The sequence below is a fragment of the Erwinia sp. B116 genome (genome assembly GCF_002865965.1).
Classification (GTDB): Bacteria; Pseudomonadota; Gammaproteobacteria; order Enterobacterales; family Enterobacteriaceae; genus Erwinia.
The window spans coordinates 173739-231409 of record NZ_JRZZ01000004.1 but is presented as its reverse complement, the minus strand read 5'-3'; the positions used below and the strand labels follow the sequence as shown (position 1 = coordinate 231409).

Genomic DNA, 57671 nt, shown 5'->3' with positions numbered 1-57671 from the left:
CTTCAACTTACCGCCCTGCACGCGGGAGACAAAGGTATTGGTGCCCAGCGTGCCCTTTACCGGATTCTGCCTGTTATCAAACAGCACCTTCGACAGCGCCGGGGCGTTTTTCAGATAGCGCTGCTTAAAGTCGCCGACGTACTGATACAGCGCCTTATCGGTCTGCACGCCGTGGCCGTGCGGATAGCGTTTCTCCATCCACAGTCCCATTTTGCCCTGGTCGAACAGCGTCTGTGCCTGGGCGACGATCGCCGGGGGATAACCGTTGAGATAGCGTAGCGGGGTCATAGTTCTCTGAATCTTTTGCCGGAAACGTGCGCGGCGGGCGCGCTGTACGCCGCTATTGTGCGGGCGTACCGGCACATTGGCAACGGCTAACTGGCGGGCGGGAATGCGTACCGGCGCACAGAAAACCGCCGTTCAACCCTAAAGTGTTTCTCTCCCGGCCCATTTAAATGCATCATGCGCCCGCAGAATTTAATGAGGAAGGTCGTGATGTCAGTTTCACTGGAAGTGCCGGCAGCCCCGCAGGCGGTGCCGGACAAAGCCGGTATTCGCCGGGTGGTGGTCTCAAGCTGGATTGGGAATACCATCGAATTCTATGATTTCCTGCTGTATGGCCTGGCGAGCGCGCTGGTGTTCAGCAAGGTGTTTTTCCCCAACGTCAGCCCGCTGGCGGCGATGCTGGCGTCGTTCGCCACCTTCGGCGTCGGCTTCGTGGCGCGGCCGCTGGGCGGCATCTTCTTCGGCCATATGGGCGACACGCTGGGGCGCAAGCGCACCCTGCTGATCACCCTTGGCGGCATGGGCGCGGCCACGTTCCTGATAGGCCTTCTGCCTTCGTATGACAGCATCGGCATCTGGGCACCGATCCTGCTGGTGCTGCTGCGCTTTGTGCAGGGCTTCCTGGTTGGCGGCGAGTGGGGCGGCGCGATGCTGATGGTGGTGGAGAGCGCCCCGGCCAACCGGCGCGGCGTGCTCGGTGCCATTCCGCAGACCGGCGGCTTCTCCGGCCAGCTGCTGGCCACCGGTGCGTTTGCGCTGGTCTCGCAGCTGCCGGAAGATCAGCTGTTAAGCTGGGGCTGGCGGCTGCCGTTTATGCTCAGCGTGGCGCTGGTCGGCGTCGGCCTGTATATGCGCCGCCGCGTTGACGAAACCCCGGTATTCCGCGCGGTGCAGGCGCAAAAGCAGCAGCAGTCGCGGTCGCAGCCGGAGAAACGCGAAAGCCCGGTGGTGACCGTAGTACGCGAACGCTGGCGCACCATCCTGCTGATTATGACCCTGCGCTTTGCCGAAAGCGTGCCGTTTTTCGTCGCCACGGTGTTTGCCGTCTCCTACGCCACCAGCCAGCTGGGGGTGGAGAAGCAGACCATGCTTAACGTGATTATGGCCACCTGCCTGCTGGCGTTTCCGATGCACGCGCTGTTTGGCGCGTTGTCCGATAAGGTCGGCCGCCGCCCGGTGTATCTGTTTGGCGCGCTGATGGCCGCCGCGATGGCGTTCCCGTTCTTCTGGCTGCTGGAGAGCGGCTCCTTTGCGCTGATGGTGCTCGGCTACATCCTGCTGATTAACATCGCTCACAACGCGATTAACGCGGTGCAGCCGGCCTTCTTCACCGAGCTGTTCGGGCCGAAGGTGCGCTACAGCGGGGCGTCGATCGGCGCGCAGCTGGGGGCGATCGTCGCCGGCGGCTTTACGCCGTTTGTGGCGAAGGGGCTGACCGCGCTGGATCATAACGACTGGACGCTGGTGGCCGGCTATATGGTGGCCGGTGCGCTGGTAGCGGCGTATGCGGTGTGGCGCGCGCCGGAAACCTCAAAGCGTGATATGACGCTGGATCGCTGATTGCCTGCTACGACGGAGCGACCTTAATGGCGCTCCGTCATTCACTTCTCCGGCTCCCGCCCGGCATCCCGGCCCTCTGAAATCGTCAGCACGCGCGCGTTCAATGATGGCGCCCACACTGCACAACTTAACGGTTCCGCTAAGAAAAACGTTTACTGCGCCGCCGTTTTAGGGGATAACTCGCGGGAATTTTTATCCAGCAGGAGATCCCATGAGCCAACTCGAACTGAGCAACCGCACGCTAACGCTGCATCGTTTTCCCCAAATGCGCGAAGAGAGCCCGTTGCAGGCCTGGGATGCCGCCGACGAATATCTGCTGAAGCAGCTGGAAGAGACGCCGCACGCCGGCACCACGCTGATCTTTAACGACACCTTCGGCGCGCTGGGCTGCGCGCTGGCGGGTGAGGGCGTTTACAGCATCAGCGACTCCTGGCTGAACCAGCAGGCGACGCGGCAGAACCTGGCGCTGAACGGCATCGACGAGTGCGACGTGCAGCTGCTGGACAGCCTGGCACCGTTGCCGGCCGCGCCGTCGCGGGTGGTGCTGAAAGTGCCAAAAACCCTCGCCCTGCTGGAGCAGCAACTGCGCGCGCTGCGTGAAGTGGTGACGCCGGAAACCCGCATTATCGCCGGCGGTAAGGCGAAAGATATCCACACCTCCACCCTGCAGCTGTTCGAAAAGGTGCTGGGCACCACCACTACTTCGCTGGCGTGGAAAAAGGCGCGGCTGATCTACACCACCTTTACCGCGCCCGGGCTGGCCGCCGGAAAAGAGACCCACGTCTGGCCGCTGGACGGCACCGACTACCAGATCCACAACCACGCCAACGTGTTTGCCCGCAGCGGTCTCGATATCGGCGCGCGCTTCTTTATGCAGCACCTGCCGCACGATATTGAGGGCGAGATCGTCGATCTCGGCTGCGGCAACGGCGTGATTGGCCTGACGGCGCTGCAGCAGAACCCGCTGGCAACGGTGCATTTTATCGATGAGTCCTATATGGCCGTCGCCTCCAGCCGACTCAACGTGGAGCTGAACCGCCCGGACGATCTGGCGCGCAGCGAGTTTCGCGTTAACAACGTGCTGGCCGGCTACCCGTCCGATCGCCTGCACGCGGTGCTGTGCAACCCGCCGTTCCACCAGCAGAACGCGGTGACCGACCATATCGCCTGGCAGATGTTCCGCGACGCGCGCCGCTGCCTGCAGGACGGCGGCGAGCTGCGCATCGTCGGCAACCGCCACCTCGACTACTACCACAAAATGAAGAAGCTGTTCGGCAACTGCACCACCGTCGAAACCAACCAGAAGTTCGTGATTCTGCGCTCGGTGAAGATGCCGTAACCGGCAGGTGGAGGGGGTTGGATCCTCTGCCTGGTTACGACGCCACTGGCAGCGTGAGTACAGGTTGTGGTTTTCTGCGGGCCAGCCGTGCCATAACGGGGCGTTTTACCCTCTGTGTTGTATCCATGAGAAACGCAGCTGGTAGCCGCCCTGAGTATGACTGTTGCGGCGGTAACTGGCCTCTTCTTCAGCCATGCAGTAAGTGCAGATGCCCGTCAGCTCTATCTGCTGCTCCGGCACCCCGGCGCGCAGCGCGATGCGTTTCGCCAGCAGCGGCAAATCAAACCACACGCCACCCGTGGTGCCCTGCGCCTGTGGCCGCACCGCAGCCGGGTTAACCGGTTGCTGCGTACCGTAGCTCATCAGCGCGGCCAGCTGCTGCGGGTCGTCCTGCTCTGCGCGCGCAATCAGATCGCCACCCAGCTCATAGCAGCACGGGCCAATCGCCGGACCCACGGCGATAAACAGGCTCTGCGGCGTGGCGCCCCGCGCACAGAGCGCGTCAATGGCGTTGCTCAGTACGCCGCCCAGTATCCCCTTCAGCCCGCCGTGTACCGCCGCCACCTGGCGCTGCCGGGTATCCGCCAGCAGAATCGGCAGGCAGTCGGCGGTATACACCGCCACCGGACGATCGCAGCCTGCGATCACGCCGTCCGCCTCCACGCTTTTGACCGGCAGCGCCTCACGGCTCTCCACTACCCGCGCGCTGTGGCGCTGCTGGTTGTAGATCGTCCCCTCCGGCGGGCGTTCCCCGGCGGGAAGGAAAGCATGATCGAGCCAGTCCAGGCGCGAGAGCAGGGCAGAGTGACGGCGGGATGACATGGCGACTCCTCGTTAAATGGGCAAAACGTTATCCTGCCAGCAAGGATAATCGTTTAACGTGTTAACCGCGTGGCTTTTTGGTTACTCGCCATCTATGCACAAAACTAAGGTCATGATTTCACTACACTGCGCCAGCGATACTAACCGTCAAAGGAAAGACACCATGAGTAACACGCTGTTCAGCCGCTCTAAAAGAAGTGACCGCCATTTCACGCCCGCCTTAATCGCCGGTTTTTTCGGCGGCAACATCGCCAGCTTTGTCAAGTGGGGCACGGAAAATCCGCTGCCTCCGCGTACCCCCGGCCGGGCAATTCCACCGGCGGAAATGCTGGACGATCTGGGTTTTAACAGCGGCGGAATGATTTATCGCTGGTCTGAACATATGGTGAACTGGGGTGTAGCCGGGGTGCACCATCTGTTCTCAATCTTCTTCGCCATGCTCTACTGCTGGCTGGTGGAGATCTTTCCGGCGGTGAAGCTTTGGCAGGGGGTGGCTTTTGCGCTGCTGGTGACCGTGGGTTTTCACGGCGTAATGCTGCCGCTGTTCGGCTGGGCGCCGCCGCTGTGGCAGCTGCCCGCCGATGAGCTCATCTCGGAAACCCTCGGGCATATTCTGTGGATGTGGACGATTGAGGTGTTCCGCCGCGATCTGCGCCGGCGGATGGTTGGATAAGCTGATTTTCATGATTCAGCACGGACTAACAGAGTGAGTTTGTGCGTTCCGAAAAGGAGAGCGGCTCTACCCTGAGCGCTCTCTTTTTTGTTGCCCGTGAAGCAGGGGATCTCCCCGCTGTTATCTTCTTTCAGGTCTGTAAAGCCGTTGCCTGTCCGGCTTGCTAAATGCCCAGCGCCAGCGCGGTCCCCTGCCCAATCGCCCGCCGGGCATCCAGCTCCTGCGCCACGTCGGCTCCGCCGATAATATGAAACAGTGAACCCTGCGCCTGCAGCGCCGCCGCCAGCGCGCGGTTTGGCTCCTGCCCGGCGCAGACAATCACGTTATCCACCGCCAGCACCTCCGCAACGCCGTCGCGCAGGATATGCAGCCCGTCGTCGTCAATACGCTGGTATTCCACGCCGCCCCACATCTGCACGCCGTGCTTCTGCAGGCTGGCGCGGTGGATCCAGCCGGTGGTTTTACCCAGCCCCGCGCCCGGTTTGCCCGCCTTACGCTGCAGCAGCCACAGCTGACGCGCCGGGTGCGGATGTACCGGGCGCGCCAGCCCACCCGGCTGCTGCAGGCTACGATCGATACCCCATTCGGCGCAGAAGGCCTCCACGCTCTGCGGTGCGTCCGCAGCGGGCTGTACCAGATACTCTGCGACGTCAAAGCCGATGCCGCCCGCGCCGATAATTGCCACGCGCTGGCCGACCGCGGCCTTATCGCGGATCACCTGCAGATAGCTCAGAACGGAAGGGTGCCCGATGCCCGGGATATCGGGGGTACGCGGCACGATGCCGGTTGCCAGCACCACCTCATCAAACCCGGCCAGATCGGCCGCCGTTGCCTGCGTACTCAGCCGCAGCGCCACGTTATGCAGTTCCAGCTGGCGGCGGTAGTAGCGCAGCGTTTCGCTGAACTCCTCTTTGCCCGGGATCTGCCTGGCAATATTGAACTGCCCGCCGATCTCCGGCCGGGCGTCAAACAGCGTTACCCGGTGGCCGCGCGCGGCGGCGTTTACGGCAAACGCCAGCCCGGCCGGCCCGGCCCCCACCACCGCCAGCGTTTTTGGGCGTGCCGCCGGCGCAACCGGCATGTCGGTTTCATGGCAGGCGCGCGGGTTGACCAGGCAGGAGGTGATCTTACCGACAAAAATCTGATCGAGGCAGGCCTGGTTACAGCCAATGCAGGTGTTGATCTCATCGCTGCGCCCCTGCTGTGCCTTCAGCACAAACTCCGCATCGGCCAGGAACGGCCGCGCCATCGACACCATATCCGCGCAGCCGTCATCCAGTACCGCCTGCGCCACCGCCGGGTGGTTAATGCGGTTGGTGGTAATCAGCGGGATGCTGACGTGCTGTTTCAGGGTTTTGGTGACCCAGGTAAACGCCGCGCGCGGCACCGAGGTGGCGATGGTGGGGATCCGCGCCTCGTGCCAGCCGATACCGGTATTGATCAGCGTGGCACCCGCCTGTTCCACCGCTTTTGCCAGCGTCACGATCTGCTCAAGGCTGCTGCCCTGTTCCACCAGATCGAGCATCGACAGGCGGAAGATAATAATAAACTCTTCCCCGACCGCGGCGCGGATAGCGGTGAGGATTTCCAGCGCGAAGCGGCGGCGGCGTGCGTCGTCACCGCCCCACGCATCGTTGCGTTGGTTGGTGTGCACCACCAGGAACTGATTAATCAGATAGCCTTCCGAGGCCATAATTTCCACGCCGTCGTAACCGGCCTGCTGTGCCAGCCTGGCGCAGCGCGCGTAGCTGGCGATCAGCGCAACAATCTCGTCGTGGCTCAGCTCCCGCGGGGTAAACGGGTTGATCGGTGCCTGAACGGCAGAAGGGGCCACCAGCTCAGGCTGGAAGCTGTAGCGCCCGGCGTGCAGGATCTGCAGGGCGATTTTTCCGCCAGCCTGATGCACCGCTTCAGTGACCGGGCGGTGGTGTGCCAGCTGTGACTCATCGTTTAACACCGCGCCGCCGCTGCGGGTAGCGCCTTCCGGCGAGGGGGCAATGCCGCCGGTGACGATCAGCGCCACGCCTGCGCGGGCGCGTTCGGCGTAGAAGGCCGCCAGTCGCTTGGCACCGGCGGGATGCTCTTCCAGCCCGGTGTGCATTGAGCCCATCAGAAAACGGTTTTTCAGCCGGGTAAAACCCAGATCCAGCGGGGAGAACAGGGAGTCGCTCATCGTCTTATCCTGAGTGGTCGGATGAGTTCACTGTAGCGGGCAAATGCCCGCGAAGAAAGTAGCGTTATTGCCTTTGTGATGAATGCCACTGAAACGGCGGCTGGCAAAGCCCGGACTGCTTCACGTTATGCGTAACATAAGTTAAGTAACATGAATTTTAGTGATCTGATTCACAGTTTCAACTGTTAAACCCCGGTCTGATAGGCGCCTGAATCTGAAACGTCTTTTTGAGGTACATCATGAGCACAACCACGCAGTCCTGTCTGATCAACGGCAAAGAGCAGGTTGAGGTAAAAAGCCAGCCGGTTGACTATCAGGGCGAGGGCACGCTGGTGCGCATTACGCGTGGCGGCATCTGCGGTTCCGATCTGCACTACTACCAGCACGGCAAAGTCGGCAACTTTGCGGTAAAGATGCCGATGATCCTCGGCCATGAGGTGATTGGCCACGTGGTGAAAAGCGACAACCCGGCGCTGAAAGAGAATCAGAAAGTGGCGGTTAACCCGTCGAAACCCTGCGGCCACTGCAAATACTGCGAAGCGCAGGAAGAGAATCAGTGCACCACCATGCGTTTCTTCGGCAGCGCGATGTACTTCCCGCACGTGGACGGCGGCTTCACCCAGTACAAAGTGGTCGACAGCGCGCAGTGCATCCCGTTTGCCAACGATGCCGATGATAAAGTGATGGTGTTTGCCGAACCGCTGGCGGTATGCATTCATGCGGCGAACCAGGGCGGCGATCTGCAGGGCAAAAAAGTATTTATCTCCGGCGTTGGCCCGATCGGCTGCCTGATCGCCGCGGCGGCGAAGGCCAAAGGCGCGGCGGAAGTGGTCTGCGCGGACGTCAGCGAGCGTTCGCTGGCGATGGCCACCGCGATGGGCGCAACCAAAACTATCCACGCTGCCGAAGGTGATTTCACGCCGTACCTGGCCGATAAAGGCTACTTCGACGTGTCGTTTGAGGCCTCCGGCCATCCGTCCTCGCTGACCCGCTGCCTGGAAGTAACCCGTGCCAAAGGCACGCTGGTGCAGGTGGGGATGGGCGGCGACGTGCCGGGCTTCCCGATCATGATGCTGATCGCCAAAGAGATCAAACTGGTCGGCTCGTTCCGCTTTACCACCGAGTTCAACACCGCGGTGGAGTGGCTGGGTAACGGCACCGTTAACCCGCTGCCGCTGTTCAGCGGTGAATACGATTTTAACGACATTGACGCTGCGCTGCTGTTTGCCGGTGATAAACAAAAAGCCGCCAAAGTGCAGCTGACTTTTTAAGGGAACCCTATGACCACGCTTTTTTCACTCGCTAACAAACGTGTGCTGATCACCGGCTCCGGCCGTGGCATCGGCTTTCTGATGGCGAAAGGGCTGGCGGAAGCCGGTGCGGAAGTGATCATCAACGCCACCACCCAGCAGGGCGCTGATAAAGCGGCTGCGGCGCTGCGCGAACAGGGTTTTAAGGCGCATGCGGTGGCGTTTGACGTCACCAAATCTGCCGAAGTGAACGCCGCCGTTGAGCGCATTGAGCACGAAGTCGGTCCGATCGACGTGCTGGTGAATAACGCCGGTATCCAGCGCCGCCGTCCGTTCCTTGAATTCCCGGAGCAGGACTGGAACGACGTGATTGCCGTAAACCAGACCGCCGTATTCCTGGTTTCCCAGGCCGTTGCCCGCCAGATGGTCACCCGTAAGCAGGGCAAAATCATCAATATCGGCTCAATGCAGAGCGAGCTGGGGCGTGACACCATTACGCCTTACGCGGCCTCAAAAGGCGCGGTCACCATGCTGACGCGCGGCATGTGCGTGGAGCTGGCGCGCCACAATATTCAGGTTAACGGCATCGCGCCAGGTTACTTCAAAACCGAGATGACCCAGGCGCTGGCGGATGACGAAGCCTTCACCAGCTGGCTGTGCAAGCGCACCCCGGCGGCCCGCTGGGGCAACCCGGAAGAGCTGATTGGCGCGGCGGTGTTCCTCGCTTCGAAAGCCTCTGACTTCGTTAACGGGCACCTGCTGTTCGTTGACGGCGGCATGCGCGTCGCGGTCTGATTTTTGTTTTTTTACCCGGGCCAGGGCCGTTCGCCTGGCCCGGTTTGTTGTGTTTACACCAGAAAGTTCTTAACCACTTATACTTGCTTCTTACTACCTCTATGTTGAAAGGAAATGCTGTATGCCCATTACAATAATAGCGATTGGGGTAATCCTGCTGCTGGTGCTGATGATCGTCTTCAAGGTCAACGGCTTTATCGCGCTGATTTTTGTCTCTGCCGTGGTCGGCGTCGCCGAAGGGATGACGCCGCTGCAGGTGGTGGCCTCGATTCAGAAGGGGGTTGGCGGCACGCTCGGCAGCCTGGCGATGATCCTCGGCTTCGGTGCCATGCTCGGTAAGCTGGTTTCCGACACCGGTGCCGCGCAGCGCGTGGCCACTACGCTGATTGACGCCTTCGGTAAAAAGCGCGTGCAGTGGGCGCTGATGGTCACCGGCCTGATCGTCGGCCTGGCGATGTTCTATGAAATCGGCTTCGTGCTACTGCTGCCGCTGGTGTTCACCGTGGTCGCTGCTTCCGGTATGCCGCTGCTTTACGTCGGCGTGCCGATGGTGGCCGCGCTGTCGGTCACCCACTGCTTCCTGCCGCCGCACCCGGGCCCGACCGCGATTGCCACCATCTTTGGTGCCAACCTCGGCACCACGCTGCTGTACGGTATGATCATCACCATCCCGACGGTGATCGTCGCCGGCCCGATCTTCTCTAAATTCCTGAAGAACTTTGAGAAGTCACCGCCGGAAGGGCTGTATAACCCGAAAATCTTTAAAGACCACGAAATGCCGGGCTTCTGGACCAGCATCTTCGCCGCGGTCATCCCGGTGATCCTGATGGCGGTGGCGGCGGTATTTGAGCTGACCACGCCGAAAGAGAACGTGCTGCGTCAGTTCTTTGAGTTCGTCGGGAACCCGGCGGTGGCGCTGTTTATCTCGGTAGTGATCGCGGTGTTCACCCTCGGCCTGCGTAACGGCCGTAAGATGGAAGAGGTGATGGAGATGTGCGGTTCGTCGATCGCCTCCATCGCCATGATCGTGTTTATCATCGCCGGCGGCGGTGCCTTTAAGCAGGTGCTGGTGGACAGCGGCGTGGGCGACTACATCGCTAACATGATGAAGGGCTCATCGCTCTCTCCGCTGCTGATGTGCTGGACGGTGGCGGCGATGCTGCGTATCGCGCTTGGCTCGGCCACCGTCGCGGCAATCACTACCGCCGGTATCGTCACGCCAATTATCGCCATCACCCACGCCGACCCGGCGCTGATGGTGCTGGCGGTGGGCTCCGGCAGCGTGATCGCCTCTCACGTTAACGATCCGGGCTTCTGGCTGTTTAAGGGCTACTTCAACCTGAGCGTGGTGGAAACCCTGAAAACCTGGACGGTGATGGAAACGCTGATCTCGTTCCTCGGCCTGGCAGGCGTATTGATTCTGAACGCCATTATTCATTAATCTTAACCGGCCGGGAGCGCCCGGCCAGTACCGACTTCCAAAGGTCAGGCTTGCCTGGCCTTTTTTGCATTGAAACGGACGCCTATGAGATCGCACCGCATATCGTTACAGGACATCGCCACGCTGGCGGGCGTAACCAAAATGACGGTGAGCCGCTATCTGCGCACGCCGGAGCGCGTCTCGCCGGAAACCGGCGCGAAAATCGCCGAAATCATTGAAGAGATCAACTACATCCCCAACCGCGCACCTGAGATGCTGCTCAGCTCTAAGAGCTATACGCTGGGCGTGCTGATCCCGTCGTTTAAAAACCAGATCTTTGCCGACCTGCTGAGCGGCATCGAAGCGGCGACCAAAGAGGGGCGCTACCAGACGCTGATCGCCAACTACAACTACGACAGGCAGGCGGAAGAGGAGCAGATTATCAACCTGCTCTCCTACAGCATTGACGGCATTCTGCTCAGCGAAAAAGATCACACGGTACGCGCGGTCAAATACCTGCGCGCCGCGAAAATCCCCATCGTTGAGGTGATGGATACCGAGGGCGGCTGCCTGGATATGGAAGTCGGTTTTAACAACTTCAGCGCCGGCTACGATATGACGCGCACGCTGCTCGATCGCGGGCGGCGGCGTATCGTCTACTTTGGCTCGCAGGATGACCGCCGCGACGAGTCGCGCTACCGCGGCTACTGCCAGGCGATGAGCGAGCGCGGCGGCGAGGCGCGGCGGGTCAACCCTAAAGCGATCTCATCGCAGAAATTAGGCGCGACCATGCTGGCCAGCGCGCTGGCGCGTTACCCGGATCTGGACGCGATATTCTGCACCAATGACGATCTGGCGCTGGGGGCGCTGCTGCACTGTCAGCGCAACCGCATTGACGTGCCGGGGCGCATTGCGATTAGCGGCTTCCACGGGCTGGATATCAGCCGCGAAATGTACCCGACCCTCGCCAGCGTGATCACCCCGCGCTACGCCATTGGCTACACCGCCGCCGAGCTGCTGCTGAAAAGAATTAACGACAGCGAGTTCAGCGCCGGATCGGTGGATCTCAGCTATCAGATCTTCATGGGGGAGACGATTTCGGGCGGCTAACCGGGGAGTACTTTGCGCGACGGGTGCTCAGGATCTTTTGGTTCTGAGTATTACCAGGGCCGAAAGAGAAAGAGCCCCACCGGAATAGTCATTAACTACTGGTGAGGCCACTCTCATGCCCAAGAAACATGAAGGTAGCCTTTTACCTGCCGCGAGGCAACGGCTGGCGGCACGTAATCACCCTAAACAGGTGATTTACTGGATTTTATTGTGACTTCTGTTCCAGAAAATAAATCAATATTTCATTCGTTTGCAATGATTTAGGAATAAGTGCGTCAAAAAAATGGATTGCATGGCGGGTAAAGAAGAAGGGAGTACACTGCGCGACGGGTGCTCAGGATCTTTTGGTTCTGAGTATTGCCAGGGCCGAAAGAGAAAGAGCCCCACCGGAATAGTCATTAACTACTGGTGAGGCCACTCTCATGCCCAAGAAACATGAAGGTAGCCTTTTACCTGCCGCGAGGCAAGGATAAGGAGGCCATGATGGCACAAAAGATGCTCGTTTTTGGGGTGATTGCACTCTTAATCGCACTGTTGGTGTTGATTGAGATCCCACGCGGTTCGTTGTGTGAACTGCAAATCAGCCAGGGCAGTTTACGGATTGTCGCCAGAATGGCCTGCGAGTCTGCAGGGTAAGGCAATCTGCGGCGGGAGCAATCCCGCCGGTTGCTGAAGGCAGGATCTGTGAGCACCCTTTTTTATACAATGCGTTATGCTAATACGTCTGTTTCCCCGAAGGATATTCCGCCATGTACGCCCCGCAACTTACGCCGGTGTTTGACGGCCACAACGATCTGCTGCTGCAGCTGTGGCTTAAACACCCGGAAAACCCCGCGCAGGCGTTTCTCAGCCAGCGCCTGAGCGGCCATCTCGATCTGGCCCGCATGCGTCAGGGCGGTTTTGCCGGCGGCCTGTTTGCGGTGTTTGTGCCGCCTTCTGACTATGTGGCGAAGTTCCACGGCCGCGATGCCGCCAGCGAAGCGCGGAGCCATAATCCACTGCTGATTACCCAACAGCAAATCGCCATCCTGCAGCAGATTGAAGCGCAGTCCGCCGGGCAGGCGAAAATCTGCCGCAGCGTCGGTGAAATTGAGCAGTGTATCGCGCAGGGCGTGCTGGCAATGGTGCTGCACATTGAAGGGGCAGAGGCGCTGGATGCCGATCTCAGCCAGCTGGAGGGCTGGGTGGCGGCCGGGCTGCGCAGCATCGGGCCGTTCTGGAACCTGCCCAACTGCTTTGGCAGCGGCGTTAACGGCAGCTTCCCCGGCTCGCCGGATACCGGCGATGGTCTGACGGAGGCAGGGAAGCGACTGATCCGCGCCTGCAACCGGCACCGGCTGCTGATCGACCTGTCGCATATGAATGAGAAAGCTTTCTGGCAGACCGCTGAACTCAGCGATGCGCCGCTGGTGGCCACCCACTCCAACGTGCACGCGCTCTGCCCGCAGCCGCGCAACCTGACCGACGCACAGCTGGCGGCGATAGCGCAGAGCGACGGGCTGGTCGGGCTGAACTTCGGCACCGCCTTTCTGCGCCGCGACGGCCAGCGCGGCGCGGATATGCCGCTCAGCGTGATGGTGCAGCATCTCGATTACCTGCTGGAAAAGCTGGGCGAGGAGCGGGTGGCGTTCGGCTCCGACTTTGACGGCATTACCGTGGCGGAAGAGCTGGGCGATGTGACCGGCCTGCCGCGTCTGCTGGCGGCGCTGCGCGCGGCGGGTTACGGTGAAACGCTGATCGACAGGCTGACACGCGGCAACTGGCTGCGGGTGCTGAAAAAAATCTGGCGGCAATAACCCCTGTATTTTGAACCAAATAGTACATTGGTAGTGAAACCTTACACTATTCAGGGTTGATATCGGTTTAGCACAGGCGCAACATCTTAGCCGCCAAAAATCGTAAATCTGGTAACATGCGCGTGTTGCCAACGTTGGCAACGTTCGTTGTTGTTGTTTTGCCAAGCTTAAGGAGCTGACTATGTGGACTAAACCAACCTTTATTGATATGCGTCTGGGCTTAGAAGTAACCCTGTATATCTCTAACCGTTAATCCCTGTAGCCTGCGCGCCCACATCGTTCCGGCCTGCCGGGCGGGCGCGCAGGTTTTTCCGTTTTCTTACCGGTCTCCCCATGAAAATCAAAGTACTCGGCTCTGCGGCCGGCGGTGGTTTCCCGCAGTGGAACTGCAACTGCCGTAACTGCCAGGGCGTGCGTGACGGCAGCATTCCCGCCACCCCGCGCACCCAGTCCTCGATCGCGGTCAGCGACAACGGCACCGACTGGGTGTTGTGTAACGCCTCGCCGGATATCAGCCAGCAGATTGCCGCCAACCCGGAGCTGAACCGGCACGGTGTGCTGCGCGGTACCGCAATTGGCTCGATTATTCTCACCGACAGCCAGATTGACCACTGCACCGGCCTGCTCAATCTGCGCGAAGGCTGCCCGCACCACGTCTGGTGCACGCCGGAAGTACACGGCGACCTGACCAGCGGCTTCCCGATCTTTACCATGCTGTCGCACTGGAACGGCGGGCTTATCCACCATCCGATCGCGCCGGCCGAGCCGTTTTCCGTCGCCGTTTGCCCGGCGCTGCAGTTCACCGCCATCCCGATCCTCAGCAACGCGCCGCCGTACTCGCCGTATCGCGGGCGTCCGCTGCCCGGCCACAATATTGCGCTGATGATCGAAAACCGCGACAGCGGCGCTAAGCTGTTATACGCCCCGGGGCTGGGCGAACCGGATGCCGCACTGCTCGCGCTGATGGCCAGCGCCGACTGCCTGCTTATCGACGGCACGCTGTGGCAGGATAACGAGCTGGCGAACACCGGCGTCGGCCGCAATACCGGCCGTGATATGGGCCATCTGGCGCTGGGCGAAGAGCAGGGGCTGATGGGCGTACTGAGCCAGCTGCCGGTGAAACGCAAAATTCTGATCCATATTAATAACACCAACCCGATCCTTGATGAGTCATCGGCCGAGCGCGCAGCGCTGACCCGCCGGGGCATTGAGGTCAGCTACGACGGCATGAGTATTGAACTATGACCCAACCCGCACTGATGACGCCTGAGCAGTTCGAGCAGGCGCTGCGCGCCCGCGGCGCGTACTACCATATTCATCACCCGTACCATATCGCCATGCATAACGGCGAGGCGACCCGTGAACAGATCCAGGGCTGGGTAGCGAACCGCTTCTACTACCAGACCAGGATCCCGCTGAAAGATGCGGCGATCATGGCCAACTGCCCGGATGCGCTGACGCGCCGCAAGTGGGTGCAGCGCATCCTCGATCACGACGGCCATGACGACAGCGACGGCGGCATTGAAGCCTGGCTGCGGCTGGGCGAAGCGGTGGGGCTGGAGCGTGACGTACTGCTCTCCGAGCGGATGGTGCTGCCCGGCGTGCGCTTTGCGGTGGATGCCTATGTCAACTTTGCCCGCCGTGCGGTGTGGCAGGAAGCGGCCTGCAGCTCGCTGACCGAGCTGTTTGCTCCGGAGATCCACCAGTCGCGCCTCGACAGCTGGCCGCAGCACTACGGCTGGATCGAAGAGGAGGGCTACGGCTACTTCCGCGGCCGCCTGAGCCAGGCGCGGCGCGACGTGGAGCACGGGCTGCAGCTGGCGCTGGAGTACTGCAATACGGTGGAAAAACAGCAGCGCATGCTGGAGATCCTGCAGTTCAAGCTGGACATCCTGTGGACCATGCTGGACGCGATGACCATGGCCTACTCCCTGAACCGTGCGCCTTATCATACCGTTACCGACCAGCCGGTCTGGCATAAAGGAAAACTGCTGTGAGCAACCCGCAAACTATCCCGACGTTCCGCCGCGGCTACCGCCTGCAGTGGGAAGAGGTACAGAACTGCCATGTGATCCTCTACCCGGAAGGCATGGCGAAACTCAACGAGAGCGCGGCGATGATCCTCGAACTGGTCGACGGCAAACGCAGCCTGGCAGAGATTATTCAGGCGCTGAACACCCGTTTTCCGGAGGCGGGCGGCGTCGATGATGACGTGACCGATTTCTTCGCTGCGGCGCGTGAGCAGAAGTGGATTATTTTACGTGAAGCAGACTGATACCGGCGTAAAGCCGCCGCTGTGGCTGCTGGCCGAGCTGACCTATCGCTGCCCGCTGCAGTGCCCGTACTGCTCTAACCCGCTGGACTTCGCGCAGCAGGAAAAAGAGCTGACCACCGCCCAGTGGATCGAGGTGTTTAAACAGGCGCGGGCGATGGGCGCGGTGCAGATCGGCTTCTCCGGCGGTGAACCGCTGGTGCGTAAGGATCTGCCTGAGCTGATCCGCGCCGCCCGCGATCTCGGCTTCTATACCAACCTGATCACCTCCGGCATCGGCCTGACGCAGAAGAAGATCGACGCCTTTGCCGAAGCCGGGCTGGATCATATTCAGATCAGCTTCCAGGCCAGTGACGAAACGCTGAACGCCGCGCTGGCAGGATCAAAGAAAGCCTTCCAGCAGAAGCTGGAGATGGCGAAAGCGGTAAAGGCGCACGGCTACCCGATGGTGCTTAACTTTGTGCTGCACCGCCACAATATCGATCAGATCGACCGGATTATTGAGCTGTGCATCGAGCTGGAAGCGGATGACGTTGAGCTGGCCACCTGCCAGTTTTACGGCTGGGCGCAGCTTAACCGCGAAGGGCTGCTGCCGACCCGCGATCAGCTGGAGCGTGCCGAAGCGGTGGTGCACCGCTACCGCGAGAAGATGGCGGCCAGCGACAACCTGGCCAACCTGCTGTTTGTGACGCCGGACTACTACGAAGAACGGCCGAAAGGCTGCATGGGCGGCTGGGGGGCAATCTTCCTCAGCGTCACGCCGGAAGGCACCGCGCTGCCGTGCCACAGCGCCCGCCAGCTGCCGGTGCAGTTCCCGTCGGTACTGGAGCAGAGCCTGGACGACATCTGGTTTAACTCGTTCGGCTTTAACCGCTATCGCGGCTTTGACTGGATGCCGGAGCCGTGCCGCTCCTGTTCAGAAAAAGAGAAGGATTTCGGCGGCTGCCGCTGCCAGGCCTTTATGCTGACCGGCAACGCCGATAACGCCGACCCGGTATGCAGCAAATCAGAGCATCACGGTAAAATTCTGGCGGCGCGCGAGCAGGCCAACTGCACCAACGTGCAGATTAACCAGCTGCAGTTCCGCAACCGGGCTAACTCTGAGCGGGTCAACTCGCAGCTGATCTTCAAGGTCTGACCGGTGGTGACGCAGCAGCGGCAGCTGGATAACGGATTGCGGATCGTGGTGATTCATGACCGGCAGGCGACCCGCGCTGCTGCGCTGCTGCGGGTGGACGCAGGCAGCCTGCATGAACCCGCTGAGTGGCCCGGGTTGGCCCATCTGCTGGAACACGTGCTGTTTGCCGGTAGTCACAACTTCCGGTGCGACGAAAGGCTGATGGCGTGGCTGCCCGCCCGGGGCGGCAGGCTCAACGCCACCACCCGTGAAGCCGACACCGCTTTCTTCTTTGAGTGCGCGGCTTCGCTGCTGCCTGACGCGCTGCGGCGTATGAGCGATATGCTGGCCGTTCCCCTGCTTGAGCAGCAGGCCATCGCGCAGGAGGTGGCGACCATCGATGCCGAATGCCGCCTTCTGGCCGACCGCGCCGAAACCTTATGCGACGCTGCGCTGACTGCCGCCTTTGAAACGCACCCGTGGCAGCGCTTTCGCGTTGGCGATCGCGACCATTTTGGTGAAGATGCGGCCGTATTGCAGCAGGCGCTGCGGCAGTTCCACCGGGATCACTACAGGGCGGAGAACTGCACCCTGTGGCTACAGGGACCGCAGCCGCCGGATGAGTTATGGCAGCTGGCGCAGGATGCGGCCCGGCTGTTTTCTGCAAACGATATGCCGCCGGACGATCGGCCGCTTTCAGTACCCGGTGATGCGCTGCAAGGCGAACGCTTGCTTTCAGTACCTGGTGACGGGCTGCACGGCGATCGCTTGCTTTCAGCACCCGGTAATGTGCTCAACAGTCATTGGTTGCATTCAGTACCCGGTGATGCGCTGCACGGCGATCGTTTGCTTTCAGCACCTGACGAATCGCAGTGCAGCGAACCGCGTTTTTCAGCCGCTGGCGTTGCCGGGATATCGCCACTGCCCGGACTGCGGCTCAGCAGGCAGCGGCGTCTTACGCTACGGCTGCCTGCCGGCGAATGCCTGCGCTTCGCATTTCTTGTTGATGGGCGGTTTGCAGAGGAAATGACCCTGCTGCGCCAGCTGCTGCTGGATGAGGCGGAAGGCGGCCTGATGGCCGCGCTGCGAGAAGAGGGGCTGGCTGACGGCGTGCGGCTGCTGCTGCCTTATCAGAGCCCGCAGCAGCAGCTGGTGTGCTTTGAATTCATCGGCGGCGAGCGCCAGGATGGCGTAAAGCTGGCAGCGCGTCTGCACCACTGGCTGGGGCAGCTGGCGCTGCTGAGTGAAACGCAGCGGGCGCATTACGCCGGGCTTGCCTTACGCCAGTTCAGCCGGCAGGCACCGCTGGAGCAGCTGCGTGCCCGGGCGCTGGCCTTCCCGCCGCCCGGGCACTCCATCGGGAGTACGCTGGCCTTCCCGTCACCCGGGCATTCCACCGGAAGTACGCTGGCCTTCGCACTGCGCGAGTGTGAAACCGATCGCTGGCTGGCGCTGCTGGGGCAGTTTTCACCGCAGGGGATGATTAGCCTTATCGTCACCGATCGTGCGGTGGATGCGCGGCAGACGCAGCAGGGTTTCCTGCTGGCACTGGCGATAGAATCGGAAAAGCCTGCAGAGTTGGCAGAATCCGCAGAATCCGCAGATAACGCCGCCCCCGGTCGGCTGCGTTTCTTCCCACAGGCGCAACGGTCAACGCCAATCGTCTTACCGGATAACGCGGTGGCGTTGCCGCATCATGGGCTGCACCCTCCCAACGACACAGAAGCTGCCGTATTGCTGTTATCCCCCATCCTCCCGCTACCCGCGCCATGGGGTGATATCCTGCTGACCGCGCTGCGTCCGCTGGCGGGAAGCCTGGCGCATCAGGGTGGAGAACTGCTGTTCAGCAACCAGCAGGGGCTGTGGCTGCTGCAGCTGTCCGCCCCGGCGGCGTTAATGCAGACGGCGCTGGCGGCAATCAACGCCCGGCTGAATAATCTGCCTGCGGCGGCGCTGGGCGCCGGGCAACGTGAGGCGCAGCGTCGCAGGGGGAGGGATCGTGGGGACATTGCGGTCAGGGCACTGCTGGCGGAGTTTCCTGCACTGCTGCAGGAGAGCGCAGGCTCCCTGAGCGACGACGTTTTTCCCGGCGGAGTGTGGCAGGCAGCGCTTTACGGCGGCAGCGAGGCGCTGCACGCCGATCTGGCCCGACTGCTGACGGCATTCCCTGCAGCGGTTAATCCGCCCTTACAGGTTCCTGACGCGTCTGCTGCTGCGGTGAACCTGTCTTCACAGGTTCCTGATGCGTCTGCTGCTGAGGTGAACCTGTCTTCACAGGTTCCTGATGCGTCTGCTGCTGCGGTGAACCTGTCTTCACAGGTTCCTGATGCGCCTGCTGCTGCGGTGAACCTGTCTTCACAGATTCCTGATGCGTCTGCTGCTAAGGAGAATCTGACCTCGCCAGAGCCGTCGACGTCGGCGACGGATAAAGTTGGTGCGGCAGGGATACAGGCAACAATGCCGTTTTATCGCGGAGTTCATCGCTCAGTCACCACCGACAGCCGGGAGCATGCGCTGCTGCTGTTCTGCCCGCTGGTGGAGCAGAGCACCGAGTGCCTGGCGGCCTGGCAACTGCTGGCCGCCTGCTATGCGCAGCCGTTCTTCCAGCAACTGCGGGTGGAACAGAACATCGGCTATGCGGTCAGCTGCCGCTTTTATCAGGCGGCGGGGCGTTGCGGCGTGCTGTTTATTCTGCAGTCGCCGCGGGTGTTGGTCGATGAGCTGGCGGGGCGGATTGAGGCTTTCCTGCAGGGTATGACGCCACAGCTGGCGGCCCTGACGCCACAGAGCCTTGCCGCGCGCAGCGCCAGCCTGCTGGGCGAACTTGCAGAGCAACCGGCGGGTGCCATGGCGCAGTCGCTGAAGCACTGGCTGCAGCAGCGCTACGGCCAGGATGACCTGTCAGCGGCGCATTTCAGTCGGATCACGCCGCCGCAGCTGCTGGCCTGGCACCGGCAGTTGATCGCCGAACGGGCTGGCTGGTGGTGGGTGAATAACGCCACGCAGGACCGGTTCGTCGCAGGTGAATCCTGAACGATGGGTAGCGCGCAGTCACCAGCGGGCGATCGGCGGTTCACCCGCTTTACCGGTAGCGCAGTCACCAGCGGACGGTCAGCGGTTAACCAGCTTAGCCGGTAGCGCAATCACCAGCAGGCAGCTGAGCAGCAGGCAGGCGGCGAAGAACCACAGCGCGCCGCTGCTGCTGCCGGTCAGATCCAGCGCCAGCCCCATAATTGAGTTACTCACCAGCCCGGCAATATTCGCCAGCGAACAGGCCAGCGCAAAACCGGCCGCCGCCGCAGTGCCCTGCAGGAAGGTGGCGGGCAGGCTGAAAAACACCGGTACCGCACCGATCACCATCGCCTGAGCAACGGCGAACAGCAGTACCGTCACCGCCACACTGCCGCTGAAGAAGGTACTGGCCGCCAGCGCCGTCGCCGCAACGATAAACGGCACGATAATATGCCAGCGCCGCTCGCGCAGCCGGTCAGAGCTGTAACCGATCAGCAGCATGGCCAACACCGCTGCCAGGCCGGGAATAGCGGTCAGCCAGCCGATCAGGCCGATATCGCTGACGCCGGCGTTTTTAATCAGCGTGGGTAACCAGAAACCAATCGCATAGGCGCTGAGCAGAATGGAAAAGTCGATGCCGCCCAGCATCAGCACGCGGATATTTAGCAGGCCATCGCGCAGGCGTGATTTACTGCCGGTCGCCTGCTGCTGGTCGGCGGCAAGTTCCTGGGTAATCTGCCGTTTCTCCTCACCGTTCAGCCACTTTGCCTGCATCACGCCATCGGGCAGCAGCCACAGCGTCATCACGCCCAGCACCACGCTCGGCAGGCCCTCCAGCAGAAACATCCACTGCCAGCCGCGCAGGCCGTGCAGCCGATCGAAGTGGGTCATGATCCAGCCGGACAGCGGCCCGCCGATCAGGCTCGACAGCGGCAGGCCAAGCATAAACAGCGCGATAATCCGCCCGCGCCGCCACGACGGATACCAGCGGGTCAGGTAGAACAGCACACCCGGCAGGAAACCGGCTTCCGCCACGCCAAGTAAAAAACGCACCCAGTAGAACTGCGTCGGCGTCTGCACCAGCAGCGTCGCCGCCGAGAGCAGGCCCCAGCTGATCATAATGCGGGCGATCCACACACGGGCACCGACCCGCTGCAGGATCAGATTGCTCGGCACTTCAAACAGGATATAGCCGACAAAAAACAGCCCGGCTCCGAGGCCAAACGCGGCGTCGCTGAGCTGCAGATCGCTGGACATCTGCAGCCGCGCCAGCCCGACGTTGATGCGGTCAAGGTAGGCCGCCAGATAGCACAGGCATAAAAACGGGATCAGTCGCCAGGTGATCCTGCGGTAGAGAGCTGCCATATCCGCTGTTGCAGTAGCGGGCTGCGCGTGCGCGTCGGTCATCGTCTTCTCCGGGTGAGGCGTGTTCAGTGTTGTTATTGTTGGCCGGGATAATACGCGAAAAAATGGACAGATGTTGAGTGTGAATTGGGCTGAAAAGGCAGGTTAAAAACAAGGTTATTAAGTAAATTTCAATAATTACATGTAGTTGCATGGTTAAAAATGTTTGCAGTATTTGTTTTATATATTAAACATGTGCCGGGTTGCCGGGTTGCCGGGTTGCCGGGTTGCCGGGATGTCAGAGCTTATCTCCCTCAGGAGGGAGGGCTAAAATCGGTAGCAACAACAACCAGTAATGTCTTTTGTGAAAACAGGAAATTTCTTATCATCAATCGTTCACCTTAAAAGATTACGTAAATAATGACTCTTTATTTCATGAGTAAATATCCTCATGTCCTGAGTAGGTAATTTAACTATGCAGGCGGCAGGTTTTTTAAATTTCAAAAACCTCCATTTTCACCAGGTGAAGTTATAACGAAGATCAGTTGGTTTGTTTTATAATAACATCCTGTATTTATGTTGAAATTATCATTTCTCTTTCATTTTTTTACGATGCAGATTATAAAATTGAAAGATAAAATAGCCAGGAGGTTTTATTTTATTCACACTGGAAGGTTTACGCGTGGACTCTCTGGCGGGTGCTCTGGATCTTTCTGTCCTGAGCATGTTGCAGGTCAGAAATGTGAAAGCCCCGAATTAATTTTCATTAACCCGGGGCTAACCTGCTAGCCTCAACAACTACAGGTTAGTTCTCTGCTGGCCGAAAGGCAAGGAGTAAGAACGATGAAACCGCATGAAACGGATACTATCAGTCTGGTCGCGATCTGCGTGATGATTATTATCATCACCATGATTGCAAAAAATGCCCGCTGCGGCGTGTCATTCAGTCAGAACAGTATCCGGGTTGTTGCCGAAATGGCTTACGAATCCATTCGGTAAAACAACCTGTCGGCGGGGCTTCGGCTCCGCCTGTCAGTTGCTGAAGCTGCGATCTGTGAGCACCCTTTTCAGTTTATTCTGTTTAAATCCATGTCCGTCAGGGCAGGGCTAATTAATAAAATCGCTAAGCTGGCGGGTTTTACTACGTCATCTTCTGCCAGCTCGTTCAGTTATGCGCTATTAACGGAAGTCAGGCGGGTCTCTTTAAAGGCACCTGCAGCGTGGCTTTAATCCGCTCCAGCACTACCGTGGTTCTGAACCATTTGACGTTGCTGTTATCGTGGAACAGCCGCTGCGTCAGCTGCTGAAATTCGGTCATGGTGGCCACCGTGATCACCAGCATAAAGTCCGCATCGCCGGTGACGTAATAGCACTGCTGCACCTCCGGGATGGCAAACTGCTGCTTCAGCGCTGCCAGATCGTCTGCATGGGTGCGATCGACGTGCACTTCAACGATCAGCATGATCGCCTGGCCGACCTTATCCGGATCCAGCACCGCCGTGCTGGCCAGAATAAATCCCGCCTTCTTCAGCCGCTGAATGCGCCGCTGCACCGATGCCGTAGAGAGATGCACTTTTTCTGCCAGCTCGCGCAGCGGCAGGCTGTTGTCCTGTTGCAGCAGCGCCAGCAGGGCCAGGTCGAAGCTATCCGGGGCCGGGTTTTTATTCATTGCGGGAAAATTTCTCATTTTGAGTACGTATTTTGCGCCCAATTATCGGCCTGAATGCAATAAATTGCCATGCCCGTAGCATGCGGGTAAGCGGCCTGGTCGTGGCCAGGCTGAACAACAGGACACGGACAGGAGTAACGGCATTATGGCGCAGACCGGTGGGTTAAACAGTTCAGGCGGCGTGCTGCTGAACGTGATGGGGTCGGCGCTGTTCGCGCTGCTGTATGCCTGGACGCACCTGCTCGCCCCGCTAAACGGCGACGCCATCTACGGCTGGCGGATGCTGCTGACCGTGCCGTGCATGGCGCTGTTTGTGCTGGCCAGCGGGCGCTGGCACGAGGTGCGGCTGATTACCCGCCTTGCGTGCCGTTCCCTGCGCTATCTGGCGCAACGCCTGCTCTCGGCGCTGCTGCTCGGTGCCCAGCTGTGGCTGTTTATGTGGGCTCCAATCAACGGTTACGGCCTTGACGTTTCGCTCGGCTATTTTCTGCTGCCGATCAGCATGGTGATCATCGGCCGTCTGGCCTTTAAAGACCGCATCAGCCGTCTTCAGCTGCTGGCCTGCGTGCTGGCGGTGATCGGCATTGCCTGCCAGCTGGCGGTGGCGCGTACGCTCTCATGGCCAGCGCTGGTGGTCTGTCTTGGCTATCCCGGGTATTTCTGGCTGCGGCGCGTTACCGATACCAACACGCTGGGGGCGACCTGGATCGATATGGCTTTCAGCCTGCCGGTCAGCCTGCTGTTTGTGCTGCACAGCGCGGCGTCCACCGAGTGGACGGCCGCTCTGCCGTGGTTGATTGCCGGTCTGGGGACGATCAGCGCCGCGGCGCTGGTGTTGCAGGCGCTGTCGGCACCGCGTCTCAACCTGTCGCTTTTTGGCCTGCTGATCTACGTGGAACCGGTGCTGCTGGTGGTCGTGTCGCTGCTGCTTGGGGAGAGCATTCCCGCAGCCCAGTGGCCAACCTATATCGCTATCTGGCTGGCGGTACTGGCGCTGGTGGCGGAAGGCGCGGTGACCCTAAAGCGGAAATCCGCCTTCCAAAGATAACTGTCGGGCTGGGCGAGGCACCAGGTGCCCGCCAGCCCGCCGTCATAAGCTGGCGGAATGTATCCTGTGCGGTTCTGGAAGGAGGTGATCAAAAGGATGACTGGCCCAAGCGTGAAGAAAAAGTCAGGCTCTTTAGCACAAGGTATTTCGATGGGCGTATACCAGCGCAATTATCTTTTGCTTTTACTGCACTATGCGCATTTTTATTCCTGCTTACGCGCGCTTTTTGTCAACAATCGCAACCCGATTCTAAGAGGATCCTCTTATAATAGCGGGCCTTAACGGAGGCCCCGATGTCGATTTCAGAGTCCTGTAGTAGCCGAACGGCCGGATTATCCGCCGAAATCTCTCGCGGCGCGATCGCCGCCCTGCCGGTAATGCTCGGCGTGCTGCCTTTTGGTCTGCTGCTCGGTGCGCAGGCGGCGCAGAAAGGCCTTTCCGTGGCCAGCCTCGGGCTGATGACCGGCCTGAACTTTGCCGGCGGCTCGGAGTTTGCGGCGCTGGCGCTGTGGACTTCGCCGCCGCAGGTGCTGACCATCGTGCTGGTCAGCCTGCTGGTTAACAGCCGCCATCTGGTGATGGGGGCGTCGCTGGCGCCGTACCTCAGCCATCTGCCCGCCCGTAAAGTTCTGCCCGCGCTGTTCTTTATGTGTGATGAGAGCTGGGCGATCAGCATGGCCGACAGCGCGCGCCGCAGAGCCGCCGGTATTGGGCCGGCCTTCAGCGGCGGCTTTTACGCCGGGCTGGCGGGGGCGCTGTGGCTGGTGTGGATCACCTCCACCACCGCGGGTGTGATCGTCGGCCCGGCGCTGGGGGATATCAGCCGCTGGGGCTTTGATATGGCCTTCCCGGCGGTGTTCTTTGTGCTGCTGCGCGGAATGTGGAAGGGGATGCGGGCGGCGCTGCCGTGGCTGGTCAGCCTGGTGGCGGCAGCCACCACCTACCACTACGTGCCCGGCGCGGCCTATGTGCCGGTGGGGGCAATCAGTGGGCTGGCCGCGATTCTGCTGTTCGGGAAGAAGTCATGATTTCGCTGACCACCCTGACCATTGTGCTGATGGCGCTTACCACCTATCTGACCCGCGTCGCCGGCTATCTGCTGCTGCGGCGGCGCACGCTGGGGCCGCGCACCCGCGCGGTGATGGATGCCGCGCCCGGCTGCGTGCTGATTACCGTTATCGCGCCGCACTTTGTCACCACTAACCCGGCCGACCTGCTGGCGCTGGCCGTGTCACTGCTGGCCGCGATGCGCTTCTCGCTGCTGCCGGTGGTGGCGATCAGCGTGGCCGCCACCGCCGTGCTGCGCGCGCTGCTGTAAGCCGCTTCGCGCCGTGCTGCGCGCGCTGCTGTAAGCCGCTTCGCGCCGTACTGCCTGCGCTGTAGTCGCTCACTTCACCGCCGTACGGTGTGCGCTGATGTAAGCCGCTTCGCTACCGTACTGCCGGGCTGCCAGCCCACTGCGGATTTGCAGCCGTTGACCCGTTCTGCGATGGCCGGTGACGGACCGCCGGGCGCGGCTTAACGCAGCGGGATCTCGGTGGTCTGCTTGATGGTCTGCATCGGCAGGTCGGTCTTTACGCTCTGCACGCCGCGAATGCGGGTCAGATACTCGGTCTGGAAGCGGCGATAGGCGGCCAGATCGGCGGTCATCACCCGCAGGATAAAATCACAGTCGCCGACCATCAGATGGCACTCCACCACCTCCGGCATCGCCCGCACTTCGCGCGAGAAGTGATCCACCGTATCGGCATCCTGGCTGGTCAGCCAGATGCGCACAAACACCGTCATCTCCATCCCCACCGCCTTCGGGTTGAGGATCGCCGCGTAGCGCTCGATGGCGCCCGCCTCCTCCAGCGCCTTCACCCGCCGCAGGCAGGGGGAGGGGGAGAGGCCGACTTTCTCGGCCAGCGCATTATTGGCGATGCGGCCATCCTTTTGCAGTTCGGCCAGAATCGCCCGATCGGTTTTATCCAGTTTTAACATCGTTTATGCCAGGATTTTCATGAAGGGCGATATCATAACCTGAAGCGCGGTGCCGATGGATGAGTAAATCGATCGCGCCGCGCGGTAAAACACTTCATTTATGCTGAAGCGGCCTGCCGCTAATCACCGCAAATTCGCCTGCCGGAGATCGCCGATCGGCAAACTGACGCGATCGGTTGGCTGATTAACCATCGATAGCGACTTCGTTTAATAAAGTCGTAACATTATCATTTATCGTTACTTTTTCTCCCTCTCACTATTAAGTTCAGCGCCTGACTGCCGATAACTTCAGCAATTTTCCTCATTTTACGGATGATCCCTGCCATGTCGCTATTGAGTAATTTGTCTGTTTCCAGAAAGTTGCTGGTGGGGTTCGGCACCCTGCTGGCGTTTATCGTGCTGCTGTTTGCCGTTAACCAGTACAGCTACTCGACCATTAAAGGATCGATGGCGCGCACGGCGACGGTCAACGATCTCTACGACAGCAACCTGGCCATCGCCGGGGTGAATAAAAACTACGTCACCAGCCGCGATCCGCAGGCGATGAACGCCTATCGCGAACTGCAGGGCAGGATCGCCGCGATGATCGACAGCGTGGTGCCGGAAGATCTGCAGGGCGACCGCCAGGTGTGGGAGAAATTCGTCAGCCAGCAGCAGCACTACTTCAAAACGCACGCGGAGACGCTGGAAAAAACCGCCGGTGCCGGTGCGCTGGAACAGCTGGACGCGCAGCAAAAGCTGCTGCTGGACGACCTCAACGTGGTGCTGGCCGGCGAGATGGACCGCCTGGCCGCTGGGCTTGACCGCAACAACCTGATCTTCTCGCTGGTGGCGCTGCTGGCGGCGATCGCCGGCATGCTGGTGATGCGGGCGATCTCGCGCAGCATTACGCGGCCGCTGGCCGAGGCGCTGGCGGGAATTGAAGCGAGCGGGCGCGGCGATATGACCACCGCGTTTAAGGAGCGCTATCACCGGGATGACGTTGGCGCGCTGCTGACCGGCCTGAAAAGTACCGCGATTAACGTCAGCCAGATGCTGGGCCAGATCCGCAGCGGCGCCGGTTCGGTGGCCAGTGCCGCCTCACAGATCGCGGCGGGCAATCAGGACCTCTCCTCACGCACCGAAGAGCAGGCCAGCGCGCTGGAGCAGACCGCCTCGGCGCTGGGGCAGCTGACCGCCACGGTGGAAAACACCGCCGACAACGCCCGCCAGGTGCAGCGGCTGGTGGCGGAAGGGGGCGGCATTATGCAGCGCAACACCGCCATGATGCAGAAAACCACCGAACAGGTGCAGGGCATCCACCAGTCTGCACAGAAAATGTCGGAGATTATCAACGTCATTGAGGCAATCGCTTTCCAGACCAATATCCTCGCCCTTAACGCGGCGGTGGAAGCCGCCCGCGCCGGCGAGCAGGGCAAAGGCTTTGCGGTCGTCGCCGGTGAGGTGCGCAGCCTGGCGCAGAAGAGCGCCACCGCCGCGAAAGATATCAAAGCGCTGATCGACGCCTCGGTAACCCAGGCCGGAACCGGGCGGCAGCTGATTGAACAGACCGGTGCGGTGATCCGCGAGATGGTCGGCAACGCCGGCGACGTGGAACGGCTGATCAACGACATCGCCCGCGCCGCCCACGAACAGAGCGACGGCATCCGCCAGATTAACCAGGCTATCGGCCAGATCGACACCACCACCCAGCAGAACGCCGCGCTGGTGGAAGAGTCCGCCAGCGCCGCCCACGCCATGTCGGCACAGGCCGCGGTAATGGCGGAGCTGGTGGGCGAATTTAAGCTGCGCGAGAGAAGCGGTGACGCGGATGCGGGCCGATCGGCCGGGCCCGGCGCAGGGCGTAAGCCTGAGCTGAAAAGACCGCAGCCGGCGCTGATTGCGGCGAAGACCGGGGGCGGGGATGAGAACTGGAGTTCGTTCTGATTCATTACGCTAAAAGACTAATCAAGGCCCCTGTGGGGCCTTTTTTCATTTGCCTGCACACAGGAAGAGGCTGAACATGAATAACCAGCAGGTGCACGACTCTCTGCAGGCCCAGATGAGGGAGCTGGCGGCTAAACGTTAAGAGAGAGTTTGCGAACCTTTATCATCAATGAAGCGAAAATTTTTGCTGTAACCGCTCTTCAATGTCTAAAATAGAACCAATATTCAATTTTTGAGCGTAGTTTATGGCAATCACCCGCCCCCCCTCACCTCCATTGAGCTCAGACATCAGCATGGCGACGCTGACGCATTACAACCGCTATAACCGGCTGGTTGATGATAAAGGCCGCTATCTGCCGTTTGATGATTTTCAGTATCGCCTTGCGCCCGGCGACGATCCCGCGATGGCCTGGCACTTTACGCGTATGGCCCGCGACGCGGCCATCCAGCGCATTGCCTACCGCAACGAGCGGGGACAGCAGGCCGGGTTTAACCTGACGCAGGGCATCCTTGCCGCGCTGGAGCAGGTCGACAGATACACCACCCGACCCGCGCTGGAGGATATTCGCCGCCGCCTGAGCGCCAGCGGCGCAGAGCTGGCCCCGCTGCGGTTCAGTGAGGCCATCACCAGCTCGCAGCTGGAAGGCGCGAATACCACCACGCTGGTGGCGCGGGAGATGCTCTCCAGCGGACGGCGCGCGCGCACGAAAGGCGAGCAGATGATCGCCGGTAACGCCCGGCTGATGAGTGAGATTGCGGAACATCTGCAGCAACCGCTGACCGTGGATCTGATCCGCCACTTTCACGCGGTGGGGATGAGCGGCATTAATGACAAAACCTACACGCCGGGGCTGTTCCGCGAAACTGACGACGTGGTGATTGCCGGCCGGGACGGCGAGATTATTTATCGCCCACCGGCGGCAGACACCATTCTGAGCCGGCTGGAGGCCGTCTGCGCCTGGGCTAACGAATCGACCGACTACGTTCACCCGATGATCCGCGCCAGCATCCTGCACTTTATGATCGCCCATGAGCACCCGTTCCGCGACGGCAACGGCCGCACCAGCCGCGCGCTGTTCTACTGGTTTATGCTCAGGTCGGGTTACGAGGCCTTTCGCTACCTGTCGATCAGCAGCCTGCTGCACAACGCGCCGGTGCGATATGCACACAGCTACCAGTACACCGAAACGGACGGGATGGACCTGACCTACTTCCTTGATTATCAGGCCAGTATTATCACCCGGGCGGTTAACGGACTGCTGGAACATATCGACTCGCTGGTTAATCGCCGCGCCGCGCTGGATCGCCGCCTGTTCGAATCCGGCGCGCTCAGCCGTCTGACGCCGCGCCAGGTGACACTGGTCAACGTGCTGTCAGCCACGCCCGGCAAAACCTTTACCGGCGCGGAAGTCGCCGAGGCGCTGGGCATCTCCCCACAAACCGCGCGGCGCGATCTGCGGGTGCTGGTGGGGGAGGGGCTGGTGGTGGCGGTTAGCGCGAATGAGCAGCTGGTGACTTACAGGGCTTTGTAAAAGAAGGTGGTGCCATCCAGCGCACCTGCCGAGCTGCGTGCAAAGCCGGGGATATGGCCTGCCTGATAGCCCAGTTTGCGATACAGCGTTGACGCCGTATCCCCCGTGCGGGTATCCAGTACCAGCAGGGTGCGCTGATTAGCCTGCACCTGCCTTTCCAGTTCGGCCATCAGCTGCTGTGCCACGCCACGCTGACGAAATGCCGTATGCACCATCAGTTTTTCCACCTCGGCACGGTGGCTGCCGTTTTTCTTTCCGCAGTAGCTAATCTGCACCGCACCGGCGATACGGCCTGCATCACGCGCAACCAGCAGGGTGCGGCCACCTTCAGCCAGATCGGCGGCAACCCCATGCCAGTAGCGTTGTGCTTCCCCGGTTTCCAGCGGGGCGAGAAAGCCAACAGAGGCGCCGCTTTCCACGCAGTCGGTTAACAGGGATACCAGTTCGTTTAACTCGTTATGGCTGGCCGAGAGAGTGTTTAGTTGCTCGATTTGCATTTTCTCTTCCTTGAGGGGGAATTTGTTGGGATTGTGCGGAGTTCGCTGGTGAGGGATGACTGGTCGCTCGTTTCGAACCGCATGCAGTGGGATTAAGATTCGTTTTGCAGCAAAACTACGCTCATATTCCGAAATTTGGGCATACTTTTTTTGTATGACTTATTCATCCAGAGGCAAAGAGATACGCTGGAGGAGCGCTTTTCTGCCAGATTAGCGGGCAAGTCCAACGGCTTTCGCCAGTGCCAAGTTTTGTTTGAGTTGATGCTCTATTTTTTGCACGGAAGCACCCGTCTCAATTGCGGTTGAACTGGCAACGGCACGGCAGATTTGGGATTGGGTGATCTGACTCTTTGTGGTTTTTTTTGCCATGTTGCAAGCCTCGTTGGTTTAGTGCTGATTCTGGATCGGTGAGGTACGGTGCACAAGGCTTAATAGTTATGTAAACATCCTTGTTCACATTATCTGTTTACTAAGAAGATCATGAAAGCTAACTAATTCGATAAGATCCATCTTCCATCTTAGTTCCGTCCGTCTCAGCATCCCTTTCAAACATCATTTGAATACTCGTCTCCAAAACTTCTCCGCCAGGTTCAGATTGATCTTCTCTTAAAGCAGCCTGCAACTGTGAGATATCACCTGCACTGTCACCCATTGGCCAGAGCGCCGCGCGTGCCAGGTTTCTTTTGCGTGACATAAGTCCCTGGAGTAAGCAGTCGAAAGAGTGCTCCTGATAACCAGCGTGTATGGCCATCGGCATATGGATCTGAACCTGATGCCGTTGGCCGATGCGGTGCACGCGGTCATTACACTGTTCTTCTACTGCCGGGTTCCACCAGCGGGACAAGTGAATAACATGAGTAGCAGCCGTTAACGTTAAGCCTGTTCCCGCGGCTTTTGGACCAAGCACTAACAGATCGAAACCACGATCGTGTTCCAGATGACCCTGGAATCGTTTTACAATTTCATGTCGTTTCTTAATTGGCGTATCACCATTAATATGGTCAATACTTTCAAGGCCAAATTCCTGGCGGGCCAGCTCCATAAAACGGAATTGCATTTTTCGGTGTTCAATGAAAACCAGCACGCGTTCACCTTTCTCCTTGATACGATGCAGGATTTCAAAACAGGCGTTGAGTCGTGCTGACGCATCAATAAAGCTCTGATTGTCGCCACGCATTTCCATCGCAGGATGAACGGAAACACCGCGTATGTGCTGCAGCATTTTCAGTGCGGCACCTGCACCACCCTGTGAGAGTTTTAGCCTGGCTGTTTCGTAAGCAATTGCTTGCCCCTCAGGCATCAGGCGTGGATGAAGGAATCGTGTTTTTGCTGGCAGCTCTTTCGCAACATCTTCTTTTAAGCGACGGAACGCTAAAGGCGGTAGCTGATTGCGAGATTCAAAGACCTGCTGATACAGTTGCAGCATATTCTGCTTATCAGGTGCGCTATAAATGGTATGGAATTCACGCTGTGTCTTCAGGGAACCAGGAGCCAGCTGATCCATAACCGCCCACAGATCCATCGTCGTATTCTCGATGGGTGTACCTGTCAGACCAATTCGGTAGCCAGCATTTATGGCACGAGCTGCACGGGCACGTAGTGAGTCAGGGTTTTTGATCGCCTGAATCTCATCAAAAACCACGGCCGAAAAGTGAATTCTTGCCAGGGAGTGCTGATAATTCGTCAGGGTGGTGTAGGTCGTTAATATCCAAAAACGATGACCTTTACCCTCACTGATTGATTCATTTAGCTGTCGAAAATTAAGAAGTGTATTGCCATCTTTTGTTTCGATACCCTTCGCATTGAAGTCCTTAAACTGACTCAATGATGAACCATATAATTTAAGTAAACAGCCGAGCCCTTCGCCATCAACGTGCTGTTTCACCTCAGCGCTCCAGTTTTCCAGCAGAGAAGTCGGGGCCACAATCAATACTGGGCCACGATCTTTATTGCTGGCTGTGCTGAGGTTATTGTTCTCTTTTAACCAGCGCAAAAAAGCAATGGTTTGCAGCGTCTTACCCAATCCTTGCTCATCTGCATTCAAAATGCCGGGCATGCCGGATTTCCACGACGAAAGTTGCAGGTTAAAGCTTTCCAGCTGATGTGGTCGTAACGCAGTTTTCACGCCAGCTGGCAGTTGATCACCAATAAACACTGGGCGTTCTTTACGGTTGGGCTGCCAGGATAATTCTTCGAAGTTGTCTTTAGTATCCAAAATAACCGTAGCGGGAGGAAGGTCATCTACTGCTGGATCATCTTCGTAACTGCTTTTTTCCGTAATGTCTTCCATCTCTTTAAGAGCAGCCAGGCGCTTTTCAAGTGCGCGTAACGTATCTTCTGAAGCATGAAGTGGATAAGAAGCAACCTCCACTTCACCCTGCAAGGCGTCTATAGCATCGCGAATCTGTTCGCAGACGCCCGCCAGCTCCTGGCTATCCATCGCATCTATAATTTTGGCGAGGGCATCAGGGATGACCTCCGGCAACCATACCGTTTCTGTGGTCATGGATGCGGAAACAGCTCCTTTGCGGTAATGCAAAATGCCTTTAACGCGCTCAGAATACTCAATGGTTTCGATAAATGCCGGACCTGCTGCGGCTTCAATCGCTTCCTCTTCTTCAGCATCATCGAGCCCTTCCAGCTTGCCTGATTGCCTCAGATACTTCTCGACAGCATCGGTGATCGCAGGTCGCGGGTTTTCGATAAATGCACGTCGCTCTTCAGGTGAAGACTTTTGCTTCTGCACCATGACATCAAGAATGGGGCGAACGCTTCGATCAATGACCAGATAGTTGCCCTCGCCAACGCGATAAGCGGAAAGTGCCCCTTGAGTTCTGACACGCTGCTGGAAACGACGTAAGGTTTGATGATTCAGTTCTCCCGCCGTTTCGCTAACCGCTTCTCCGTTATTTTCCAGTTCCTCTACGCTCCTGGCAGAGAAAGGGACGATCTCGAAATCGTCTGTGCCATTTTGGCTGGTGGAAATGGAAAAACGATCGGCAATACGGACTTCTAAACCCTGCATAAAGTCGGTCATTGAAACGCGAACGGCATCGATCTCACTGCCCATCTGGACGCCGGGATCGAGGGCCTGACGGAAGCGCGCCAGCGATTCCCAGTCGGACGCCTCTCCGCCGCCTTGTGTAAAGTTTTCAGCAACGTCAACGGCCTCCATCATCCACAATGGCAGCCGGCGGTAACCCTGGGATGTGGATAAAATTGATCCGGTTCGGCGTGGTAACTGGCGGACTCCGTTACGTAGCCACTCATGCTGGAGACGGAACGTCTCGCTGCCAATTGAACCCTCAATATCCGTTTTCAACGTCAAATCGACGAGAGGAGGCAGGCCAAGTGTCTGAGCCGTTTCTGAATCTAGCCGCCCTGCCAGTGAATGGCTCATGACAATAGCATCACCACTGATGTGCAGGGATTCTGAAAATTCTTCTGCCAGCGCTTTTAAATCGGCAACGGCGAAAGCTAAGGCGCGATCGTCATGGGTCAGTCCAGAGATTGTCGCAGATTGCTGTTTCTTTAACAGGCGACTAATGAAGCTCTGTTTTTCCACGGCAATACTGAGGGTAATTGCTTCTGCATTATGATCGAAGGTGAATGTCATGAAAGATGCCCAATTTGATTACGTACTTTGTCAGTCCAGCTCTGGCCGAGATGTGCAATGCGTGTTACGTCAGGAATGGTTTTAATTAAATTTGCATCGTATTTTTCCTGAAACAGGGCAGGTGCTTTTTTATCTTCACTTCTAAAAATATGGACTTTGTAAGTATGGGAACCTTCGACAACAATACATTTACCAATCTGCAGAATGAGCAATGAGGTATTATCCCGATAGCCTCCGGCAGTTTGACTGCCAAAATTCAGCGTTGAAGAATCTTTCATGGAACTTTTCATTTCTTTCGCTTTTCGAGATGCCATGTCACTAAATGCAACCCAGGCTGCCGTGATTTTGCCTTCGTTATAAAGCCCCAACCAAAATTTACGCCGTGGTTCCCACATATGGCTGTCTTCGACTTTCGATACGACATCGAGGAAGAACATAATATTCTCACGCGTCAGCCAATTGATGATTAGATTCCTGCAGAGCTCATCGACACTGCCCCATGCACCACCGCGACTCAGGCGCGGATCCCCGTAAAAATTCACAAGCGTTTCGGTCAGATAGCGCGACAATTCTTCATCAGGCTGTTTATGCACCCAGTGTGATAATAATGCGTTGATGGCTTCAGCTGCACCATTCATCAACGCGTTACTTCTTCCATCGGGTTTCAACCAGTCAAAAAGTTTCTCAATGGCGGATCTTTCCTGCAACTCTGGAGCGATCAACGCGATATACGCAATGTGAGCATATGACATCAACCCCGGATCGTGCGGCCGTGTAATGCCAAACTGCTTAAGCTCCTTCCAGGGGGAAGCCATGTTTACCATCTTTCCTGCCAGCGCCTGATGCGCCTGCTCAGCATCAAAGAATTCTGGTAACTGGCCAAGAACCTGTTTCCATTTATCGCTCATATGCACACTGGCAATATCCAGGCCGTTTTTTATTTTTTTTGTGTGTGCTGAACCCGGTTCGTAACTGCGGATATAGGCCGATATCATTGCAGAAATGAAGGATGGTGAATCCGTCACTATCGTTTCCCGCAGATAGAACGCCTGTAGTGCAGAAAAGTCATCCCGATCTCTGAACTCTTTATCGAAAACAATCGGTGCGCCTGAGCAGATCAATGACATCTTTACATCATCCCACAGCCAGTTCTCTACATAGCTAAGCAGCTTGCGTAGCACCTTTTCACGATCGCGTTCGGCAACCTCTCTCACCACATCGGGCCAGCGCTCGTGAATAGCATGAACTTTCGCTGACAGGCCTTTTGAGACGGGCAAAGCAGGCTGGAAAAGGGATGCTGGCTTTAGAAAGACATCGCTCAGTTTCATGGCGCACTCTTCTTTAAGGGGTCTATCAGGCGTTTGCGTATCTCTTCAATCTCAGCGGCATTAGCAGGTGTATGCATAATGATGCGAAGATCGATGCGACGATTCATCGCCATATTCTGCGGTGTGTCATTGGGCTGAACCGGTCGCATTTTTCCGTAGCCTGCCACAGAGAGCACCGGCTGCCTGCGCATATTAAAATGCGCGACCAGATTGGGTGCAGCAGAGAGCATGGTGGTGAAGGTGGTGATAGCACGGTTAGTCGAAAGATTCAGGTTGTAAACGTCTTCTCCCTTTGAGTCCGTATGCCCCTCTATCTGAACGGCTTCGATGATGGCAAATGAAGGGTTACAGCCTGGATTCCATCCTCCGTTCTGGCTGAAGGTGTAGCAGGGCAGGAGTGAGTTAAGCGTTTTCGCCAGCGCTTCAACAATATTTCGTTTGTCATCACTCAGCGTAAAGCTGTTACTGGTGAACAACCCCTCACCCTGGAAACGCAGTGTCCCTTCTTCCGGAACAACGTCGACCGGCAATTCAGGAAATGACCGCTTAAGGTTATTGCGCAGTTGGTACAGCAAATTGAGACGGGCAGCGGCCGCCTGTGACATATACTGCTCCAGAGGGTCGACCTGCTTCAATAATGCAACCTCGGCGCGCAGGTCTTCGATGGTTTTATCACGTGTCTGCACGGCCTGAACATATTCATCACGCGGTACGGTGTTTTTATCGTTGTAGCGGCTGGCAAAGAAAGCGAGCAGGATCATAACGATAAAAAGAAAACTTACCGTCATGTCCGTCATTGAGACAAAGACGGACTCTTCTTCCTCGTCATTTGAACGCTTGCGGCTGGCGCTGGCCCTCATGACATCCGTTCCTGTTTAGGCGCGAAGTTTTCAGCCTGATCGACAATACTCTGCATCGTGTCCAGAGCTGGCATTAGCTCAGCCTGCATGGTCTTCACATGATCAAAGAGCGTTTCTACCGATGTTGCGACCTGCTGTTGATAGTTATCGAACGCTTTACCCAGTTTCTCATCAATACTATCCAACCGTTCTCCCTGGCCGCCTAGCGCCGAAATCAAAGATTGCAGATTTTTCAGCGTAGATTCAATCGCACGATGCTGCCCACCCAGCGTTTCCTGTGCCGCTGATAGCGTCATCGCGGATTGCTCAGCGTTGGTTTTGGCTGCGCTGGCAATAGCGGAAAGGCTATTTTCACTGCTCTCGCGCAGTTGACGCGTGCTGACCTCAATCCGTTCAACCATCGCTCGTACTGGATTAGTTGCATCGGTTAATGACTGGGCCGAGATACGGAAACTGCCGGATGCATTTTCTGAGGCGACAGCCCCTTCTTTTATTCCGTCAGAAGCACGACGTAAGGCCGTGCTGGTTTCTGTCAGCATCTCTGTTACGCCTTCAAGCTTTTCCGCAATGGTTGAAAGCGGTGAGAGCAATTCGCTGCTCGCTTTCTGTGTCATCAGGTCTGTCGCTTTGCTGATTTCCCCAGCCGTGTGACTAAAAGCACCCAACACCTGAGTTGCTGCCATGTCAATTGCCCCGCTGGCCTGAGACGCCGATTCTGACATACGCGCGTGCGCCGCTTCTGCACCCTGTTTTGCTGCAGTTTCCAGCTCGGTGCGAATACCCAGTGCAGCAGCCTTCATATCCGCAGCGGCTTCACCCATAGCACGTGCGCCATCACCGGTATTATCCCGGATGCCTTGCAGGGTGGTGTTCATGGTTGCCAGCAGGTTTTCGGCACCCTGATTAAACGCTGTGGTTGCCGTTTCTGTTGTTTGCTGCATACCTTCACGCAAAGTTTCAACCGCCTGACCCAGGCGCCCAATCGCGCTCTCCATCTCGTTACCCATTTTTCCGGAGCTTTGATCCATACGCTCCGCCAGCAGTTTAATCTGATCCCCTGCCAGGGAAATACGTTCGCTGGCTTGAGCCAGGGCCCGGCCGACATCTTCAGAGAAGCGCGAGGAGAGGTTTTGCACCATTTCTCCAACGCCATCATTGCCCATCCGGCTCACCTGCTGGATGACGGGAGTAATCGCTGCGCTGATTGATTCAGATATCGCTCTGGGCAGATCTTCGCGAAGTGGGCGTCCAATCTCCGCCACCATTTCCAGGCCAAGCTTGCGAAAATGCTCGCGGCTTTCAATTGTCGCCTTAAGCTGGCGAATCGAGAGATCTTCCAGGCTGATAAAGGTCAGACGTTTTTCAATCAGACTGTTAAGGCTGTGTACGGCGTTTTCCAGCTGCGTCGTTCCCCGACGCAGCCCTATAGTAAAGACGATTGAACAGCACAGACCTGTCAGCGACATGATGAATTTAGCGGAAGCTATAGTCAGCAGCCCTTCCAGCGCTGAACTGCCGCCATCGTCCAGAGAGGTGCTCATCGAGTTAAGCGCGGAAATCAGACCGAGGAAGGTCAGTGACAGACCAACCGTCACGAACAGACCGGGCACAATGCGCCAGAAACCCTGCGTGAAGTGCAAATCGTCGAGATTAAAAAACTGACTGGGGCGAACCGCATTGCGTACGATCGTATCACCGTCCCGATCGTCAACAACGTGGGTTTCGCGATATTCACGCCAGGCGTCGGCCACGTTTTTCTGCTCTTCAGTACCTTGCAGGCCAGCAATACCAAAATCCACTTCATCGATATGCTGGCTGAATTCCCTCTCCTGTTCGGGCGAGCGTGCAATGATGGCATGAATGCCATTCAGGGCTGCCCGGCGGCGCTTAACTAGCCGTCGCCACTGTACAACCGCACCGCAGAGGACAACGACCAGTAAAATAGTCATATAGCCGGGAACGGGATCATACTTAAGCCATGAAGCGAGGAACAAAATGCCGTCGCGTACCAGAATGCCAGGAGCCGCTAAAAATTCCATCTTCTACACCATCAATCACTTAAAAGGAGGGTTTTTTCTTTTGAGATTACTCTAATGGATTTCTTTGTCTTTATCTATAATCCGCTATTTCAACTTGTCTTTATGGCAGGTTTTTATTTTTTTATTTTAAATCAGAAGATTATGACTATGTGGTAGGCTTTGATTCTTCAGTGGAATTTGACTTATAAGCTTTTCTGTCTTGTGTTCGTAGATGTATCGCTCTTATACACACATTTGTAGCTTGTGCTCACGCATTGCAGATTGCGAACAATACCCGTGAGCAAGCCATGCTGGGCGATTTTCCGAAAGCGATTGACGATGCGGTCATGGATAGCAATGACGCGCATCAGGATATAATGGCGCAATATCTTAACAATCCTGAGATCGCCAGAGGCTTTGCCCGAGTTGTATTCGACAGGTTGAAAGGTTCATAAGGAGTCAGGAGCTGATTGTGGCCCAATGATTTAGCCATTGTCAGCCGTGATATCCCTGCCGCCATTTTGCCGCCACTCAGAACGCACCAAAAAAAAGCCACCCTCTAAAGGGTGGCTTAATATTCTGATTTTAAAGCTAAAATTTGGTGGCCCCAGCTGGACTTGAACCAGCGACCAAGCGATTATGAGTCGCGTGCTCTAACCAACTGAGCTATGGGGCCTGAGGCGCAGGATTATAAAGTAACTGAGCGATGCGATCCAGCGTTTAGCAGCCAGATGATGCTTTTTAAGGCAAAAACGTGCGATTGAAACGGGTTAAATTTCAACCGCTTCTGCAGTTCTGATGCGGACTACAGTTGCCACCACCACCGCTGCCCCTGTTACTGCTGGCTGCTGTTGCCCCCACCATTGCGATACCGCGAAGCGGACTGGCTGAGCGACAGGTCGGGCAGCAGCACGCCGCGTGCGGCGTCGAACGCCTGCCAGTTCTCCAGCCGCTCCAGCGAGGGAATAGTGACGCTTTCGCCCAGGTCCAGCCCGGCCAGCGCGGCGTCGACCAGCGTTTCCACTTCCATAATCATCTGCGCTGGGATGTTGTCCAGCGACTGGCCGGCGCGGTCAAATATTTCGGTGCGGGTAATGCCCGGCAGCACCGCCTGCACCTGCACGCCGTGCGGGCTGAGCGTCTGCGTCAGCGAACGGCTCAGGGTCAGCACGAAGGACTTGCTGGCGTTATAGGCGCCATTGGCCTGTTCATGCACCAGCGCCAGCACCGAGGCGACGTTAATCAGCGTTCCCGCGCCGCGCGCTCTGAAGGCGTTGCCCGCCGCGTGGGCGAGGCGGGTGGGGGCCAGCATATTCAGCGTCAGCATGCTCTGCACCCGTTCAATGTCGCTGTCGAGGAAATCCCCCTCCACGCTCATTCCGGCGTTATTGACCAGTAGGCTGATGCTGGCATCGTCGCGCAGGCGCTGTTCCACCTTTGCCAGCTCCTCCGGGCGGGTCAGGTCCGCCACCAGAACCTGGCAGCTGACGCCGTAGTCGTGCGCCAGTTTTGCGGCGAGCTGTTCCAGCCGCTGGCGATCGCGGGCGATCAGCAGCAGATCGTAGCCGCGCTGTGCCAGACGCTGTGCGTAGGTGGCGCCGATGCCGCTGGATGCGCCGGTAATCGCTGCTGTGCCTTGCTGAGTCATGGGTCTCTCCTGAATATGATGGTTATCATTTTTGCCTGTGGCTTAATATGATGGTCATCATATTGAATGTCAATACGCGGCGGCGGTTGAATATGACGATCATAATAATTACTCTGCTAGCTCCGCCCTGTCAGGCCATACACCAGGTGAACAATGTCAGAGACCAGCCACAAGCAGCGCACCCGTCAGCGCATCCTCGAAGAGGCGGCGGCGATTATGCGCGTCGTCGGTACGGAAGGAATTGGCGTTGCGGCGCTGATGAAGCGCGTCGGGCTGACCCACGGCGGGTTTTATGCCCATTTCAGCTCGCGTGACGATCTGGTGGCGCACGTTATCGACCAGATGTTTAGCGACGCTGCGCAGAGTCTGCAGGGGCTGTCTGCCGCCGGTTCCGCCGCTGAAAGGCTGCGGATGCTGATTGACCTGTATCTCTCGGACGTGGCGCGCACCGAGCCGCAGGCCAGCTGTCCGCTGCCGTCGCTGGCGGGGGAGGCGGGGCGTCTGCCGGAGGCGGCAAGAGAGCGTTTCGATGGCGGCATTCAGGCGCTGGAAGGGCTGCTGGCGAGGGAGATTGCCGGGCTGGGGCTGGCTGACCCCCAGCGGCAGGCGCGTTCGGTGCAGGCGGAGATGATCGGCGCGATGGCGCTGGCGCGCGCCATCCCCGATGACGTTCGCGCAGCCGAACGGCTGGCCGACTCACGGCTGGCGCTGCGCCAGCGGCTGGGGATCGCAGATTAAATCACGTCGGGACGCATCACATACTCCGCGCTGAACCCTACAACCTACTCGCTACCTGTAGTCTGTGTTGTATCAGCGGCAGGTGATTGATTTAAACACGTCCCTGTTATCGCACTCGTTCCCCAGGCCCGCGATACACCACGCTCCCCCAGTGGCGGCGGCCGGGCTTGTCCCCCTGCCAGCCGCGCTTCCTCAGCTCCCGCGCAATCAGCCGGTTCATTACGCCGTGCCCCACCAGCAGCACGTCACCCTGGGTGGCGTAGTCGGCCAGCTTATCCGCCGCGCGGGCGGCACGCGCGCAGGCCGCCTTGTACGACTCAGCCTGGCGGGCGTAGCCGCACAGCCACAGCAGGCGCAGCAGCACCAGCCACAGCACCGGCGGCAGGGCGGGGAAGCGCAGCGGCGGCACCGGCAGTTCAGCTTCGCGATACAGAGTGGCGACTTCCTGCGCCTGTCTGCCTAGCGCCTTCAGCGAGGCGCGGGCGCGCGGCAGCGGGCTGCACACCAGGATGCCGGCCTGCTGAGCGGCCTGCAGGCTGGAGGCCGGTGGCTGGTCGCAGATGCCCGCGCGATCGTAGGCGATGCACCAGGCCACCATCTCGCCGCAGGAAAAGCGGCCGCTGGTCGGGTGGGCGGACTTGCCGTGGCGCATCAGCGTAATGGTCATGGTTATTGGTCCGTTAGCGACAAAGGCAAAGAGCTTAACGGCTGGGGAGTGGGATGACAAACCCCAAAACTAACCCGTTGTCCTGCGTAGCCGTAAATCCGATCGCTGACGAAACAGCCCCGCCATCCACTTCCGGCATACCCAAAAAAACGCCGCAGTTTTCCTGAACTGTCATCTGGCTGAAATCTGTGCGGGGTACAACGTGCGTGCAGCGGCCGGGGACGGCGGGGAAATTTGCCTTAAACAGGGGCATTTCCCCGCAGCAGGAAAAAAATGCATATTTTTCACGCAGATCATTGCATTGATTTTATTCGTTTTTCCCGTTTTCCGTTGTTGTGAATGTCAAGAAAAACTGATCATTACCCTCTTGCTGCCTTGATTTATCTACACGCGTAGATACAATAGTGGCGTAGTGAAAATTCACGGTGCCGGAGGGTTAATCGCGGCGTGAAGGTTAAGAATTTGTTTCGCGTTACTTATATGACTGGCTAATTATAAAGCCGGCAGACGCGTAGCGGATATGTGTTCCAACACCAGGGAACCTTACTTTCACCTTTCGTCGTAATGATTGAACCAGTCCTCTCACTGGCACCTTTCCCGACGGGAAGCGGTGGTGCCAGCGGCAGGGCGAACCGTACTTCTCACATCAGGGATACTTTTCATGTCTACACCTCAGCACGTTGCGCAGGAAGCAGCATCGCCGGCCGGTTCGGCGGCAGATGAACGTTTAGCCACCCCGGAAGGCCGCAAGGATTTCTGGCGGGCCACCTTCTCCTGCTGGCTTGGCACGGCGATGGAATACGCCGACTTCGCACTCTATGGCCTTGCCGCCGGTATTATCTTCGGCGACGTCTTCTTCCCCAACGCCACCCCGGCGATGGCGTTACTTTCCAGTTTTGCTACCTGGTCGGTTGGCTTTGTTGCCCGCCCGATCGGCGCGCTGTTCTTCGGCTGGCTGGGTGACCGCAAAGGCCGCAAGGTGGTGATGGTCTCCACCATTATCCTGATGGGCCTCTCCACTACCTTAATCGGTCTGATCCCCAGCTACGCGTCAATTGGCCTGTGGGCACCGGCCTGTCTGGTGATCCTGCGCTTCAGCCAGGGCTTTGGTGCCGGTGCGGAACTCTCCGGCGGTACGGTGATGCTGGGGGAATATGCCCCGGCGCAGCGTCGTGGCCTGGTGTCGTCGATTATTGCCCTCGGCTCGAACAGCGGTACGCTGGTGGCGTCGCTGGTGTGGCTTGCGGTACTGCAGATGGATCAGCAGTCGCTGCAGGAGTGGGGCTGGCGTATCCCGTTCCTCTGTAGTTCGCTGATTGCGCTGGTGGCGCTGTGGATCCGCCGCAACCTGCGCGAAACCCCGGTGTTTGAGCGTAAACAGGCCGAAGTGCTGGCGCAGCGTCAGCAGGCGCTGGCCCGCCCGCCGGTGGCCGACACCCGTGGGTTCTGGCGCCGCAGCCGCGCCTTCCTGGTGATGGTCGGCCTGCGCATCGGTGAGAACGGCCCCTCCTATCTGGCGCAGGGCTTTATTATCGGTTACGTGGTGAAAGTGCTGGCGGTGGATAAATCTGTCGCCACCACCGCGGTGTTTATCGCCTCGCTGCTTGGCTTCCTGATTATTCCGCTGGCCGGCTGGCTGTCAGACCGCTTTGGCCGCCGCATTACCTACCGCTGCTTCTGCCTGCTGCTGATCCTCTACGCCTTCCCGGCCTTTATGCTGCTCGACTCGCGTGAGCCGGCGATCGTCATCGCCACTATCGTTACCGGGATGGGGCTGGCCTCGCTGGGGATCTTCGGCGTGCAGGCGGCGTGGGGCGTGGAGATGTTTGGCGTGCACCACCGCTACACCAAGATGGCGACGGCGAAAGAGCTGGGATCGATCCTCTCCGGCGGCACCGCGCCGCTGGTTGCCGCCGCGCTGCTGGCCTGGACCGGCCACTGGTGGCCGATCGCCGCCTACTTTGCGCTGATGGCCTCGGTCGGCTTCCTGACCACCTTTGTTGCCCCGGAAACCCGTGGCCGCGATCTCAACGCGCCGGAAGATGCGATCTGAGGACGCGCGCAGGGGGGAGTTAAGCTGGCCGGTTTTTTCCCCGGCCAGCTTTGTTGTTTTTCACAAGGAACTGATAATTGGATAAACCTCTACCCCGACGCGCCACCCGCGCCGATGTTGCCCGCGAGGCCGGAACCTCGGTTGCCGTGGTCAGCTATGTGGTGAATAACGGCCCGCGCCCGGTAGCACAGGCCACGCGGAAGCGGGTGCTGGCGGCGATTGAAAAAACCGGTTATCGCCCGAACAACGTGGCGCGGGCGCTGGCCTCCGGCACCAGCAAGACCTACGGTCTGGTGCTGCCGAATGTCAGTAACGTGTTCCTCGCGTCACTGGCGCATGCGCTGCAGCAGGAGGCGCTGGCGAACGATATGGTGATGCTGCTCGGCGACTCCGGCGACAGCCGCCAGCGCGAGCTGCAGCTGCTGAATACCCTGCTCAGCCAGCAGGTGGACGGGCTGATCTACATCAGCGTCGACCGCCACCCGTGGATCGAACTGCTGCAGGAGAGCGGAACACCGTTCCTGATGCTGGACAGCGTCGATCCGGCGCTGGGCGTCAGCGTACTGCGGGTGGATGAGCAGGCGGCATCGCGCCAGCTGACCGCGCACCTGCTCAGCCACGGCTATCGGCAGGTGGGCATCGTCACCGGCCCGCAGGAGATGCTGAATACGCAGGAGCGGCTGACCGGCTGGCGTGAAGCGCTGGCCGATGTGGGTCTGCAGGAGAACCCGGCGTGGATGTATACCGCCCCCTTTACCCGCGAAGGCGGTTATCAGGCGGCGCAGCAGATGCTGCAGGGGCAGACCCGGCCACGGGCGCTGTTTACCTCCAACGAAGCGCAGGCGATCGGGCTTATTCGCGGGCTGGCCGAGCAGGGCCTGCGGGTACCGGAGGACGTGGCGCTGGTCTGTTTTAACGGTACCGGGCTGGCCGCCTTCCAGGTACCGTCCCTGACCTGCGCGCGTCAGCCGGTGGAAGAGATGGCCAAAGCCGCTATCAGCATGCTGCGCGGCTGGAAAGGTAAGCCCACGCTGCGTGAGTTCTCTCACCGGCTGGAGCCTGGTGAATCCTGTGGCTGCCAGTCAGCCCGAAAAGATGATAACGATAAATGAAACGCATAATTATTGATTGTGACCCAGGAAATGGTATTGCCGGCGCTAACGTCGACGACGGGCTGGCCATCGCGCTGGCGCTCGCCGCGCCGGAGGTGAAGCTGGAGTTGATCACCACGGTGGCGGGCAATACGCCCAGCCAGCAGGGGTTCAACGTGGCGAAAGATCTGATCGAGCGCCTTGGGCTGCCGGTGCCGGTGGTGAAGGGCGCGGACGCCGCGCTGGCGGAGCCCGTCGAACCCTGGCGTCAGGCGCTGGACGGGCGGGTGGATAACACCCCGCAGGCAGAACTGTGGCGCGGCGTACGCCAGCCGCAGCCATTCAGCGCGCCGGATATTGACGCCGCCGATGCCATCGGCCAGCTGATCTGTGGCAATCCGGGAAAAATTACCCTGGTGGCGATCGGACCGCTGACCAACGTGGCGCTGGCGCTGGAGCGTTATCCGGAGATGGCCGAATCGGTGCAGGAGATCGCCATAATGGGCGGGGTGTTTGCGCTGGACGACTATATCAAGGACACCAACTTCGGCATCGATCCGGAGGCGGCGCAACGGGTGCTGAGCAGCGGGGCGAATATCACCCTGGTGCCGATGGACGTGACCAGCCAGACGCTGCTGACCCATCAGGATCTCAACCGCATCGCGACCATCGACACGCCGCTGGCGCGCTTCGTGACCGAGACGCTGCGGCCGTGGATTGATTACTCGATCCAGGTGCGGCAGCTGCCCGGCAGCTGGATCCACGACGCGCTGGTGGTGGCCTGGCTTCTCAATCAGCAGGTCGCCACCGCCGCCGATTTCTACGTTGAGGTGGAGCTGCGTCCGGGGATGACGCGCGGCAAGTCATGGCGTTTCCGCCCGCCGCTGCGGCTGGACGTGGGCATTACGCCACCGACCGGCGGGCTGATCCACGTGCTGCAGACGGTGGATAACCAGCTGCTGGTGGCGATGCTGGAACGCTATCTGGCAAAGCCGCCAGGCTGACCAGCACACGTAAATCGCCGTTCACCGCGGTAACAAAAAGGGCGGCGCATCATAAATGCGCCGCCCTTTTTTATGGCTGGTGCGGTCGGCAGATTATTTTGCCGTCGCCCTGCGCCAGCGCCACCCGTCAATCACCAGCAGCACCAGCAGGCTGATGCCCATCACCGGCAGGCTGAACGCGACGATCGCGGTAACCACCAGCAGCAGGAAGCGGGTGCCGGTCGACAGCGGCTGCCAGCAGCCAGCCAGCGTATCCAGCGGCGACAGGCGCCCGCTCTGCGGACGCTTAAGCCACCACATGCGGTAACCGATGATAATCATCAGGCAGAGCCCAAGGCCAAAGGCCGCCATCGCCAGCTGGTTTGCCAGGCCAAACAGCACCCCCATATGGGCGTCCACCCCCCAGCGCGTCAGTCTGGCCAGCAGGCCGAAATCCTTAAACTCCACCTTATCCAGCACCCGGTTGCTGTTCGGGTCGACCGCCACGCTGTCGACCTGTACCGGCCAGCGGTGGTCGATCTCGCCGACCTTCCAGCCTTTGTCGGCGGTGTAGGATGGGCGGATCTCCAGCTTCGCGGCGTCAATGCCGGCGGCGCGGGCGGCGGCCAGCACGCTGTCAAACTGGGCCGGATCCACGCGCGCAGCCTTAACCCCGGCTGGCATGTTCATCACGTGGCCGTTGTGCGCGGCGTGTTCATCGTCGCTCATATTCATCATCGCTGCGGTGGGCTGCAGCGCGGTGTTGACCGACGGGGTCAGCCAGCCGAAGTGGGCGCGCATCTGTGAAATATTGTCCCCCGCCCAGCGTGACCAGGTGAGGCCGGTGGCCGAGGTAAACAGCATCCCGGCCAGCAGCAGCAGGCCGAGGGTAACGTGGCGGCGGCGCTGGCGGGCGGTCTGCTGTGCGCGGGTCGGTTTACCCTGCGTCGCTCTGAGCCGCGGCGTGCGGCTGGTGGCCCACAGCAGCGCGCCGCCCAGCGCGGCAATCCATAGCCAGCTTGCCGCCAGTTCGCTGTAGTGGCGGCCAAAATCGCCCAGCAGCAGGCTGCGGTGCAGGTTATCCAGCGTGGTGCGCAGCGGCAGGATGCCGCTGGTGCCGTACACCGTCAGCGTGCCTTTGATCGCCAGGGTTTTCGGGTCGATAAACACCGCCAGCGTCTCTGACGCGTTCAGTTCGGGGCGCGAGAACATGACCCGGGTGGTGTCACCGTCGTGTGGTGCGGGGCGCACCGCGGCGATGCGCGCATCCGGCCCCATCAGCCGGGTCGCCTGCGCCACCTGATCGGCCAGCGGGTGGTCGGGGCCGCTGGCGGTGGTAAACAGCTGGTCGCGGTAGAGCATGTTTTCCAGCTGCGGCGTCAGCACGTAGAGGGTGCCGGTCAGCGCCGCCATAAAGATAAAGGGGGCGATAAACAGCCCGATATAAAAGTGCAGACGGCGCAGCAGCGGCAGCACGCTGCTCTGGCTGCGGGTGGCCAGCGCGATGGCTGGCCCGTGTTGTTCAGACATGATTATTCCTTCCGCCCGGATAACAGGCATAAAACCCCGGCCGTGGCAGGGCCACGACGCAAAAAAGCGCGATTCAGATCGGATTAGTGAACGGCGGGCGGGGCGCGCGGATGGAAGAAGCGGGGAACAAAACGGGCGACCACGGCCTGAACCAGCGGCACGGCCGGGGGGGCGGCGCTCTGCCGCAGGCACCACAGCAGGGAGAGTACGGTCAGCGTCAGTGCCAGGTGGATCAGCAGCACGCAGTAGCCGCAGGCGCTGTCATCCATCATCGACATCGGGTGATGGAACGGCATCATCATGCCCATCTCCATCATCGCACGGTGTTCTGCTGCGGACATCTGATGCGCGGGGCTACGGGGCTCAGCGTCAGATGCCTGATGTGTTGCGCTACTGTGCCCGGAAGAGCTGTGCTCAGCAGGTATTGGGTGTGAAGAAACGTGGTACTCAGCGGCAGTCATCGGGTATGACGTTGCGCTGTGCTCAGCGGCAGTCATCGGGTGTGAAGCCGCGTTGTGCTGACTGGCGGATATCAGATGTGCCGGCTTACTATCGTGATCCGTATCCGGTCGATGTGGTCCGCTGGCATGGCCGCCAGCGCCAGTGACCGTGCCAGTGACCGTGGCTGACGACGCAGCGCGATCGTCGTTCATCGTCATCTCATCGCCACGCAGCTGTGCCAGTGATTTGGAAATCACCGGGGCAACAAACAGCAGCAGTACGGCCATCAGCGCCAGCCAGGCGGCTGCGCGGCTGCGGGTGGCCGAAAATGAGATCAGTGACACGCCAGTCCCTTCAGTAGCAAATGCCGGGGGATTGTACCCGAAAGCTTCCGGCAAGGGTTACAGCAAATCCGCATAACGTCTGCCGTTTAAAGGGGCTTAAAGAGGTAAAAACGCCGGGACTGCGGCGGAGGAAATAATCACCGCCGGGCATTATTATTCGCGTGAAATAACCACGGATAATAAGCGGCAATATTAACGTCTGCGCTGCAACATTGCCGGTCAGGGGCGGTTGTGCCGGTGATTCGGCGCGGCCCGTTCAGCAGGTTAAGGGCATGTTTTAAGATATTTCTGTATATTACAGTTTAGCTCAGGTTATGAACGAGCGTTCAGGGGTATCATTTTTTTTGCTGCGAATTTTTTACCAGTAACTTGTTTTTATTTGTTTTTTTTATTTATCGATCTTATGACTGTTGCGCTCTCCCTCCCATCCGCCCGCCGCTGAATTGTCAGTAAATTGTCAATAAAACGTAAGTTTAAGAACATTCCTGGTAAGCGAGGCGATAAGGTATCCGGCAAACACCCATACCCGTTAATAATTAGACTCAGGGCATCACTATGCTACGGAATGCGTCTGTCAAGTTGCGGATACCCCCTGTCCGCCTTAGCCAGCTGGCTGCACTGTTATTATTTCACACCGCCGCCTCTGCCGCGGCCGACGTGGATCGCAACCTGGGTAATCAGCAGCAGATTAACCAGCAGGAGCGCCAGCGCGCGGCCGAACGCCAGCTGGCCCCGACAGCGCCCGACGTGCGCCTGCAGGCGCCTGGCAGCTTCTTCAGTACGCTGACCTTCCCCAGCGAGCAACCGTGCTTCGCGCTGCAGCGCGTTGAGCTGAGCGGCACCGACGCATTCCCGCACTGGCTGCCGCTGCAGAAGCTGGCTGACCAGGCGCGCGGCCAGTGCCTCGGCGGCAAGGGCATTAACCTGCTGATGAGCGCGCTGCAGAACCGGCTGGTGGATCACGGCTACGTTACCGCCCGGGTGCTGGCACCGCCGCAGGATCTGAATAAGGGCACGCTGAAGCTGCTGCTGGTGCCGGGTAAGGTGCGAAAAATCGCCCTGACGCCGGACAGCGACCGCTACGTGCAGCTTTACAGCGCGCTGCCGGCGCGTGAAGGCGAGCTGCTGGACCTGCGTGATATCGAACAGGGGCTGGAGAACCTGCAGCGGCTGCCGACGGTAAAGGCGGATATGCAGATCGTCCCCGGTGAGCAGCCCGGCGAGAGCGATATCAACGTTAAGTGGCAGCAGGATCGCCACTGGCGGCTTGGCGCCTCGCTGGATGACGCCGGTGACAAAACCACCGGCCGCTACCAGGGGTCGTTAACGCTGTCGGTGGATAACCCGTTCTCCCTGAGCGACCTGTTTTACGTCTCCGGCGGCCACGACCTGCAGTCCGGCGGCGGCAAGAGCAGCAAGAATTACCTCGCTCACTACTCGGTGCCGTTTGGCTACTGGATGGCGGGCGTCACCGCCAGCGACTACGACTACCGGCAGACCCTCGCCGGCCTTAACGGTGACATCAGCTATCGCGGCAAGAGCAAGTCGCTCAATTTCCAGCTCAGCCGCGTGCTGCACCGCAGCGGCAGCCAGAAAACCTCGTTCAGCTACGAGGTGCTGACCCGCGAAACCCGCAACTACCTGGAAGACACCGAAATCGAAGTGCAGCGCCGCCGCACCGCCGCCTGGCGGCTTGGGCTGCAGCACCGCCACTACATTGGCGAGTCGACGCTCGACCTGGCGGCCAGCTATCAGCGCGGCACACGCTGGTTCGGCGCGATGCCGGCCCCGGAAGAGAGCTTTGGTGAGGCCACCGCGCTGGCGAAAATCGTCCAGCTCTCCGCGCAGTACAATCTGCCGTTCCACCTCGGCGACCAGACCTTCCGCTACAACGTGCAGTACCAGCGCCAGATGACCCACGACGCGCTGACCCCGCAGGATCAGCTGGCGCTGGGCAACCGCTGGACGGTGCGTGGCTTCGACGGCTACCGCACGCTGAACGGCGATGAGGGCTGGTTCGTGCGTAACGATATCGCATGGCGCACGCCGCTGCCGAACCAGGAACTGTATCTCGGCGCCGACTACGGCGAAGTGAAAAACAGCCGCGAGCTGCTGCCGGGCCAGCACCTGGCGGGCGGGGTGATTGGCCTGCGCGGCAACGCCTTCAACACCGGCTATGACCTGTTTGCCGGGGTACCGTTCTCCAAATCGGACGACTTCGATACCAGCCCGGTCAGCCTCGGCTTTAACCTGAGCTGGGAGTACTGAGCATGAGCATTCCGGTTAACGGCATGCGGGTGATCTGCCCGCTGCTCGGCGGTAATTTCAGCGAGGCGGAGGTGCTGGGGGCCAGCAGCTGGCTGTGGATGCACTCAGAGCGGCACCGGCATATCCCGCTCAGCGCGCTGCCGACTCTACTGCTGCCGGCCATCAAGCACCGCCAGTTTGCGCTGGCGCTGCGCGACGAGCAGCCGCTGTTCTTCCTCAGCTGGGCGTGGAAGGACGAGGAAGCGGAGCATCGCTACCTGACGCAGTCCGGCATTCACGTGCAGGAGCGCGACTGGCACAGCGGCGACCGGCTGTGGTTCCGCGACTGGATCGCGCCGTTTGGCGAGATGTTTGCCCTGCGCCGTCTGGTGGGCGGCACGCTGTTTCCCCACCTCTGCGCCCGCGCGCTGGATCACAAAGGTGACCAGCGCGGCCTGCGCGTTAACCATTTTCGTGGCGATGCGGTAACGCATCAGGACTTTGACCGCTGGCAGCGAGAGACGCCGCTGGCCAGCCGTTAACTGAAGGGGATCCCCCGGTGAACAACAAACTTTATCGCGTTATTTTCAATAAGGCGCGCGGCCTGCTGATGGTGGTGGCAGAAAACGGCCGCGGGCACGGTAAGGGCCCGGCCAGCGGCGAAGGCCATACGCTCAGCCAGCTGATCGGCAAATTGTCACCGGTGGCGTGGGTGACGCTCAGCGCGCTGGGGATGGTGGCGCTGCTGCCTGCCGCCAGCGCCGCCGGCATCGTCGCCGACGGCCGGGCACCGGGGAATCAGCAGCCGACGGTGGTGCAGTCGGCTAACGGCACGCCGCAGGTCAATATCCAGACCCCGAGCGCGGCGGGCGTGTCGCGCAATACCTACAGCCAGTTTGACGTTGATAAGAAAGGGGCGATCCTCAATAACTCCCACCGCAACGTGCAGACCCAGCAGGGCGGCTGGGTGGCGGCCAACCCGTGGCTGGCAAAGGGCGAGGCGAAGATCATCCTCAATGAGGTCAACTCGCGCGATCCGAGCAAGCTTAACGGCTATATCGAAGTGGCCGGGCAGAAGGCGCAGGTGGTGATCGCCAACCCGGCGGGGATCGGCTGCGACGGCTGCGGCTTTATCAACGCCAGCCGCTCAACGCTGACCACCGGTAAACCGGTGTTTGACGGCCAGCAGCTGCGCGGCTATCAGGTCGACGGCGGCGAGATCGTGGTGCAGGGCGCGGGCATGGACAGCAGCCGCCAGGACTACACCGATCTGATTGCCCGCACGGTGAAGGTCAACAGCGGCGTGTGGGCCAACGATCTGAAGGTGACCACCGGCAGGAACCGGGTGGATGCCGAAAGCGGCAGCGCCACGAAAACCAGCGCCACCGCCGACAGCGCGGCGGATGACGCCGCGCGGCCGGGCGTATCGCTGGACGTGGCACAGCTGGGCGGCATGTACGCCGGAAAAATTCGCCTGGTCGGTACCGAAAACGGCGTCGGCGTGCGTAACGCCGGGTCGATCGGTGCCCAGGCGGGCAGCGTCACCATCAGCGCCGACGGACATATTGAGAACAGCGGCGCGATCGGCGCCAGCCAGGACGTGCAGCTTAACGGCAAAAGCCTGGCCAACAGCGGCACGCTGTACGGCCAGCGCGACGTGGAGGCGAAAGTCAGCGGCAGCCTGAGCAACAGCGGCACGGTAGCGGCGCAGCGTAACGCCCGCGCCAGCGCGCGGCAGATTAGCGGCAGCAGCGGTTCGGTATTTTCCGCTGGCGTGAACAGCGACGGCAGCCTCGGCAAAAGCGGCGATCTCTCGCTGACCGCCAGCGGCCAGCTGACCAGCAACGGGCAGAACCTCGCGCCGGGCAGGCTCAGCGTGCAGGCGGCGGCGGTGGATCTCAGCGGCAGCCAGAGCGCGGGCAGCGACGTCAGCGTGCAGGCCACCCACGGCACGCTGGCCAGCCGCAACGCGGTGTTGCAGAGCAGCGGCAGGATGGAACTCAGCGCGCAGGGCGGCGTGGATAACCGCAACGGCAAGCTGGTCAGCGGCGGTGCGCTGGCGCTGACCAGCGACCAGCAGACTTCAGGCGCTAACGCGGTAAACCGTAACAACACATCTGCAGCAGCCAGTACCGACGCTAACGGCACCGCCGGGCTGAACAACGACGGCGGGCTGATCTCTGCCACCGGCGGCGATCTCTCCGTCAGCAGTGCAACCCTGACCAACCGCAGCGGACGCCTGGAGTCCGCCGGGGACGTCACCGTTAACAGCGGCAGTCTGAATAACGCCGGCGGCATTATCGTCGGCCAGCAGCTCACCCTGAACGGCGGCGACAATACGCTGAATAATCAGGCGGGCATCGCGGTGGCCGCCAAAGGGCTGACGCTGAACGCGGCGTCGCTGGCCAACCAGGGCGGTACGCTGATGGCGACCGGCTCTCTGAACCTCAACGCCGCCGGCGTCGATAACCGCAGCGGCACGCTGCTCAGCCAGCAGGACTTTACCCTTAATACCGCGCAGCTGAATAACCAGCAGGGACGCGTTGCCGGCAGTAATCTGACGGTGAACAGCGCGGTGCTTAACAACCAGCAGGGCCAGATCTCAGCCGATAACGCGCTGCACCTGCAGAACGGCGACAGCGGCATGGCCATCGCCAACGACGGCGGCACGCTGATTGCCGGCAAATCCCTGACCGCCGACGCGCAGAGCCTTAGCGGCAGCGGCGATATTCTCTCGCTGGGCGATCTGCGGCTCGGCGTGCGCGGCGACTTCGCCAGCGGCGGCAGCACCATCGCCAACGGCAATCTCGATCTGAACGTACAGGGCACGCTGGATAACGGCGGCAAAGTCGCCGCCGGTCAGCAGCTGAACCTCAGCAGTGCTGCGCTGAACAACCGGCAGAGCGGTGAAATCAGCGGCCTGCGCACGCTGGTTAACGTGGCCGGGGCGCTGACCAACCGTGGCCTGATCGACGGCGTGGAGACGGTGCTGCGTGCCGCCAGCGTCAGCAATATCGGCAGCGGCCGGCTTTACGGTGACCAGCTGTCGATCCAGGCGGCTGAACTGAATAACCTCGCCGAAGGCGGCAGCAGCGCAACGATTGCCGCGCGCCAGCGCCTGGATCTGGGCGTCGGCACGCTGAACAACAGCGAACACAGCCTGATCTACAGCGACGGCGATATGTCGATCGGCGGCTGGCTGGACGAGAACTTCGCCGCCGGCGGCCGCGCCGGGGTGATTAACAACCACAGCGCCACCATTGAGTCAGCGGGCAATATGCTGATCAATACCACCCGGCTTAACAACATCAACGATCGCTTCAGTACCCGGCTGATGCACGTCTCCGACCAGCAGAAAAACGAGTATATGGTGGTGGCGCTGAACAACGGCGTGCACTACGACGACGCGGACTACGACATTACCTTCTACAAGGATGAGGTGCAGCATATCTGCATCGCCGGGGTGGTGTGTAATCAGGATCACTATTACCAGTACAGCTACACCCAGAGCATCTGGCAGGATCAGATCGTGGAAAGCGATCCGGGCCAGATCCTCGCCGGCGGTAGCCTGGCGATCAACGCCGACCAGACGCTGAACGACAAGAGCCGGATTATCGCCGGTGGCGATCTGCTGCTGGCCAGCGCCGGGCTGCAGAACGCCGACGTGCCCGGCCAGCAGATTATTTCGCAGGTCGGCCAGGTGATCGAGTGGGATCGCATCCATAAGAAGGGCAAAGACAGCCAGAAGGCGTCGGCCTCGCCCTACACGCCGCCGGATGTTATCCAGCAGATCACCCTGAAGCCGAACGTGGTGCAGGGCAACACCCAGGTGAACCTCTCCGGCCCGGTGGCAGACGGCTTTACCGCCAGCCAGGCCGGCGCGGTGCCGGTTAACAGCGGCGATCTCTCCTCGCTGCCGGGCGGCCAGCGGATTGAAATCGCGGGTAAAGATAACCTGGTGGTGCGCTCGCAGATCCCTGATGCCTCGGTGCCGGAGGGCAGCCTGTTCATTACCCGGCCCGCAACCGACAGCGGCTACCTGATCGAAACCGATCCGCGCTTTACCAACCAGAAAACCTGGCTCAGCTCCGACTATATGCTGGCGCAGCTGGCCAGCGATCCGGGCGCCACGCAGAAGCGCCTTGGCGACGGTTTCTACGAGCAGCGGCTGGTGCGCGAGCAGATCGTCGAACTGACCGGCGATCGCTACCTCGCGGGTTACGACAGTGATGAAGAGCAGTACAAGGCGCTGATGGAGTCCGGCGTCGCCTTTGCGAAACAGTTCGGCCTGACGCCGGGCGTGGCGCTGACCGCCGATCAGATGGCGCAGGTGACCAGCGATATGGTGTGGCTGGTCTCCCGCGAAGTCACGCTGGCCGACGGCAGCCGCCAGCAGGTGCTGGCACCGCAGGTCTACGCTCAGGTACAGCAGGGCGATATTGACGGCAGCGGCGCGCTGCTGGCCGGGCGCAACGTGGCGATCGGCGTCAGCGGTGGCATGCTTAACCAGGGCAAAATTAACGCCAGCCAGCTGCTGGACATCAGCGGTGACACCATCACCAACGTCGGCGGCATTATCAGCGGCGGCAAGGTGCAGCTGCTGGCCGGTAACGATCTGGTCAACAACGGCGGCCTGATCCAGGCGCAGACCGCGCTGACCGCCAGCGCCGGGCGCGATATCACCCTGGCCTCGCCGACCACCCATGCGGAAAGCACTAACGGCAGCAACAGCTTCAGCCGCGACAGCGTGTCGCGGGCGGCTGGCATGTACGTGCAGCAGGAGGACGGCACGCTGGCGCTGCAGGCCGGGCGCGACGTTACCCTGCAGGGCGCGACCCTGAATAACAGCGGCAGCCAGACCACGGTGCTCGCCGGGCGCGATATCACCCTCGCCAGCGTCGGCACCGCCCGCAGCGATACGCTGGTGTGGGACAAAGACAACCATGTCAGCCAGGCGAGCAGCACCCGGGTGGTCAGCGACGTCACCGGCAACGGTGATGTGGCAATGCAGGCCGGGCGTAACCTGACCAGCGAAGGGGCGACGGTGAATGCCGCCAGCGCGCTGACCCTGACGGCGGGCAACGATCTGCTGATCGACAGCGCGCGCAACAGCGCTTCGCTGGATATGGCCTCGAAGGTGAAAGGCTCCGGCTTCCTGTCGAAAAATACCACCACCACCCGCGCCGGGTACGATGAGCAGACCGCCGCAGGCAGCAGCCTCGGCGGCGCGACCCTTACCGCCGGTGCCGGCCATGACCTGACCGTGCGCGGCAGCGACGTGGCGGCAGATGACGCGCTGACGCTGCGTGCCGGTAACGATCTTAACGTCACTACCGCGGAACAGGAGCGTGATGCCTGGTCGATGACGCAGAAGACCAAATCCGGGCTGATGAGCAGCGGCGGCATCGGCTTTACCCTCGGCTCGACCCTGAATAAGGTCACCGAAGAGAGCACCGGCACCACCGCGCGCGGCAGCACCGTCGGTGCAGTTAACGGTGACGCGACGCTGACCGCCGGGAACGATCTTCGCGTGCAGGGTTCGCAGCTGATCGCCGGCAACGATATCAGTCTGGTGGGAAAAAACGTCACCATCGAATCGGCAGAGAATAGCGCCAGCAAACGCGGCACCAGCGAACAGCGCTCCAGCGGCCTGACGCTGGCGCTCTCCGGCGCGGTGGGCACTGCGCTGAACACCGCGAAAACCATCTCCGAGCTGGAGACCGACAAGCAGGATAAGCGCGTGGCGCAGCTGCAGCAGGTGAAAGCCGGGCTGGACGGTTACCAGGCGGTGCAGGGAGTGCGCAGCGCGCTGCAGGATCCGATGAACCAGAGCTTTGTCGGCATTGAGCTGAAGCTGGGGGCCAGCCAGAGCCACAGCGAAAGCCAGAGCGACGCGATCACCTCGGCGGCCAGCGCCATCCAGGCGGCGCATGACCTGAATATCTTCGCCACCGGCAGCGACGGCACCGCCGCCGACGGCGATATCAGCGTGCAGGGCAGCCAGCTGCAGGCCGGTAATGCGATGCTGCTGTCGGCGGCGCGCGATATCAGTCTGCGCTCATCGCAGGACAGCCAGTTGAGCAGCAGCAAAAACAGCAGCAGCAGCGGCGAAGTTGGCGTCGGCATCGGCGTTGGCAGCGACGGCTGGGGCATTTCGGTGTCGCTCAGCGGCAGCAAAGGCAGCGGCAAAGAGCACGGCGACGGCGTGACCCATAACGAAACCACGCTGGACGCCGGTAACCAGGTGACGCTGCTCAGCGGCCGCGATACCACCCTGACCGGGGCACAGGTCAGCGCCGATCGGGTGGTGGCCGACGTGGGCCGCGATCTGACCCTCACCAGCGAGCAGGACAGCAACAACGTCGACTCGAAGCAGAAAAACGTCAGCGGCGGGCTGAAGTTCACCTTCGGCTCGATGACCGTCAGCGGCAATCTGTCGGTGAACAACAGCAAGCTGGACAGCAACTACCAGAGCGTGCAGGAGCAGAGCGGCATCTTCGCCGGGGACGGCGGCTACGACGTCACCGTTGGCAACCACACCCAGCTGAACGGCGCGGTGATTGGCAGCACGGCCGCTGCGGAAAATAACCGGCTGGATACCGGCACGCTGGGCTTTAGCGATCTGATTAACCAGGCCGACTTCAGCACCTCCAGCGTCGGCGTCGGGCTGAGCAGCAGCTTCGGCCTGCCGAAGGATAACAAGAACGACGGCGCCGCGCCGAAGGATCAGATTGCCGAAACCAAACCGGTCACGCCGATCCTCACCCAGCTGGGGCAGAACGTGGCACCGGACGCCATGTCAGCGTCTCAGCGATCCGGCGACGGCTCCAGCACCACCTACTCGGCCGTTTCTGACGGCACGCTGATCGTGCGTAACGCCGGCCAGCAGCAGCAGGACGTCAGCACACTGAGCCGCGATGTGGAACACGCCAACCAGACCCTCAGCCCAATCTTCGACAAAGCTGCTGAGCAGAAGCGCCTGCAGAAAGTGCAGCTGATCGGTTCGGTCGCCAGTTCGGCGGTGAACACCGTGCTGACCGAACATGAGCTCTACGCGCAGCGTCAGGGCATTGCGGAGCTGGGCGAGGATGCACCGGGCTGGGGCGCGACCCATGAAGCGCACAAAGCGTACTGGGACGCGGTGCAGGCTACTTCGGCGTACAAGAAAAACATGGACGGCTACGAGGCCGACGGCACCTATAAAATGGCGGCCAACGCGGCGGTGACGGCGATTGGCGGCCTGGCGGAAGGTGACCCGGCGAAGGCGCTGGCGCAGGCTTCCGCGCCTTACCTGGCCGGTAAGATCAAAGATCTGACCTATAACGATCCGAAAAACCCGACCGCGCAGGAGATCGCCACCAACGCCTTCGCCCACGCCATTCTGGGCGGCGTGGTGGCGCAGATGAGCGGCCAGAACGCGACGGCCGGGGCGATCGGAGCGGGGGGCAGCGAGCTGGCGATCCGCGCCATCCATCAGGCGCTGTATCCGGACGTGAAGGTGGCCGACCTGAGCGGCCAGCAGGAGAAGACCATTAAGAACCTGGCGCTGATCGCCGCCAGCCTGAGTGGCGCGCTGGTCAGTGATGACACGGCCGGGGCGGTGGATGCCTATAACACCGGCAAAAACGCGGTGGAGAACAACTATCTGCGCGCCGATCAGCTGGATAAGTTTGCCGCCAAAGCGCAGGGCTGTAAGCAGCGCGGTGACTGCGACGCGGTCAGGAAAGAGATGCAGACGCTGAGCCTGAAGCAGCAGGACCAGCTGGTGGCGGTCTGCGCCACCGATCCGACGGCCTGTAAGGCCAACTTCGGCGACGTGGCCGCCAACGGCATGCTGGTGCGCGAAGCGATCGACCGGGTGCTGGGCAACGACGACGTGCCGTGGCAGATGAAGAGCGATATGTCGGCGCTCTATGCCCAGCAGATTGAGGCCGAAGGCGTGGTCTCCAGCACCGAGTTCGCCAGACAGCTGCAGAGCCGTTACGGCATCGATGAGCAACGGGCGCAGCTGCTGGCCGGTGCGGCGCTGAGCGCAATGAGCGGTGGTATTAAGCTCGGCGGGCGCAGTCCGGCGGCCGTCAGCAGCGGCGGTAAGGGAGCCAGCACTGCCACCGGCAGCGGCAAAGGGACTACAACCGGCAGCGGTGCTACCGGCAGTTCCGGCAGCGGCACGGCGGGCAACGGCGGCAGTAACGGCAGCAGCACCGGGGGCACGCCAGCAACGCCGGCGACCAGCGAAGCCGCGCTGCCGCTCGGTGGCAAGAACAACCAGATGAACCAGCCGAAAAATCCGTCCTATCAGCCGGTGCGTAACCAGACCAGCACCGTGGGTAACCGGGAGTATTCCGGCCACGCTTTAGATAGAATGCAGGATCGCGGCATCATGCCTTCGGTGGTGGAAAACACCATTAAAACCGGCGCCGCGACCTCCAGTCGGGGGAACACCACGGTGTATTACGATGCGACCAATAACGTGTCGGTGGT

At 60.1% G+C, this 57671-nt stretch carries 45 protein-coding genes and 1 tRNA gene (1 of these 46 only partly in view); 29 read left to right on the top strand and 17 right to left on the bottom strand.

Going from position 1 to position 57671, the window contains the following annotated elements; translation table 11 throughout:
• Positions 1-288, bottom strand: the 5' portion of a protein-coding gene (locus NV64_RS05200) for a M48 family metallopeptidase (RefSeq protein ID WP_101505463.1). 213 nt of this gene lie to the left of the window's left edge; only the first 288 of its 501 coding nucleotides appear in the window; it begins with the start codon at positions 286-288; its stop codon lies beyond the left edge, outside the window.
• 207 nt (positions 289-495) lie between these two features.
• Between NV64_RS05200 and NV64_RS05195 the strand changes: the two genes are divergently transcribed.
• Together NV64_RS05195 and rlmG are read left to right on the top strand one after the other, a co-directional pair.
• Entirely contained in the window at positions 496-1845 is a 1350-nt protein-coding gene (locus NV64_RS05195; RefSeq protein ID WP_056235583.1) for an MFS transporter, read from the top strand.
• Positions 1846-2056: 211 nt separating this feature from the next.
• Positions 2057-3184, top strand: coding sequence for a 23S rRNA (guanine(1835)-N(2))-methyltransferase RlmG (gene rlmG / locus NV64_RS05190; RefSeq protein WP_056235586.1), 1128 nt, complete (start codon positions 2057-2059; stop codon positions 3182-3184).
• Positions 3185-3289: 105 nt separating this feature from the next.
• On the opposite strand, the gene NV64_RS05185 is transcribed toward rlmG, so the two are convergent.
• On the bottom strand, positions 3290-4006 hold the full coding sequence (locus NV64_RS05185) for a polyphenol oxidase family protein (RefSeq protein ID WP_056235588.1): 717 nt from the start codon (positions 4004-4006) through the stop codon (positions 3290-3292).
• A 163-nt stretch (positions 4007-4169) separates the two neighbouring features.
• Between NV64_RS05185 and NV64_RS05180 the strand changes: the two genes are divergently transcribed.
• Positions 4170-4679 carry a DUF1440 domain-containing protein gene (locus NV64_RS05180; RefSeq protein WP_056235591.1) on the top strand — a complete coding sequence of 170 codons (510 nt, stop codon included), beginning with the start codon at positions 4170-4172 and terminating at the stop codon, positions 4677-4679.
• A gap of 163 nt (positions 4680-4842) precedes the next feature.
• Here NV64_RS05180 and NV64_RS05175 read toward each other — a convergent pair whose 3' ends face one another.
• Positions 4843-6852 carry an NADPH-dependent 2,4-dienoyl-CoA reductase gene (locus NV64_RS05175; RefSeq protein ID WP_056235592.1) on the bottom strand — a complete coding sequence of 670 codons (2010 nt, stop codon included), beginning with the start codon at positions 6850-6852 and terminating at the stop codon, positions 4843-4845.
• Between the two features lie 239 nt (positions 6853-7091).
• Here NV64_RS05175 and idnD point away from each other — a divergent pair, with 239 nt between their 5' ends.
• The 12 genes from idnD to NV64_RS23900 all read left to right on the top strand — a co-directional run bounded on the left by idnD (position 7092) and on the right by NV64_RS23900 (position 19645).
• Complete coding sequence (gene idnD / locus NV64_RS05170) at positions 7092-8123, top strand: L-idonate 5-dehydrogenase (RefSeq protein ID WP_101505462.1); 1032 nt, start codon at positions 7092-7094, stop codon at positions 8121-8123.
• A gap of 9 nt (positions 8124-8132) precedes the next feature.
• Positions 8133-8897, top strand: coding sequence for a gluconate 5-dehydrogenase (gene idnO / locus NV64_RS05165; protein WP_056235597.1), 765 nt, complete (start codon positions 8133-8135; stop codon positions 8895-8897).
• Positions 8898-9018: 121 nt separating this feature from the next.
• Positions 9019-10338 carry a gluconate:H+ symporter gene (locus NV64_RS05160; RefSeq protein ID WP_056235601.1) on the top strand — a complete coding sequence of 440 codons (1320 nt, stop codon included), beginning with the start codon at positions 9019-9021 and terminating at the stop codon, positions 10336-10338.
• Between the two features lie 84 nt (positions 10339-10422).
• Positions 10423-11427: a LacI family DNA-binding transcriptional regulator gene (locus NV64_RS05155; protein ID WP_056235603.1), complete on the top strand. Its 1005-nt coding sequence runs from the start codon at positions 10423-10425 to the stop codon at positions 11425-11427.
• Positions 11428-11910: 483 nt separating this feature from the next.
• Complete coding sequence (locus NV64_RS05150) at positions 11911-12063, top strand: Hok/Gef family protein (protein WP_162237190.1); 153 nt, start codon at positions 11911-11913, stop codon at positions 12061-12063.
• 113 nt (positions 12064-12176) lie between these two features.
• Positions 12177-13223 carry a dipeptidase gene (locus NV64_RS05145; RefSeq protein WP_101505461.1) on the top strand — a complete coding sequence of 349 codons (1047 nt, stop codon included), beginning with the start codon at positions 12177-12179 and terminating at the stop codon, positions 13221-13223.
• Between the two features lie 181 nt (positions 13224-13404).
• The gene (pqqA, locus tag NV64_RS05140) at positions 13405-13476 is read left to right on the top strand and encodes a pyrroloquinoline quinone precursor peptide PqqA (RefSeq protein ID WP_072166356.1); all 72 of its coding nucleotides are present in this window, start codon (positions 13405-13407) and stop codon (positions 13474-13476) included.
• Positions 13477-13556: 80 nt separating this feature from the next.
• On the top strand, positions 13557-14468 hold the full coding sequence (gene pqqB, locus NV64_RS05135; protein ID WP_056235612.1) for a pyrroloquinoline quinone biosynthesis protein PqqB: 912 nt from the start codon (positions 13557-13559) through the stop codon (positions 14466-14468).
• Positions 14465-15220, top strand: a complete 756-nt coding sequence (gene pqqC / locus NV64_RS05130; RefSeq protein WP_101505460.1) for a pyrroloquinoline-quinone synthase PqqC — start codon at positions 14465-14467, stop codon at positions 15218-15220. The genes pqqB and pqqC overlap by 4 nt, the downstream gene beginning before the upstream one ends.
• Complete coding sequence (gene pqqD, locus NV64_RS05125) at positions 15217-15498, top strand: pyrroloquinoline quinone biosynthesis peptide chaperone PqqD (protein WP_056235618.1); 282 nt, start codon at positions 15217-15219, stop codon at positions 15496-15498. Before pqqC ends, pqqD begins: the two co-directional genes overlap by 4 nt.
• Positions 15485-16633: a pyrroloquinoline quinone biosynthesis protein PqqE gene (pqqE, locus tag NV64_RS05120; protein WP_101505459.1), complete on the top strand. Its 1149-nt coding sequence runs from the start codon at positions 15485-15487 to the stop codon at positions 16631-16633. The genes pqqD and pqqE overlap by 14 nt, the downstream gene beginning before the upstream one ends.
• Positions 16634-16636: 3 nt before the next feature.
• Positions 16637-19645 (top strand): insulinase family protein, encoded by a 3009-nt coding sequence (locus NV64_RS23900; RefSeq protein ID WP_146005449.1) that lies wholly within the window; start codon positions 16637-16639, stop codon positions 19643-19645.
• 78 nt (positions 19646-19723) lie between these two features.
• Here NV64_RS23900 and NV64_RS05110 read toward each other — a convergent pair whose 3' ends face one another.
• Complete coding sequence (locus NV64_RS05110; protein ID WP_101505458.1) at positions 19724-21031, bottom strand: MFS transporter; 1308 nt, start codon at positions 21029-21031, stop codon at positions 19724-19726.
• A gap of 780 nt (positions 21032-21811) precedes the next feature.
• Here NV64_RS05110 and NV64_RS23100 point away from each other — a divergent pair.
• Complete coding sequence (locus NV64_RS23100) at positions 21812-21967, top strand: Hok/Gef family protein (protein WP_146005448.1); 156 nt, start codon at positions 21812-21814, stop codon at positions 21965-21967.
• A 190-nt stretch (positions 21968-22157) separates the two neighbouring features.
• On the opposite strand, the gene NV64_RS05105 is transcribed toward NV64_RS23100, so the two are convergent.
• Positions 22158-22637 carry an Lrp/AsnC family transcriptional regulator gene (locus NV64_RS05105; protein WP_101505457.1) on the bottom strand — a complete coding sequence of 160 codons (480 nt, stop codon included), beginning with the start codon at positions 22635-22637 and terminating at the stop codon, positions 22158-22160.
• 145 nt (positions 22638-22782) lie between these two features.
• Here NV64_RS05105 and rarD point away from each other — a divergent pair, with 145 nt between their 5' ends.
• The 3 genes from rarD (at position 22783) to NV64_RS05090 (ending at position 25003) form a co-directional block, all read left to right on the top strand.
• Positions 22783-23685 carry an EamA family transporter RarD gene (rarD, locus tag NV64_RS05100; RefSeq protein ID WP_056235632.1) on the top strand — a complete coding sequence of 301 codons (903 nt, stop codon included), beginning with the start codon at positions 22783-22785 and terminating at the stop codon, positions 23683-23685.
• A gap of 293 nt (positions 23686-23978) precedes the next feature.
• A complete protein-coding gene (locus tag NV64_RS05095) occupies positions 23979-24713 on the top strand; it encodes an AzlC family ABC transporter permease (protein WP_056235635.1) in 735 nt (244 codons plus the stop codon).
• The gene (locus NV64_RS05090) at positions 24710-25003 is read left to right on the top strand and encodes an AzlD family protein (RefSeq protein ID WP_056235637.1); all 294 of its coding nucleotides are present in this window, start codon (positions 24710-24712) and stop codon (positions 25001-25003) included. Before NV64_RS05095 ends, NV64_RS05090 begins: the two co-directional genes overlap by 4 nt.
• A gap of 200 nt (positions 25004-25203) precedes the next feature.
• On the opposite strand, the gene NV64_RS05085 is transcribed toward NV64_RS05090, so the two are convergent.
• On the bottom strand, positions 25204-25668 hold the full coding sequence (locus NV64_RS05085) for an Lrp/AsnC family transcriptional regulator (RefSeq protein ID WP_056235641.1): 465 nt from the start codon (positions 25666-25668) through the stop codon (positions 25204-25206).
• Positions 25669-26010: 342 nt separating this feature from the next.
• Between NV64_RS05085 and NV64_RS05080 the strand changes: the two genes are divergently transcribed.
• Together NV64_RS05080 and NV64_RS05075 are read left to right on the top strand one after the other, a co-directional pair.
• Positions 26011-27594 (top strand): methyl-accepting chemotaxis protein, encoded by a 1584-nt coding sequence (locus NV64_RS05080; RefSeq protein WP_233208925.1) that lies wholly within the window; start codon positions 26011-26013, stop codon positions 27592-27594.
• A 245-nt stretch (positions 27595-27839) separates the two neighbouring features.
• Complete coding sequence (locus NV64_RS05075) at positions 27840-29126, top strand: Fic family protein (RefSeq protein WP_101505456.1); 1287 nt, start codon at positions 27840-27842, stop codon at positions 29124-29126.
• On the opposite strand, the gene NV64_RS05070 is transcribed toward NV64_RS05075, so the two are convergent.
• From NV64_RS05070 to NV64_RS05045, 6 genes are all read right to left on the bottom strand, one after another.
• Entirely contained in the window at positions 29111-29623 is a 513-nt protein-coding gene (locus tag NV64_RS05070) for a GNAT family N-acetyltransferase (RefSeq protein ID WP_101505455.1), read from the bottom strand. The genes NV64_RS05075 and NV64_RS05070 overlap by 16 nt on opposite strands.
• 210 nt (positions 29624-29833) lie before the next feature.
• Positions 29834-29992, bottom strand: a complete 159-nt coding sequence (locus tag NV64_RS05065) for a hypothetical protein (protein WP_101505454.1) — start codon at positions 29990-29992, stop codon at positions 29834-29836.
• Between the two features lie 118 nt (positions 29993-30110).
• On the bottom strand, positions 30111-33239 hold the full coding sequence (locus tag NV64_RS05060) for a DEAD/DEAH box helicase (RefSeq protein ID WP_101505453.1): 3129 nt from the start codon (positions 33237-33239) through the stop codon (positions 30111-30113).
• Positions 33236-34567 carry an EH signature domain-containing protein gene (locus tag NV64_RS05055; RefSeq protein ID WP_101505452.1) on the bottom strand — a complete coding sequence of 444 codons (1332 nt, stop codon included), beginning with the start codon at positions 34565-34567 and terminating at the stop codon, positions 33236-33238. The genes NV64_RS05060 and NV64_RS05055 overlap by 4 nt, the downstream gene beginning before the upstream one ends.
• Positions 34564-35427, bottom strand: coding sequence for an OmpA family protein (locus tag NV64_RS05050; RefSeq protein WP_101505451.1), 864 nt, complete (start codon positions 35425-35427; stop codon positions 34564-34566). The genes NV64_RS05055 and NV64_RS05050 overlap by 4 nt, the downstream gene beginning before the upstream one ends.
• Complete coding sequence (locus NV64_RS05045) at positions 35424-37466, bottom strand: hypothetical protein (RefSeq protein WP_101505450.1); 2043 nt, start codon at positions 37464-37466, stop codon at positions 35424-35426. Before NV64_RS05045 ends, NV64_RS05050 begins: the two co-directional genes overlap by 4 nt.
• Positions 37467-37753: 287 nt before the next feature.
• Here NV64_RS05045 and NV64_RS05040 point away from each other — a divergent pair, with 287 nt between their 5' ends.
• Positions 37754-37900, top strand: coding sequence for a hypothetical protein (locus NV64_RS05040; protein WP_199177623.1), 147 nt, complete (start codon positions 37754-37756; stop codon positions 37898-37900).
• Between the two features lie 144 nt (positions 37901-38044).
• Here the strand turns inward: NV64_RS05040 and NV64_RS05035 are convergent.
• Positions 38045-38121, bottom strand: a tRNA-Ile gene (locus tag NV64_RS05035).
• Between the two features lie 159 nt (positions 38122-38280).
• Positions 38281-39093 (bottom strand): SDR family oxidoreductase, encoded by an 813-nt coding sequence (locus tag NV64_RS05030; RefSeq protein WP_101505448.1) that lies wholly within the window; start codon positions 39091-39093, stop codon positions 38281-38283.
• Positions 39094-39246: 153 nt separating this feature from the next.
• Here NV64_RS05030 and NV64_RS05025 point away from each other — a divergent pair, with 153 nt between their 5' ends.
• Positions 39247-39831, top strand: coding sequence for a TetR/AcrR family transcriptional regulator (locus NV64_RS05025; RefSeq protein WP_101505447.1), 585 nt, complete (start codon positions 39247-39249; stop codon positions 39829-39831).
• Positions 39832-39937: 106 nt separating this feature from the next.
• On the opposite strand, the gene NV64_RS05020 is transcribed toward NV64_RS05025, so the two are convergent.
• Positions 39938-40498, bottom strand: coding sequence for a histidine phosphatase family protein (locus tag NV64_RS05020; RefSeq protein ID WP_101505446.1), 561 nt, complete (start codon positions 40496-40498; stop codon positions 39938-39940).
• 661 nt (positions 40499-41159) lie between these two features.
• Here NV64_RS05020 and NV64_RS05015 point away from each other — a divergent pair.
• From NV64_RS05015 to NV64_RS05005, 3 genes are all read left to right on the top strand, one after another.
• Positions 41160-42551 (top strand): MFS transporter, encoded by a 1392-nt coding sequence (locus tag NV64_RS05015; RefSeq protein ID WP_101505445.1) that lies wholly within the window; start codon positions 41160-41162, stop codon positions 42549-42551.
• Between the two features lie 77 nt (positions 42552-42628).
• Positions 42629-43663 (top strand): LacI family DNA-binding transcriptional regulator, encoded by a 1035-nt coding sequence (locus tag NV64_RS05010; RefSeq protein WP_101505444.1) that lies wholly within the window; start codon positions 42629-42631, stop codon positions 43661-43663.
• On the top strand, positions 43660-44646 hold the full coding sequence (locus tag NV64_RS05005) for a nucleoside hydrolase (protein ID WP_056235756.1): 987 nt from the start codon (positions 43660-43662) through the stop codon (positions 44644-44646). The genes NV64_RS05010 and NV64_RS05005 overlap by 4 nt, the downstream gene beginning before the upstream one ends.
• 93 nt (positions 44647-44739) lie before the next feature.
• Here NV64_RS05005 and NV64_RS05000 read toward each other — a convergent pair whose 3' ends face one another.
• Positions 44740-46155, bottom strand: coding sequence for a PepSY domain-containing protein (locus NV64_RS05000; protein ID WP_101505443.1), 1416 nt, complete (start codon positions 46153-46155; stop codon positions 44740-44742).
• Between the two features lie 83 nt (positions 46156-46238).
• Complete coding sequence (locus NV64_RS23895) at positions 46239-46940, bottom strand: DUF2946 domain-containing protein (protein ID WP_233208923.1); 702 nt, start codon at positions 46938-46940, stop codon at positions 46239-46241.
• A 555-nt stretch (positions 46941-47495) separates the two neighbouring features.
• On the opposite strand from NV64_RS23895, the gene NV64_RS04985 reads away from it, so the two are divergent.
• From NV64_RS04985 to NV64_RS04975, 3 genes are all read left to right on the top strand, one after another.
• Positions 47496-49208 carry a ShlB/FhaC/HecB family hemolysin secretion/activation protein gene (locus NV64_RS04985; protein WP_056235763.1) on the top strand — a complete coding sequence of 571 codons (1713 nt, stop codon included), beginning with the start codon at positions 47496-47498 and terminating at the stop codon, positions 49206-49208.
• A 2-nt stretch (positions 49209-49210) separates the two neighbouring features.
• Complete coding sequence (locus tag NV64_RS04980) at positions 49211-49729, top strand: toxin-activating lysine-acyltransferase (RefSeq protein ID WP_101505442.1); 519 nt, start codon at positions 49211-49213, stop codon at positions 49727-49729.
• A gap of 17 nt (positions 49730-49746) precedes the next feature.
• Positions 49747-57671, top strand: a 7925-nt coding sequence (locus NV64_RS04975) for a hemagglutinin repeat-containing protein (RefSeq protein WP_101505441.1), incomplete at its 3' end; no start/stop codon positions are given.

Coding starts and splice junctions, on each gene's coding strand:
- NV64_RS05195 (WP_056235583.1), top strand. CDS start 496: ATGTCAGTTTCACTGGAAGTGCCGGCAGCCCCGCAGGCGGTGCCGGAC.
- rlmG (WP_056235586.1), top strand. CDS start 2,057: ATGAGCCAACTCGAACTGAGCAACCGCACGCTAACGCTGCATCGTTTT.
- NV64_RS05185 (WP_056235588.1), bottom strand. CDS start 4,006: ATGTCATCCCGCCGTCACTCTGCCCTGCTCTCGCGCCTGGACTGGCTC.
- NV64_RS05180 (WP_056235591.1), top strand. CDS start 4,170: ATGAGTAACACGCTGTTCAGCCGCTCTAAAAGAAGTGACCGCCATTTC.
- NV64_RS05175 (WP_056235592.1), bottom strand. CDS start 6,852: ATGAGCGACTCCCTGTTCTCCCCGCTGGATCTGGGTTTTACCCGGCTG.
- idnD (WP_101505462.1), top strand. CDS start 7,092: ATGAGCACAACCACGCAGTCCTGTCTGATCAACGGCAAAGAGCAGGTT.
- idnO (WP_056235597.1), top strand. CDS start 8,133: ATGACCACGCTTTTTTCACTCGCTAACAAACGTGTGCTGATCACCGGC.
- NV64_RS05160 (WP_056235601.1), top strand. CDS start 9,019: ATGCCCATTACAATAATAGCGATTGGGGTAATCCTGCTGCTGGTGCTG.
- NV64_RS05155 (WP_056235603.1), top strand. CDS start 10,423: ATGAGATCGCACCGCATATCGTTACAGGACATCGCCACGCTGGCGGGC.
- NV64_RS05150 (WP_162237190.1), top strand. CDS start 11,911: ATGGCACAAAAGATGCTCGTTTTTGGGGTGATTGCACTCTTAATCGCA.
- NV64_RS05145 (WP_101505461.1), top strand. CDS start 12,177: ATGTACGCCCCGCAACTTACGCCGGTGTTTGACGGCCACAACGATCTG.
- pqqB (WP_056235612.1), top strand. CDS start 13,557: ATGAAAATCAAAGTACTCGGCTCTGCGGCCGGCGGTGGTTTCCCGCAG.
- pqqC (WP_101505460.1), top strand. CDS start 14,465: ATGACCCAACCCGCACTGATGACGCCTGAGCAGTTCGAGCAGGCGCTG.
- NV64_RS05110 (WP_101505458.1), bottom strand. CDS start 21,031: ATGACCGACGCGCACGCGCAGCCCGCTACTGCAACAGCGGATATGGCA.
- NV64_RS23100 (WP_146005448.1), top strand. CDS start 21,812: ATGAAACCGCATGAAACGGATACTATCAGTCTGGTCGCGATCTGCGTG.
- NV64_RS05105 (WP_101505457.1), bottom strand. CDS start 22,637: ATGAATAAAAACCCGGCCCCGGATAGCTTCGACCTGGCCCTGCTGGCG.
- rarD (WP_056235632.1), top strand. CDS start 22,783: ATGGCGCAGACCGGTGGGTTAAACAGTTCAGGCGGCGTGCTGCTGAAC.
- NV64_RS05095 (WP_056235635.1), top strand. CDS start 23,979: ATGTCGATTTCAGAGTCCTGTAGTAGCCGAACGGCCGGATTATCCGCC.
- NV64_RS05090 (WP_056235637.1), top strand. CDS start 24,710: ATGATTTCGCTGACCACCCTGACCATTGTGCTGATGGCGCTTACCACC.
- NV64_RS05085 (WP_056235641.1), bottom strand. CDS start 25,668: ATGTTAAAACTGGATAAAACCGATCGGGCGATTCTGGCCGAACTGCAA.
- NV64_RS05075 (WP_101505456.1), top strand. CDS start 27,840: ATGGCAATCACCCGCCCCCCCTCACCTCCATTGAGCTCAGACATCAGC.
- NV64_RS05070 (WP_101505455.1), bottom strand. CDS start 29,623: ATGCAAATCGAGCAACTAAACACTCTCTCGGCCAGCCATAACGAGTTA.
- NV64_RS05065 (WP_101505454.1), bottom strand. CDS start 29,992: ATGGCAAAAAAAACCACAAAGAGTCAGATCACCCAATCCCAAATCTGC.
- NV64_RS05060 (WP_101505453.1), bottom strand. CDS start 33,239: ATGACATTCACCTTCGATCATAATGCAGAAGCAATTACCCTCAGTATT.
- NV64_RS05055 (WP_101505452.1), bottom strand. CDS start 34,567: ATGAAACTGAGCGATGTCTTTCTAAAGCCAGCATCCCTTTTCCAGCCT.
- NV64_RS05050 (WP_101505451.1), bottom strand. CDS start 35,427: ATGAGGGCCAGCGCCAGCCGCAAGCGTTCAAATGACGAGGAAGAAGAG.
- NV64_RS05045 (WP_101505450.1), bottom strand. CDS start 37,466: ATGGAATTTTTAGCGGCTCCTGGCATTCTGGTACGCGACGGCATTTTG.
- NV64_RS05040 (WP_199177623.1), top strand. CDS start 37,754: ATGCTGGGCGATTTTCCGAAAGCGATTGACGATGCGGTCATGGATAGC.
- NV64_RS05030 (WP_101505448.1), bottom strand. CDS start 39,093: ATGACTCAGCAAGGCACAGCAGCGATTACCGGCGCATCCAGCGGCATC.
- NV64_RS05025 (WP_101505447.1), top strand. CDS start 39,247: ATGTCAGAGACCAGCCACAAGCAGCGCACCCGTCAGCGCATCCTCGAA.
- NV64_RS05020 (WP_101505446.1), bottom strand. CDS start 40,498: ATGACCATTACGCTGATGCGCCACGGCAAGTCCGCCCACCCGACCAGC.
- NV64_RS05015 (WP_101505445.1), top strand. CDS start 41,160: ATGTCTACACCTCAGCACGTTGCGCAGGAAGCAGCATCGCCGGCCGGT.
- NV64_RS05005 (WP_056235756.1), top strand. CDS start 43,660: ATGAAACGCATAATTATTGATTGTGACCCAGGAAATGGTATTGCCGGC.
- NV64_RS05000 (WP_101505443.1), bottom strand. CDS start 46,155: ATGTCTGAACAACACGGGCCAGCCATCGCGCTGGCCACCCGCAGCCAG.
- NV64_RS04985 (WP_056235763.1), top strand. CDS start 47,496: ATGCTACGGAATGCGTCTGTCAAGTTGCGGATACCCCCTGTCCGCCTT.
- NV64_RS04980 (WP_101505442.1), top strand. CDS start 49,211: ATGAGCATTCCGGTTAACGGCATGCGGGTGATCTGCCCGCTGCTCGGC.